The sequence below is a fragment of the Bradyrhizobium sp. IC3123 genome (assembly GCF_020193625.1).
Lineage (GTDB): Bacteria > Pseudomonadota > Alphaproteobacteria > Rhizobiales > Xanthobacteraceae > Bradyrhizobium > Bradyrhizobium yuanmingense.
Genome location: NZ_JADYVF010000002.1, coordinates 669,062 through 724,677 on the forward strand (window position 1 = coordinate 669,062; position 55,616 = coordinate 724,677).

53 protein-coding genes, 1 tRNA gene and 1 pseudogene (2 of these 55 running past the window's edge) are annotated in these 55,616 nt (G+C 64.2%); 18 read left to right on the top strand and 37 right to left on the bottom strand.

What is annotated here, in order from left to right; genetic code table 11:
* From I6F20_RS08710 to I6F20_RS08770, 13 genes are all read right to left on the bottom strand, one after another.
* Nucleotides 1-164, bottom strand: the beginning of a protein-coding gene (locus tag I6F20_RS08710) for a carboxymuconolactone decarboxylase family protein (RefSeq protein ID WP_036001128.1). The gene continues 364 nt to the left of window position 1, outside the view; 164 of the gene's 528 nt are visible here — the first part of the coding sequence; the start codon lies at nt 162-164; the stop codon falls past the left edge of the window.
* Nucleotides 165-802: 638 nt separating this feature from the next.
* The gene (locus I6F20_RS08715; RefSeq protein WP_225125785.1) at nt 803-1,162 is read right to left on the bottom strand and encodes a Zn-ribbon domain-containing OB-fold protein; all 360 of its coding nucleotides are present in this window, start codon (nt 1,160-1,162) and stop codon (nt 803-805) included.
* Nucleotides 1,159-2,295 carry a thiolase family protein gene (locus I6F20_RS08720; protein ID WP_225125787.1) on the bottom strand — a complete coding sequence of 379 codons (1,137 nt, stop codon included), beginning with the start codon at nt 2,293-2,295 and terminating at the stop codon, nt 1,159-1,161. The genes I6F20_RS08715 and I6F20_RS08720 overlap by 4 nt, the downstream gene beginning before the upstream one ends.
* Nucleotides 2,296-2,450: 155 nt before the next feature.
* Entirely contained in the window at nt 2,451-3,650 is a 1,200-nt protein-coding gene (locus I6F20_RS08725; RefSeq protein ID WP_225125788.1) for a CaiB/BaiF CoA transferase family protein, read from the bottom strand.
* 124 nt (nt 3,651-3,774) lie between these two features.
* Nucleotides 3,775-3,981: a hypothetical protein gene (locus I6F20_RS08730; protein WP_036001140.1), complete on the bottom strand. Its 207-nt coding sequence runs from the start codon at nt 3,979-3,981 to the stop codon at nt 3,775-3,777.
* A 121-nt stretch (nt 3,982-4,102) separates the two neighbouring features.
* The gene (locus I6F20_RS08735) at nt 4,103-5,272 is read right to left on the bottom strand and encodes an acetyl-CoA acetyltransferase (protein WP_027571779.1); all 1,170 of its coding nucleotides are present in this window, start codon (nt 5,270-5,272) and stop codon (nt 4,103-4,105) included.
* Between the two features lie 60 nt (nt 5,273-5,332).
* Nucleotides 5,333-5,983 carry a bifunctional 4-hydroxy-2-oxoglutarate aldolase/2-dehydro-3-deoxy-phosphogluconate aldolase gene (gene eda, locus I6F20_RS08740; protein ID WP_225125791.1) on the bottom strand — a complete coding sequence of 217 codons (651 nt, stop codon included), beginning with the start codon at nt 5,981-5,983 and terminating at the stop codon, nt 5,333-5,335.
* 25 nt (nt 5,984-6,008) lie between these two features.
* Complete coding sequence (locus tag I6F20_RS08745; protein WP_225126016.1) at nt 6,009-6,983, bottom strand: sugar kinase; 975 nt, start codon at nt 6,981-6,983, stop codon at nt 6,009-6,011.
* 24 nt (nt 6,984-7,007) lie between these two features.
* Complete coding sequence (denD, locus tag I6F20_RS08750; RefSeq protein ID WP_225125793.1) at nt 7,008-7,994, bottom strand: D-erythronate dehydrogenase; 987 nt, start codon at nt 7,992-7,994, stop codon at nt 7,008-7,010.
* A gap of 87 nt (nt 7,995-8,081) precedes the next feature.
* Nucleotides 8,082-9,017, bottom strand: coding sequence for a carbohydrate ABC transporter permease (locus I6F20_RS08755; RefSeq protein ID WP_036022472.1), 936 nt, complete (start codon nt 9,015-9,017; stop codon nt 8,082-8,084).
* Entirely contained in the window at nt 9,010-9,927 is a 918-nt protein-coding gene (locus I6F20_RS08760) for a carbohydrate ABC transporter permease (protein WP_193375039.1), read from the bottom strand. Before I6F20_RS08760 ends, I6F20_RS08755 begins: the two co-directional genes overlap by 8 nt.
* Nucleotides 9,928-10,028: 101 nt before the next feature.
* Nucleotides 10,029-11,348: an ABC transporter substrate-binding protein gene (locus I6F20_RS08765; protein WP_036022467.1), complete on the bottom strand. Its 1,320-nt coding sequence runs from the start codon at nt 11,346-11,348 to the stop codon at nt 10,029-10,031.
* A gap of 52 nt (nt 11,349-11,400) precedes the next feature.
* Nucleotides 11,401-12,468, bottom strand: coding sequence for an ABC transporter ATP-binding protein (locus I6F20_RS08770; RefSeq protein ID WP_036001178.1), 1,068 nt, complete (start codon nt 12,466-12,468; stop codon nt 11,401-11,403).
* Between the two features lie 201 nt (nt 12,469-12,669).
* Here I6F20_RS08770 and gntR point away from each other — a divergent pair, with 201 nt between their 5' ends.
* From gntR to I6F20_RS08805, 7 genes are all read left to right on the top strand, one after another.
* Nucleotides 12,670-13,770 carry an HTH-type transcriptional regulator GntR gene (gntR, locus tag I6F20_RS08775; protein ID WP_225125795.1) on the top strand — a complete coding sequence of 367 codons (1,101 nt, stop codon included), beginning with the start codon at nt 12,670-12,672 and terminating at the stop codon, nt 13,768-13,770.
* 123 nt (nt 13,771-13,893) lie between these two features.
* Entirely contained in the window at nt 13,894-15,723 is a 1,830-nt protein-coding gene (locus I6F20_RS08780) for an IlvD/Edd family dehydratase (RefSeq protein WP_036001184.1), read from the top strand.
* Nucleotides 15,724-15,859: 136 nt separating this feature from the next.
* Nucleotides 15,860-16,591, top strand: a complete 732-nt coding sequence (locus I6F20_RS08785; RefSeq protein WP_225125796.1) for an SDR family oxidoreductase — start codon at nt 15,860-15,862, stop codon at nt 16,589-16,591.
* Nucleotides 16,592-16,609: 18 nt separating this feature from the next.
* Entirely contained in the window at nt 16,610-17,356 is a 747-nt protein-coding gene (locus tag I6F20_RS08790; protein ID WP_225125798.1) for an SDR family NAD(P)-dependent oxidoreductase, read from the top strand.
* A gap of 7 nt (nt 17,357-17,363) precedes the next feature.
* On the top strand, nt 17,364-17,756 hold the full coding sequence (locus tag I6F20_RS08795; RefSeq protein ID WP_225125800.1) for a GFA family protein: 393 nt from the start codon (nt 17,364-17,366) through the stop codon (nt 17,754-17,756).
* Nucleotides 17,757-17,901: 145 nt separating this feature from the next.
* On the top strand, nt 17,902-18,582 hold the full coding sequence (locus I6F20_RS08800; protein ID WP_225126017.1) for a site-2 protease family protein: 681 nt from the start codon (nt 17,902-17,904) through the stop codon (nt 18,580-18,582).
* Nucleotides 18,583-18,645: 63 nt separating this feature from the next.
* On the top strand, nt 18,646-19,068 hold the full coding sequence (locus I6F20_RS08805) for a hypothetical protein (protein ID WP_036034307.1): 423 nt from the start codon (nt 18,646-18,648) through the stop codon (nt 19,066-19,068).
* Here I6F20_RS08805 and I6F20_RS08810 read toward each other — a convergent pair.
* The 5 genes and pseudogenes from I6F20_RS08810 to I6F20_RS08830 form a co-directional block, all read right to left on the bottom strand.
* The gene (locus tag I6F20_RS08810) at nt 19,056-19,880 is read right to left on the bottom strand and encodes a TonB family protein (protein WP_036001198.1); all 825 of its coding nucleotides are present in this window, start codon (nt 19,878-19,880) and stop codon (nt 19,056-19,058) included. The two genes, I6F20_RS08805 and I6F20_RS08810, sit on opposite strands and share 13 nt — an antisense overlap.
* Before the next feature lie 12 nt (nt 19,881-19,892).
* Complete coding sequence (exbD, locus tag I6F20_RS08815; protein ID WP_036001202.1) at nt 19,893-20,348, bottom strand: TonB system transport protein ExbD; 456 nt, start codon at nt 20,346-20,348, stop codon at nt 19,893-19,895.
* Nucleotides 20,349-20,351: 3 nt separating this feature from the next.
* A complete protein-coding gene (exbB, locus tag I6F20_RS08820; RefSeq protein ID WP_225112193.1) occupies nt 20,352-21,284 on the bottom strand; it encodes a tonB-system energizer ExbB in 933 nt (310 codons plus the stop codon).
* Nucleotides 21,281-21,487 (bottom strand): annotated as a pseudogene (locus I6F20_RS08825) (PKHD-type hydroxylase); the annotation flags it as partial. The pseudogene I6F20_RS08825 and the gene exbB, both read right to left, overlap by 4 nt.
* A gap of 182 nt (nt 21,488-21,669) precedes the next feature.
* On the bottom strand, nt 21,670-21,930 hold the full coding sequence (locus tag I6F20_RS08830; RefSeq protein WP_225125802.1) for a hypothetical protein: 261 nt from the start codon (nt 21,928-21,930) through the stop codon (nt 21,670-21,672).
* 373 nt (nt 21,931-22,303) lie between these two features.
* Between I6F20_RS08830 and I6F20_RS08835 the strand changes: the two genes are divergently transcribed.
* The 3 genes from I6F20_RS08835 to I6F20_RS08845 are packed head-to-tail and all read left to right on the top strand — an operon-like array spanning nt 22,304 to nt 27,243.
* On the top strand, nt 22,304-23,476 hold the full coding sequence (locus I6F20_RS08835; protein ID WP_225125804.1) for an efflux RND transporter periplasmic adaptor subunit: 1,173 nt from the start codon (nt 22,304-22,306) through the stop codon (nt 23,474-23,476).
* A complete protein-coding gene (locus tag I6F20_RS08840) occupies nt 23,473-26,616 on the top strand; it encodes a multidrug efflux RND transporter permease subunit (protein ID WP_225125806.1) in 3,144 nt (1,047 codons plus the stop codon). Before I6F20_RS08835 ends, I6F20_RS08840 begins: the two co-directional genes overlap by 4 nt.
* A gap of 60 nt (nt 26,617-26,676) precedes the next feature.
* Nucleotides 26,677-27,243 (top strand): invasion associated locus B family protein, encoded by a 567-nt coding sequence (locus I6F20_RS08845; protein WP_225125808.1) that lies wholly within the window; start codon nt 26,677-26,679, stop codon nt 27,241-27,243.
* 10 nt (nt 27,244-27,253) lie between these two features.
* Here I6F20_RS08845 and I6F20_RS08850 read toward each other — a convergent pair whose 3' ends face one another.
* From I6F20_RS08850 to I6F20_RS08875, 6 genes are all read right to left on the bottom strand, one after another.
* Complete coding sequence (locus I6F20_RS08850) at nt 27,254-27,616, bottom strand: DUF1428 domain-containing protein (protein WP_036001227.1); 363 nt, start codon at nt 27,614-27,616, stop codon at nt 27,254-27,256.
* A 172-nt stretch (nt 27,617-27,788) separates the two neighbouring features.
* A tRNA-Gln gene (locus tag I6F20_RS08855) sits at nt 27,789-27,862 on the bottom strand.
* A 158-nt stretch (nt 27,863-28,020) separates the two neighbouring features.
* Nucleotides 28,021-28,923, bottom strand: coding sequence for a ribonuclease Z (gene rnz / locus I6F20_RS08860; RefSeq protein WP_225125810.1), 903 nt, complete (start codon nt 28,921-28,923; stop codon nt 28,021-28,023).
* Nucleotides 28,924-28,975: 52 nt separating this feature from the next.
* A complete protein-coding gene (locus I6F20_RS08865) occupies nt 28,976-29,959 on the bottom strand; it encodes an antibiotic biosynthesis monooxygenase (protein WP_225125812.1) in 984 nt (327 codons plus the stop codon).
* A gap of 15 nt (nt 29,960-29,974) precedes the next feature.
* Nucleotides 29,975-31,372 (bottom strand): guanine deaminase, encoded by a 1,398-nt coding sequence (guaD, locus tag I6F20_RS08870; protein WP_225125813.1) that lies wholly within the window; start codon nt 31,370-31,372, stop codon nt 29,975-29,977.
* A gap of 15 nt (nt 31,373-31,387) precedes the next feature.
* Nucleotides 31,388-32,605 carry a multidrug effflux MFS transporter gene (locus I6F20_RS08875; protein ID WP_036001237.1) on the bottom strand — a complete coding sequence of 406 codons (1,218 nt, stop codon included), beginning with the start codon at nt 32,603-32,605 and terminating at the stop codon, nt 31,388-31,390.
* A gap of 509 nt (nt 32,606-33,114) precedes the next feature.
* Here I6F20_RS08875 and I6F20_RS08880 point away from each other — a divergent pair.
* The gene (locus tag I6F20_RS08880) at nt 33,115-33,699 is read left to right on the top strand and encodes a DUF1349 domain-containing protein (RefSeq protein ID WP_036001240.1); all 585 of its coding nucleotides are present in this window, start codon (nt 33,115-33,117) and stop codon (nt 33,697-33,699) included.
* A gap of 64 nt (nt 33,700-33,763) precedes the next feature.
* On the opposite strand, the gene I6F20_RS08885 is transcribed toward I6F20_RS08880, so the two are convergent.
* Nucleotides 33,764-34,366, bottom strand: coding sequence for a TetR/AcrR family transcriptional regulator (locus I6F20_RS08885; protein WP_036001244.1), 603 nt, complete (start codon nt 34,364-34,366; stop codon nt 33,764-33,766).
* A gap of 199 nt (nt 34,367-34,565) precedes the next feature.
* Between I6F20_RS08885 and I6F20_RS08890 the strand changes: the two genes are divergently transcribed.
* On the top strand, nt 34,566-35,810 hold the full coding sequence (locus I6F20_RS08890) for an efflux RND transporter periplasmic adaptor subunit (protein ID WP_036001246.1): 1,245 nt from the start codon (nt 34,566-34,568) through the stop codon (nt 35,808-35,810).
* A 182-nt stretch (nt 35,811-35,992) separates the two neighbouring features.
* Entirely contained in the window at nt 35,993-39,181 is a 3,189-nt protein-coding gene (locus I6F20_RS08895; protein ID WP_225125816.1) for an efflux RND transporter permease subunit, read from the top strand.
* A 36-nt stretch (nt 39,182-39,217) separates the two neighbouring features.
* Here I6F20_RS08895 and I6F20_RS08900 read toward each other — a convergent pair whose 3' ends face one another.
* From I6F20_RS08900 to I6F20_RS08925, 6 genes are all read right to left on the bottom strand, one after another.
* Complete coding sequence (locus I6F20_RS08900; protein WP_036001249.1) at nt 39,218-39,730, bottom strand: hypothetical protein; 513 nt, start codon at nt 39,728-39,730, stop codon at nt 39,218-39,220.
* 86 nt (nt 39,731-39,816) lie between these two features.
* A complete protein-coding gene (locus tag I6F20_RS08905; protein WP_036001252.1) occupies nt 39,817-40,263 on the bottom strand; it encodes a MaoC family dehydratase in 447 nt (148 codons plus the stop codon).
* Between the two features lie 484 nt (nt 40,264-40,747).
* The gene (locus tag I6F20_RS08910) at nt 40,748-41,170 is read right to left on the bottom strand and encodes a hypothetical protein (RefSeq protein WP_036001255.1); all 423 of its coding nucleotides are present in this window, start codon (nt 41,168-41,170) and stop codon (nt 40,748-40,750) included.
* Nucleotides 41,171-41,182: 12 nt separating this feature from the next.
* The gene (locus I6F20_RS08915; protein ID WP_007592399.1) at nt 41,183-41,404 is read right to left on the bottom strand and encodes a hypothetical protein; all 222 of its coding nucleotides are present in this window, start codon (nt 41,402-41,404) and stop codon (nt 41,183-41,185) included.
* A 113-nt stretch (nt 41,405-41,517) separates the two neighbouring features.
* Nucleotides 41,518-42,336 carry a lytic murein transglycosylase gene (locus I6F20_RS08920; RefSeq protein WP_036001257.1) on the bottom strand — a complete coding sequence of 273 codons (819 nt, stop codon included), beginning with the start codon at nt 42,334-42,336 and terminating at the stop codon, nt 41,518-41,520.
* A gap of 40 nt (nt 42,337-42,376) precedes the next feature.
* Entirely contained in the window at nt 42,377-44,230 is a 1,854-nt protein-coding gene (locus I6F20_RS08925) for a flavin-containing monooxygenase (protein ID WP_225125818.1), read from the bottom strand.
* 177 nt (nt 44,231-44,407) lie between these two features.
* Here I6F20_RS08925 and I6F20_RS08930 point away from each other — a divergent pair, with 177 nt between their 5' ends.
* Complete coding sequence (locus tag I6F20_RS08930; RefSeq protein WP_225125820.1) at nt 44,408-46,033, top strand: long-chain fatty acid--CoA ligase; 1,626 nt, start codon at nt 44,408-44,410, stop codon at nt 46,031-46,033.
* A gap of 31 nt (nt 46,034-46,064) precedes the next feature.
* Nucleotides 46,065-47,276, top strand: coding sequence for an acyl-CoA dehydrogenase family protein (locus I6F20_RS08935; protein ID WP_057028872.1), 1,212 nt, complete (start codon nt 46,065-46,067; stop codon nt 47,274-47,276).
* Nucleotides 47,277-47,297: 21 nt separating this feature from the next.
* Here the strand turns inward: I6F20_RS08935 and I6F20_RS08940 are convergent, their stop codons facing one another.
* The 5 genes from I6F20_RS08940 to I6F20_RS08960 form a co-directional block, all read right to left on the bottom strand.
* Nucleotides 47,298-48,206: an amino acid ABC transporter substrate-binding protein gene (locus I6F20_RS08940; RefSeq protein WP_057028871.1), complete on the bottom strand. Its 909-nt coding sequence runs from the start codon at nt 48,204-48,206 to the stop codon at nt 47,298-47,300.
* A gap of 129 nt (nt 48,207-48,335) precedes the next feature.
* Complete coding sequence (locus tag I6F20_RS08945; protein WP_225125822.1) at nt 48,336-49,769, bottom strand: amidohydrolase family protein; 1,434 nt, start codon at nt 49,767-49,769, stop codon at nt 48,336-48,338.
* Nucleotides 49,770-49,785: 16 nt separating this feature from the next.
* Nucleotides 49,786-50,811 (bottom strand): ABC transporter substrate-binding protein, encoded by a 1,026-nt coding sequence (locus I6F20_RS08950; RefSeq protein WP_225125824.1) that lies wholly within the window; start codon nt 50,809-50,811, stop codon nt 49,786-49,788.
* A 39-nt stretch (nt 50,812-50,850) separates the two neighbouring features.
* A complete protein-coding gene (locus tag I6F20_RS08955) occupies nt 50,851-51,627 on the bottom strand; it encodes an ABC transporter permease (protein ID WP_172786275.1) in 777 nt (258 codons plus the stop codon).
* Nucleotides 51,627-52,484: an ABC transporter ATP-binding protein gene (locus I6F20_RS08960; RefSeq protein WP_036001404.1), complete on the bottom strand. Its 858-nt coding sequence runs from the start codon at nt 52,482-52,484 to the stop codon at nt 51,627-51,629. Before I6F20_RS08960 ends, I6F20_RS08955 begins: the two co-directional genes overlap by 1 nt.
* A 194-nt stretch (nt 52,485-52,678) precedes the next feature.
* On the opposite strand from I6F20_RS08960, the gene I6F20_RS08965 reads away from it, so the two are divergent.
* Nucleotides 52,679-53,437, top strand: coding sequence for a GntR family transcriptional regulator (locus I6F20_RS08965; RefSeq protein WP_025035646.1), 759 nt, complete (start codon nt 52,679-52,681; stop codon nt 53,435-53,437).
* Here I6F20_RS08965 and I6F20_RS08970 read toward each other — a convergent pair.
* Nucleotides 53,434-53,850 (bottom strand): nuclear transport factor 2 family protein, encoded by a 417-nt coding sequence (locus I6F20_RS08970; RefSeq protein ID WP_225125826.1) that lies wholly within the window; start codon nt 53,848-53,850, stop codon nt 53,434-53,436. The two genes, I6F20_RS08965 and I6F20_RS08970, sit on opposite strands and share 4 nt — an antisense overlap.
* 152 nt (nt 53,851-54,002) lie before the next feature.
* Here I6F20_RS08970 and I6F20_RS08975 point away from each other — a divergent pair, with 152 nt between their 5' ends.
* Nucleotides 54,003-55,238, top strand: a complete 1,236-nt coding sequence (locus I6F20_RS08975) for an amidohydrolase family protein (protein WP_225125828.1) — start codon at nt 54,003-54,005, stop codon at nt 55,236-55,238.
* 196 nt (nt 55,239-55,434) lie between these two features.
* Nucleotides 55,435-55,616, top strand: partial view of a hypothetical protein gene (locus I6F20_RS08980; RefSeq protein WP_128262247.1) — the 5' portion only. 142 nt of this gene lie beyond the right edge of the window; only the first 182 of its 324 coding nucleotides appear in the window; the start codon lies at nt 55,435-55,437; its stop codon lies off the right edge, out of view.

The window sequence follows — 55,616 nt, forward strand, 5'->3', positions numbered from 1 at the left end:
AGCTCGCCCTTGTGCCTGATTGCGCCCCCGAGGCGGCAATATTGCTCAAAGTAACTCGGCGAATGCGCCATCATCCGGAAGATGTTGGCATGGCGGTTCTTGTCGAGGATTTCGCGGGTGCGGTCGGATGCCTTGGACGGGTCGCTGTACTGAATGCGGGCCATGATTTTCCTGAAGTTTTCCCTGATCTTTTGATGCTTTTTGTCGCCATTGGCGAAGGTTCCCGAAGACTCTATTCGCGTGGGGGCGCACGAGCAACATCATCGAGTCAAATTGCCGCCGCATTGCTGATCGACCCTGACACAGTCGATATTCGCCGCGGGGGGACAAATCGCGGCGGATACTCGCAAGGGGTGTTCCGAGTAAAAACAATTGGCCGTCGTATGCGCTCACCGCGCAACGATGAGTCACGCCCAAGTCTAGGGAGAAACGGCATGAAGGAAGCCACCAAGGGGGCAGCCTCGGGAGCGCTCGCGCATATGCTGGCGGTGACGGCGATGCTCGTCATCGCCAGCATCTTGTTCTACGGGCGTTAGAGTATTTCGATTGCGCATGATCTTTTCGGAAAACCGCTTCACACTTTTCCGGATCAGGCGCTCAGCGTTTTCGTCATTCCGGGGTGGCTCTCGCACAAGCCAAGCCCAGAATTCCCGTTCCAGGCTCGGTCACATGACCGCCCCCGAATGACGGATCCCTCGTTGGCGTGTAGCCCGGATGAAGCGCAGCGCAATCCGGGAAGTCTGTCCGCGAGGTGCGAATCCCGGATTTCGCTGCGCTCCATCCGGGCTACATTCGCGTTTCCCTATTTGGTTTTGGCAAAGAACGGCACCAGCTTGCCGGCAAAGGGCTTGAAGCTCGCAATAACCGAATCGCCGATGGCGAGGTCATTCTCGCCGTGGGCCATCATGCGAAATCCCTCGGCGCAATCGACCAGCAGGATGTTGTAGGGCACGTGCGCGCGCGTCTCGGGCGTTGCCGCGCGGCAGACCAACGAGGTCGCATACACCCTGCCCTTGCCGCTGGCGCGCTGCTCGCGCGGGTCCGATTCGCCACAAGCTGCGCAGAAGGCCCGATGAAAATACTGTACATGCCCGCATGCGGTGCAGGCCTGGTAGGTGATGGCCTCTTCACCCTTGGTCCAGTCCGCCAGACGCTCACTCATCGCACCCGCTCCAGGAACATGCTGACGTGAGACGACAGCACGCCGCCATCGCCGTGCAGCAGTACAATCGAGGCGTCGCGGACCTGGCGGCTAGCCGCCCGCCCCGTCATCTGCAAATGCGCCTCGACGAGATGCGCCATGGCGCCGCCGACGCCGCAATGGCCGTAACTGAGCAGACCGCCATGGGTATTCAGCGGCATCGCGCCATCACGGCTGAAATGGCCGGCGCGCACGCGCGCGGCCGCCTCGCCGCGGCCGGCGAGACCGAGGTCTTCCAGCAGCATCGCGAGCGTGATCGTAAAGCTGTCATAGATCGCGGCGTAGCGCACGTCGGAGATCGCGAGACCCGTGGCCGCCTTTGCACGCGCGATGGAGATCTCGGCGCCAAGCTCGCTGAGGGCGGGCGCTGCCGTGACATGCTGATGCGTGTGGGCCTGGGCGCAGCCGCGGATACGCACGCCCGCTTCCCCGGTTCGCTCGCGGCTGACAACGAACGCCGCGCCGCCGTCGGAGACCGGGCAGCAATCGAGCAGCTTGAGCGGCAGCGCCACTGGCTTGGAGGCCATGACGTCGGCGACATTGATGGGATCGTGGAATTGCGCGCCGGGATGGGTGCAGGCGTGGGCACGCATCAGCACCGCGAATTCGGCGAGATCCTCTTCGGTCACGCCGTATTCGTGCATGTATCGGTTGGCAACGAGGCCGTAATAAGCGGGAATGGTCGGTCCTAACGGCACCTCGTAGTCGGGATGGCCGACCTGCGCCAGCGCCTGGATCGAGGCATCGCGGCTCTGCCCGGTGAGCCGGTTCTCGCCAGCGACCACCAGAACGTTCCGGCAGACACCTGACGCGACGAGATGATGTGCAAGCATCGTCATCGCAAGACCCGTGGCGCCGCCGACCTGGACGGCATGGGCGTAAGACGGGCGGATACCAAAATGCTCGGCGAAGACGGTGGCGAGCATGATGTGCGGGGAGACCGTGGAATAGCCGCAGAGGATGCCGTCGATGTCGGTGCGCTTGAGGCCGGCATCGTCGAGCGCGGCTTGCGCGGCCTCGCTCATCAGGTCGAGCGAGGAGGAGCCCTCGTGCTTGCCGAACGACGTGAGGCCGACGCCGGTGATGAAGCTCATGGTGCCATTTCTCCACCGTCATTCCGGGGCGCGACGAAGTCGCGAGCCCGGAATCCATCGAACGGCATGTGCGGAGGATGAATGGATTCCGGGCTCGCGCCAAGAGGCGCGCCCCGGAATGACGGATGAGAGAAGCGTGGTCATCTGCACTCCCCCTACTCCGGTGCGTCACGCGTGACGCCGTCGCGCACCATGGCTGCGATCTCGTCAGCGGAATAGCCGATCTCGCGCAAGATCTCGGCGCCGTGCTCGTTGAGCCGCGGCGCCAGGCGTACCGGCTCGGCTTCGGTCTCGGACCAGGTCGCCGTCACTTTCATGCTGCGGATCGGACCTTCGGTCGGATGGGTCACCACCGGGAAAAAGCCGGTCGCCTCCAGATGCTCATCGTGCAGGATCGAGGCGAGATCGTGCATCGGCATGACAGGCACGTCGGCTTTCGTCAGCAGGTCGATCCATTCCGCCGTGGTCCGCGTCTCGAAGATGCGGGCGAGCTCGGCATACACCACATTGATATTGGCGGCCCGGCCGGCGAAGGTTGCAAATTTGGGATCGGCGCGCAGGTCGTCGCGCCCCGTGGCCTTGAAGAAGTTCTCCCACTGCTTGTCGTTGTAGACGATGACGCTGAGATAGCCGTCCGAGGTCTTGTAGGGCCTGCGGTCGCGCGAGAGATGGCGGGCATAGCCGCCCTTGTCGAGCGGCGGCTCGAACGTGAGCCCGCCCATGTGGTCGCCCATGACGAAGCCGGCCATGGTCTCGAACATCGGAATGTCCAGACGCTGGCCGCGGCCGGTGCGGTCGCGGTGCACGAGGCTGGCGCAGATCGCGCCGACCGCGGTGAGGCCGACGATACGGTCGACGAGCGCATTCGGCACGTAGCGCGGCACGCCGTCGCCGGTCTGCGCCATCAGTGCCGGCAGCGCCGTGGCGCCCTGGATCAGGTCGTCGTAAGCGGGTTTTGCGGCATAGGGCCCGTCCTGGCCGAAGCCGAACACGCCGGCATAGACCAGGCGCGGGTTGATGGCGGAGACGACGTCGTAGCCGAGCTGAAGCCGCGCCATCGCCTGCGGGCGGACGTTGTAGACCAGGACGTCGGCGTCCTTCAAAAGCCGCAGCACGGCTTCGCGCCCCGCAGCCTTCTTCAGATCGAGACAGATCGAGCGCTTGCTGCGGTTGGTGTTGAGAAACACCGGCCCCATGCCGGCGTGACGCATCGGGCCGATCAGGCGGGTGACGTCGCCGTCCAGCGATTCCACCTTGACGACGTCGGCACCGTAATCGCCGAGCATTTGGGTCGCATAAGGGCCCATCAGCACGGTGGTCATGTCGACGACCTTGATGCCTTTCAGCGGCCCCATCGTTCGCTCCCGATTGCGCCGAGCCCAACTGCCCACGCGATTTCGGTCCAGCTAACGGCAGTGCCGCCGCTCGCGCAAGGGCGGGCGGCGTATGGCGGCATGCGCCGCGGGGCGACGTCGGCCGCTATTTCTTCTGACGGGATTCCCGGATCTTCAGGAGCCGGTCGAGTTCGTCATTCTGCTGATTGATCCGGTCGGCGATGCGCGACTCGTTCTGCTCGCCGGAGGCGGCAGCGGCCTGCTCGATGAGCTGGCGGATATTGTCTTCGAGGATCGCGATACGATCGTTGAGTGCGTCCATCGACAGTGAATCTTCGTAGTTAGTGCTCATGATGCATTTCCCGCAAAATCAATCAGAGCATTAAGGGGGCCGCGCGAGCCCACCATGATCTAACGCAAAGAAATAAGGCGGGCATGGCGTATGGCGCCTTTGCCCACCCTACAGGATCAAACTACTTCAGCGGCTCCAGGACGGAGACGTAGTTGGCGACGGCCGCGCCACCCATGTTGAAGATGCCGCCGAGCTTGGCGTTCTTGAGCTGCATGCCCTCGGGCGCCTGGCCCGCGAGCTGCATCGCGGTCATCACATGCATGGAGACGCCGGTGGCGCCGATCGGATGGCCCTTGGCCTTGAGGCCGCCGGACGGATTGACCGGCAGCTTGCCGTCCTTGAGCGTCCAGCCTTCTTTGATGGCGCGGGCGCCCTGCCCCTTCGGCGTCAGACCCATCGCTTCGTACTCGATCAGCTCGGCGACGGTGAAGCAGTCATGGGTCTCGACGAAGGAGAGATCGGACAGCGTGACACCGGCCTTCTCCAGCGCCCGCTGCCAGGCGACCGTGCAGCCCTCGAACTGCAGGATGTCGCGCTTACTCATCGGCAGGAAGTCCTGGGCGTGCGCAGTGGCGCGGAAGCCGATCGACTTGGTCATGCCCTTGGCCGTCTCGGCATCGGCCAGCACCAGCGCAGCGGCGCCGTCGGAGACCAGCGAGCAGTCCGTCCGCTTCAGCGGGCCGGCGACATAGGGGTTCTTCTCGCTCTCGGCGCGGCAGAAGTCGAAGCCGAAGTCCTTGCGCATCTGGGCGAAGGGATTGGCGACGCCGTTCTTGTGGTTCTTGGCCGCGATCAGCGCCAGCGCATCGGACTGGTCGCCGTATTTCTGGAAGTAGGAGCTGGCGATCTTGCCGAACACGCCGGCGAAACCGCCGACCGTGTCGCCGTCCTCAGGGAGGTAGGAAGCCTTGAGCAGGTTCTTGCCGATCTCGGCGCTCGGCGTGCGCGTCATCTGCTCGACGCCGACGACCAGCACAATCTTGGCCGCCCCTGCGGCAATCGCGCGCAGGCCCTGATGCACGGCGGCAGATCCCGTGGCGCAGGCGTTCTCGACACGGGTCGCCGGCTTGAAGCGCAGCTTGGGATCGGCCTGCAGTACCAGCGACGCCGTGAAATCCTGCGGCGAGAAGCCGGCGTTGAAATGGCCGAGCACGATCTCGTCGACATCACCGGCCGAGATGCCGGCATCCGCCAGCGCCTCATTGGCGACGCGGGTGACGAGGCTTTCGACGGTTTCGGTGTCGAACTTGCCGAACGGCGTATGCGCCCATCCGACGATGCTGGCGGTCATGGTCATTTCTCCCTGGAGGCCTCTTCCTGAGCTAAGTCTTAGCCCAGGGATGGCAAGACTTCACGCGGCTTTCAGCGCCTTGAGGGTCCGCTCGCAGATGGCAGTTATGCCGGCCCAGTTCCCGGCCCGGATTTCCGCCGTCGGGCACAGCCAGGACCCGCCGACCGCAACGACATTGGGTTCGGCCAGCCAGGTCGCGGCATTGGCCTCGCCCACCCCGCCGGTCGGGCAGAACCGCACGTTCGGGAACGGCCCGCCGAGGGCGCGCAGGCCCTTGATGCCGCCGGCCTGCTCCGCCGGGAAGAACTTTGCGACGTCGAAACCGTAGGACAGCGCCATCATCAGTTCCGAGGCCGTGGCAATCCCCGGCGCGAACGGCAAGGAGCTGTCGGTCGCGGCCTTGAGCAGATCGGGGGTCAGGCCCGGGCTGATGCCGAACGCGACGCCGAGCTTCTCGACCCGGCTGAAGTCGGCCGGATTGAGAATGGTGCCGATGCCGACGACCGCCTCGGGGACCTCGGTCATCACCGCGCGCGCCGCCTCGATCGCAACGGGGGTGCGCAAGGTCACCTCCAGCGTGCGGACCCCGCCGGTAACCAGCGCGCGCGCCAGCGGCACCGCATCCTGGATGCGCTCGATGGTGAGGACGGGAATGACGGTCGCAGCCTTGAACAGCGCGACGAGGTGGTTCTGTTGGGCAGCCGTGGTCATGGGTCTCGATTCATTTGGTCGCTGTCTAATTGTTGGCCTGGCGGGACGCCGCCGGCCGGTGCCGCTTCTTCGGCGGCATGGCATAGCCCGGAATAATGGCGCCGGGATAGCAGATCACGAGGCTGGCGAGCCGATGTCCTAATAGGGCCGCCTCCACCGGCTCGGCGCCGGCGAGCCGGGCCGCGATATAGGCCGCGGCGAAGCTGTCGCCGGCGGCGGTGGTATCGATGACGGGCTTGGTCATGGGCTCGGCGCGGACCTCGCTGGCGCCGCCGGGGTAGCGCAACAGGCTCACCGGCTCGGGCAGACGGAACACCAGTTCCGGGGTTGGGATGCGCGCCATCAGCTGGTCGTGACTTTCGCCGGGATGGAGCGCGAGCAGATCCTCGGTCGAGGTCAGCACGATGTCGGCGGCCGCGAAGGCGGTCGCAAACACCTCCCGCGCGATATCGCGGTCCGGCCAGCCGCGCGCGCGGAAATTGGTGTCGAACACGAAGCGAGTGCCGAGCAGGCGCGCGCGCTTGATGGCGCCGAACAGGCGCTCGCGCCCGGCCGCGTCGTAGATCGAGAGCGTGATCGCAGAGAGATAGACGACGTCGTAGCTCATCAGCGAGTTGAGCAGCTCGTCCGTCTCCGGCAGACTCATCAGCTGGCGCGCGGCCGCACTGTCGCGCCAATGGAAGAACTGGCGCTCGCCCTCCGCATCCGTCTGGATCATGTAGAGGCCGGGCAGCTTGCCCGCGAGCCGCACGACACGCCGCGTGCCGACGCCTTCCGCATTCCAGGCAGCGACCATCTCGTCGCTCAGGGCGTCATCGCCGAGCGCGGTGAGATAATCGACCTTGACGTCCAGCCGCGCCAGATACACCGCCGTGTTGAGGGTGTCGCCGCCGAAGCCGCGTGAGTACAGGCCACCGCCCTGCCCCTGCCCGGCGGACGCGCCGCCCTGGGCCTGCCGCAGCTCGACCATGCATTCGCCGATGCAAGCAACGCTCGCCATCATCAGGGCCCGCTCAGTCCGAGCTCAGGCGACGAAATTGCCGCCGAGCTCGTCTTCGATGTGAATGCGGATGATATCGTCGAACGTCTTCTCGGCGGTGGTGAAGCCGAGTTCGCGCGACCGCCTGGCATCGAAATTGCGCGGCCAGCCGCCGACGATGCCGACGATGAAGGGATCGGGCTCGCGCTTGATGCGCGCGGCGACCTTCTCGCCCGCAACCCGCTTCAAGGCGGCGATCTGCTCGCCGACCGTGGCCGACAGGCCCGGCATGGTCAGGTTGCGGCGCGGGCCGACAGTGGCGAGATCCATGGTGCCGGCGTGAAGCAGGAAGCCGACGGCCGAGCGAGGCGTCGCGTGCCAGTGGCGGACGTCCTCGGAGACCGGGAGGATCGCTTCCTTGCCGGCGAGCGGTTCGCGCAGAATGTTGGAGAAGAAGCCCGATGCCGCCTTGTTGGGCAGGCCCGGCCGGATGCAGATGGTCGGCAGGCGGATGCCGATGCCGTCGAGGAAGCCGCGGCGGGAATAATCGGCGAGCAGAAGTTCGCCGATCGCCTTCTGCGTGCCGTAGCTGAGCAGCGGGGTATGGAAGAACTCGTCGCTGATCGCATCGGGAAACGGCGCGCCGAACACTGCGATCGAGGACGTGAACACCACGCGCGGCTTGTAGCCGCCGCCCGCAAGGCGTATCGCATCGAGCAGCATCCGCGTGCCGTCGAGATTGATGCGATAGCCCTTGTCGAAGTCGAGCTCGGCCTCGCCGGAGACGATCGCGGCGAGATGGAAGATCACGTCGGGGCGACCTGCGATCAGTTTCTCAGCCGCGCCCGGGACGGCGAAATCGCCCGAGACGGTCTCGACGGCAAAACCGGCCTGCTCCGGCTTCTTCGGCTCGACCACGTCATGCATGGTCAGCTTGGTGATATCGCTCTTGCCGAGCCGGCCGTCGCGCAGCAGCCGTTCACAGAGCTTGCGGCCGACCATGCCGGCGGCGCCGAGAACCAGAATGTGCAAGAGCTCAACTCCTTCTTATTGGCCGGACTTATTGGCCGGAGCGCGCCGCTCTTGAAACCATTGGCGCGCCCTCGGCAAGCCCCGCGATCATTCCTTCACGGCGCCGGTCATCGCCGACACATAATGCTCCACGAAGAAGGCGTAAAGGATCACGAGCGGCAGCGAGCCGGCCAGCGCGCCCGCCATCAGCGAGCCCCAGCGGTAGATGTCACCGTCCACAAACTCGTTCACGATCGCGACCGGCACCGTCTTGTTGCTGGTCGATTGCAGGAAGGTCAGGGCGTAGATGAACTCGTTCCAGCACAGCGTGAAGCAGAAGATGAAGGCCGAGATCAGGCCGGGAATGGCCAGCGGCACGACGATCTTGATCAGGATCTGCCAGCGGCTCGCCCCGTCGATCAGCGCGCATTCCTCGAGCTCGAAGGGGATGGTCTTGAAATAGCCCATCAACAGCCAGGTCGAGAACGGGATCAGGATGGTCGGATAGGTCAGGATCAGCGCCAGCGGCGAATCGAACAGGCCGTACTGATACACGACCGTGGCGAGCGGAATGAACAGGATCGACGGCGGCACCAGATAGGCGAGGAAGATCAGCCCGCCGACGAGATTGGCGCCCTTGTAACGCAAGCGCACGATGGCGTAGGCGGCGAACACCGAGGCGATGATCGAGAGCACCGTGGCGCAGATCGCCACATACATCGTGTTCCAGAGCCAGTACGGATAGTAGCTCTCGAACAGCAGCTTGTGGAAGTGCTTGAAGGTCGGATTCCAGGTCCAGAACGGATTGTACTTGTCGAGGTCGAGCAGCTGCTCGTCGGGTTTCACCGAGGTCAGCGCCATCCAGTAGAATGGGAACAGCAGGACGACGACGATGATCGCGAGCGGCAGATACAGCGTCACCAGCCTGCGCGGCACCGACTGCAGATAGCTCATGCCCTCGCTGTGATCATCCTTCGCGACTGTCGGAGCCGAGCTATGCAGGACGGCCTTGAGATCGATCCGCGAGGTGGGGAGATCAGTCATTGTTTTCTCCCTGCTGCCACTTGCGACGCTGCAGGCCGAACCAGGACACCATGATGGCGGCGAGCAGGAACGGGATCATCGCACTGGAGATCGCGGCGCCCTCGCCGAGCTGCCCGGCGATGATCGCACGCTGATAGGACAGGGTCGCCATCAGATGAGTGGCGTTGACCGGGCCGCCACGCGTCATCGCCCAGATCAGCTGGAAGTCGGTGAAGGTGAACAGCACCGAGAAGGTCATCACGACGGCGATGATCGGCGTCAAGAGCGGATAGGTGATGTAGCGGAAATTCTGCCAGCGCGTGGCGCCGTCGAGCGTCGCGGCTTCATAGAGCGACGGCGAGACGGTCTGGAGGCCTGCGAGCAGCGTGATCGCGACGAACGGCACGCCGCGCCAGATATTGGCGAAGATCACGCAAATGCGTGCCCAGGTCGTGTCGCCGAGGAAGTTGATGTTCTGGTTGATCAGGCCGAGCTGCTTCAGCGACCAGGAGATGATCGAGAATTGCGAGTCGAAGATCCACCAGAAGGCGAGCGCGGAGAGCACCGTCGGAACGATGAAGGGGATGAGCACCATCGCGCGCAGCATCGCCTTGAACGGCATGTGCTCGTTGAGCAGCAGCGCGAGGTAAAGGCCGATGCCGAATTTGAAGGCGCTGGCGACGAAGGTGTAGAGCAGCGTGTTGAACACCGACAGCCAGAAGATGGAATCGTCCCACAGCCATTCGTAGTTCTCGAAGGCGATGAACTGTCCGACCCTGCCGATGCGCGTGTCCGTGAAGGACAGCCAGATGCCCAGCCCCAGCGGATAGGCCAGGAAGAAGATCAGGAACACCATGGCCGGCACCATGAACCAGAAGCCGAGCCAATTGCGATTGTGTTTAAGCTGGGCCCAGGCGCCAGCCTCGGTCATCTGAGGCTTGGCCCGGGGAATTGCGACATCAGCCATGCCCGATATCCCTGATCGAAATGTTGACGAGCGGGCGACCCAAGAGGCGCCCGCTCCGTGACTGTTCAGCGATAGATGCGCTTCAGCTGGCGCTCGGCTTCCGCCATCGCGCCCTTCGCATCCTTGGCGCCGGTGCAGTAATTGGCGAACATGTCGACGACGATGAAGTCGGCGATCGCGGTTGCCGCCTTCTCGCCGACGGTGCCGATGCCCGACGCCGGCAGCGTGCGCTTGGAGGCCTGCGAGAACACGGCGTTCTTGGGATCGGCCGTCCAGATCGGCGCCGATTCATAGGCGTTCAGGGTCTGCGTCAGATAGCCCTGCGCGCCGGCCAGCCACTTCTCGTAGTTCTCCTTCTCCAGCATGAAGGCGACGAAGGCCTTTGCCGCATTCGGATATTTGGTGAAGTTGAAGGCGAGGATCGGCAGCGCCAGCTGCAGCTCGGTCGGCTTGCCGACAGGACCGACCGGCCAGAGCGCGTGATAGGTGTCCTCGGTGAGCTCCTTCTTGCTGGGATCGGTCTTGGCGGCGACGTAGATCGAGATGCCGTTCGCTGTGCAATAGAGCTCGCCGGCGAGATACGCCTTGTTGTTGGAGGAATCGTTCCAGGACGCCGTGCCCGGAATGAAGTTGTCGTACAGCGCCTTGCAATACTCCAGCGCCTTCGCCGTCTCCGGCGAATTGATGACGATCTTGTCGTTCTGGTCGACCGTGTAGGCACCGTGGCCCCACAGCACCCAGTGCAGCCAGGAATTGCCGTCGCCCGAGGCGTGACCGAGCGCAAAGCCGGCCGGCGTATTGTTGGCCTTGAGCGCCTTGCACATCTCGAGGAAGCCGGGAAAGTCCTTCGGGAATTCCTTGAAGCCAGCCTTGTCGAGCGCCGACTTGCGGTAGGTCATGTAACCGCCGTTGGTGGCGACGGGAATGCCGAGCCAGTCGTTGCCGAGCTTGCAGGTCTTGGCAGCCGCATCGGTCCAGCCGCCGTACTTGTTGCCGAGATAATCGGCGACATCGTTCATCTTCAGCACTTTGGTCGGGAACAGCTGCGGCAGGGTGTGCAGACCCCAGGCGAGATCGAGGCCGGAGCCGGTGTTGGCCGCAACCGAGGCCTTCGGCTGCACGTCCTCGAAGGACTCGCTGAAGGTGTTCATCTCGGTGCCGGTCGCGGCCTTGAACGCCGCCACCATCGCGTTGAACGCATCGTCCTCCGCCGGCACGAAGCGCTTCCAGCGCATCACCGTCAGCTTGGCGCCGGGCTCGGCCTTCCAGGGCGCGCTCTGCGCCCAGGCCTTGGCGAAGTCGAACAGTGCCGGCCCCGTCAGCATGCCGGTCGCAGCCAAAGCGGTGCCGCCTTGAAGCAGAGACCGGCGGGTAAAGTCTTGCATGTTGTCCTCCCTGTGATGCTTTTTGTCGTCTTATGCCTTGTCGTCTGATGCGTTAGGCGTTCATGCGTTTGCCCGTCGCATCGTCGAACAGATGGACCAGCGATGGCTCGGGCTTCAGCCGCACCTTGTCGCCCGGATTGAACTGGTGACGCTCGCGGAAGACCGCGACGACCTGCTCGCCGCCGAGCTTGGCAAACACCTGCGTCTCCGAGCCGGTCGGCTCGACGACGATGATCTCGGCCTCGGCGCCGTCATCGGCGATGGTGAAGTGCTCCGGCCGCACGCCATAGACCGCAGGACGGCCGTCGGAATTGGCGGGCGCGGTCTTGAGCGGGAGCTTGACGCCGTTCGGTCCTTCGAAGCTCGCAACGCCGTTGACGCGCACATGGCCTTTGAGGAAGTTCATGGCAGGCGAGCCGATGAAGCCGGCGACGAACTGGTTGTCGGGCTTGTCGTAGAGCTCGAGCGGGGTGCCCATCTGCTCGACGATGCCGTCATGCATGACAACGATCTTGTCGGCCATGGTCATGGCCTCGATCTGGTCGTGGGTGACGTAGACGGTCGTCGTCTTCAGCCGCTGGTGCAGCTCCTTGATCTCGGTGCGCATGGCCACGCGCAGCTTGGCGTCCAGGTTCGACAACGGCTCGTCGAACAGGAACACCTGCGGATCGCGCACGATGGCGCGGCCCATGGCGACGCGCTGGCGCTGACCGCCGGAGAGCTGTCGCGGATAGCGGTCGAGCAGCGGCGACAGCGCGAGGATCTCGGCGGCGCGCTTGACGCGCTTGTTGATCTCGTCCGAGCTGGCATTCCGCAGCTTGAGCGAGAAGCCCATGTTGTCGGCGACCGTCATGTGCGGATAGAGCGCGTAGTTCTGGAAGACCATCGCAATGTCCCGCTCCTTGGGCTGGACATTGTTGACGACGCGGTCGCCGATCGAGATCGTCCCGGAAGTGATGTTCTCGAGGCCGGCGAGCATGCGCAGAAGCGTCGACTTGCCGCAGCCGGAGGGGCCGACCAGGACGACGAACTGGCCGTCCTCGATCGGAATCGTCACGCCGTGCAGGACTTCAAAATTGCCGAACGATTTCCGCACGTCGCGGATTTGCACAGACGACATCTAGCTCCCTCCTCGAAAGTCCACGGCGCCTCTCGCGCCGCGACCGTCTTGTTTTTCGGACTTTACCGAACCAGGCCCGATATTAGCGGGCAACATTGTCGGTAGTTTGTGCGGTTTTGGCAATTTGTCTTTGGTTAGTCGTTGCTGGTAGCGCTGTCAACGTTCCTTTGTTTGCGGGACTGACTGTGTTAAGAGCAGCAGATGGGTCGAAAACGCACCAAGTCAGGCAAAATCCGGCTGGCCGAAGTGGCCGAGCTCGCCGGCGTCAGCCCGATTACCGCGTCGCGCTTTTTCCGCAATCCGGAGGCCCTGTCGGTCGCCAAGCGGACGCGGGTCGAGAGCGCCGCCAAGGAGCTCGGCTATGTGCCCAACCTTGCCGCGCGCGCCCTCGCCTCGCAACGCACCGAGGTCATCGGTGTCCTGATCCCATCGCTCACCAATAACGTGTTCTCGGACGTGCTGCGCGGCATCTATGACGCCTCCGAGGGCAGCCGCTACTCGATCCAGTTGTCAAACACGCGCTACAGCATTCTCCAGGAAGAGAAGTTGCTGCGTCTGTTTCTGGCGCAGAAGCCGGCCGGGCTGATCGTCACCGGGATCGACCAGACCGCGGAGTCGCGCGCGATGCTTCAGGCCGCGGACTGTCCGATCGTGCAGATCATGGAGATCGGCCCGGACCCGGTCGACATGATGATCGGCTTTTCGCACTATGATGCGGCCCGCGGGGCGATCGCGCACTTGTTCGAGCAAGGTCACCGCAAGGTCGGCTTCGTCGGCGCGCGGATGGATCCCAGGGTGCAGCGGCGGCTGGACGGATATGTCTCGGCCATGAGGGACGCCGGATCGTTCGACCAGCGCCTGGTGGTCACGACGGCGACGCCGACCTCGGTGACGCTCGGCGGCGCCCTGTTCACCGATCTGCTGGCGCGCGAGCCGGACATCGATGCGGTATTCTGCGCCAACGACGACCTCGCGCTCGGCGTGCTGTTCGAATGCCGGCGCCGGGAGATCGCAGTCCCCGGGCAGATCGCGATCGTCGGCTTCAACGATCTCGAATTCATGGCCGCCGCCGTCCCCACCCTCACCAGCGTCCGCACCAACCGCTATGAGATGGGCAAGACGGCCGCCACCATGCTGATCGACGCGATCGAGGGCCGCCGCCCGGAGCAGCCGGTGCTCGATCTCGGCTTCAAGGTGATCGAGCGGCAAAGCTCGTCGGCGCGACGTTCGGACAGCAGGCCAGCCGTATCAGGCGCGGGCGCGGCGAACAAAATGATAGCGTTACCAAGCAGCCACGACTAGTATCGGAATCGTGAGGAAACGACCCGCCAGCGGGAAGGCAGATCATCGCGCGCGCCGTTGGGCACCGCACATGCCGACACCATGAGACGGACGGTAGTCGCGTTTGCATTGCAGGAGAAACCAATGACAAAGAAACCAACCAACGGGCATGCCGCCGGCAGCAACGGTACCCGCCGCCATCTTCGCTCGCAGGAATGGTTCAACAACCCGCACAATCCGGGCATGACCGCGCTCTACATGGAGCGTTACCTGAATTACGGCCTCACCCGCGCCGAGCTGCAATCCGGCAAGCCGATCATCGGCATCGCCCAGACCGGCAACGATCTGTCCCCCTGCAACCGCCATCATCTCGAGCTCGCGCACCGCGTCCGCGAAGGCATCCGCGAGGCCGGCGGCATCGCGATGGAATTCCCGACCCATCCCATTCAGGAGACCGGCAAGCGACCGACCGCGGCGCTCGACCGTAACCTCGCTTATCTCGGCCTCGTCGAAATTCTCTACGGCTATCCGCTCGACGGCGTGGTGCTGACCACCGGCTGCGACAAGACCACGCCGGCCTGCATGATGGCGGCGGCGACGGTGAACCTGCCCGCGATCGTGCTGTCGGGCGGCCCGATGCTGAACGGCTGGCACAATGGCGAGCGCACCGGCTCCGGCACCATCGTCTGGAAATCGCGCGAGCGGCTCGCGGCCGGCGAGATCGACTATGAAGAGTTCATGGAGATCGTGGCCTCCTCGGCGCCCTCGGTCGGCCATTGCAACACCATGGGGACGGCCTCGACCATGAACGGGCTTGCCGAAGCGCTCGGCTTCTCGCTGCCGGGCTGCGCGGCGATCCCGGCGCCCTATCGCGAGCGCGGCCAGATCGCTTACGAGACCGGAAAACGCATCGTCGAGATGGTCTGGGAGGATTTGAAGCCTTCCGATATCCTGACCCGCAAGGCGTTCGAGAACTGCATCGTGATCAATTCGGCGATCGGCGGCTCGACCAACGCGCCGATCCACATCAACGCCCTCGCCCGCCATATCGGCGTCGAGCTGTCGATCGAGGACTGGCAGAAGTTCGGCCACGACGTGCCGCTCCTGGTCAACATGCAGCCGGCCGGCTTCTATCTCGGCGAGGAATTTCACCGCGCCGGCGGCGTGCCCGCGGTGGTGCGCGAATTGATGAAGCACAAGCGCATCCATGAGGACGCGGTCACGGTCAACGGCCGCGGCATCGGCGAGAACTGCAAGAACGCGCCCGCTCCCGACAACGACGTGATCTGGGCTTACGACAAGCCGCTGGTGAAGGACGCCGGCTTCCTGGTGCTGAAGGGCAATCTGTTCGATTCCGCGATCATGAAGACAAGCGTGATCTCCAAGGAATTCCGCGACCGCTACCTCAGCAACCCGAAGGACCTCAATGCCTTCGAGGGCCGCGCCATCGTGTTCGAGGGGCCGGAGGATTATCACGAGCGGATCGACGATCCCTCGCTCGACATCGACGAGCGCTGCGTGCTGTTCATCCGCGGCACCGGCCCGATCGGCTACCCCGGTGGCGCCGAGGTTGTGAACATGCAGCCGCCGGCGGCGCTGATCAAACGCGGCATCCTGTCCCTGCCCTGCATCGGCGACGGTCGCCAGTCCGGCACTTCTGGCTCGCCCTCGATCCTCAACGCCTCGCCTGAAGCGGCCGCCAATGGCGGGCTTGCCGTCCTCAAGACCGGCGACAAGGTCCGCATCGACCTCAACAAGGGCAGCGCCAACATCCTGATCTCGGACGAGGAGCTGAAGAAGCGCCATGCCGAGCTCAAGGCCAGCGGCGGCTTCAAGCATCCGCCGAACCAGACGCCGTGGCAGGAGATCTATCGCAACACCGTCGGCCAGCAATCGACCGGCGCCTGCATGGAGCTCGCCACAAGGTATCAGAACGTCGCTGGCACGTTCGGTGTGGCGCGGGACAATCACTGACACGGTCATTCCGGGGCGCGACGCAGTCGCGAGCCCGGAATCCATTCATCCACCGGCGCTGTGGCGCGATGGATTCCGGGTTCGCGCCAAGAGGCGCGCCCCGGAATGACGAAGGAAAATTCGCAGGAGAAACAACATGGCAGACCGCCTAAAGGGAAAGCGCGCCGTCGTCACGGCTGCCGCGGCAGGCATTGGGCGCGCTTGCGCCATCGCGTTCGCGCGTGAAGGCGCAACCGTCATCGCCACCGACATCAAGGAGGCCGGCATCGCGAGCCTGACGAAGGAAGGCATCGCCGAGGTCGCAAAGCTCGACGTCCGCAACACCGCCGACGTCAACGCCTTCGCCAAGCGCGTCGGCAAGATCGACATCCTGCTCAACGCCGCCGGCTTCGTGCACCACGGCACCATCCTGGAATGTTCGGAAGAGGACTTTGACTTCTCGTTCGATCTCAACGTCAAGTCGATGCACCGGACCATCAAGGCTTTCCTGCCCGACATGATCGCCGGCGGCGGCGGCAGCATCGTCAACATCTCGTCCTGCGCGGCTTTGAGGCCGCCGGCGAACCGCTACGTCTACAGCTCGTCCAAAGCGGCGGTGTCGCTGCTGTCCCGCGCGGTCGCGCTCGACTTCATCACCAAGGGCATCCGCTGCAATTCGATCTGTCCCGGCACCGTCGAGACGCCTTCGATGCTCGACCGCGCGGCAGCCCAGGGCCCGCAGGGCAAGGAGATGTTCATCTCGCGCCAGAAGATGGGCCGGCTCGGCACCGCCGAGGAGATCGCCGCGATGGCGGTCTATCTCGGCAGCGACGAGAGCGCCTTCACCACCGGCGTCGATCTCGTCGTCGACGGCGGCTACATGCTCTGACGCAGGAAGGCCTCCGGCATGAACAAGATCGATCTCAACAGCCGCATCGCTATCGTCACCGGCGGCGCGCAGGGCTTTGGCCGCGCCATCACCGAGCGCTTCGTCGCCTCCGGCGCCAAGGTCGCGATCTGGGACTTTGACGCCGCGCTGGCCGAGAAGACGGCAAAGGAGATCGGCGGCGAAACGAATGTCTTCAAGGTCGACGTCACCGACACGGCGGCCGTCGAGCAGGCACGCGATGCGACGCTCAAGGCCTTCGGCAAGATCGACATTCTCGTCAACAACGCCGGCATCGCCGGGGTCAACAAGCCGGTGTGGGAGACGGACCTGGAGGAATGGCGGAAAGTTCTGCGCATCAACCTCGACGGCCCCTTCATCGTCTCCAAGGCGATCGTGCCCGAAATGCTCAAGCAGAAATACGGGCGGATCGTGAACATCGCCTCGATCGCAGGCAAGGAAGGCAACCCGAACGCCGCGCATTATTCGGCGTCCAAGGCCGGCCTGATCGCGCTGACGAAGTCGCTCGGCAAGGAGCTCGCCGGCCACGACATCCTCGTCAACGCGGTGACGCCGGCCGCGGCGAAGACGGCGATCTTCGACCAGATGACGCAGCAGCATATCGACTTCATGCTGTCGAAGATCCCGAAGGGCCGCTTCGTGCTGGTGGAGGAACTCGCCGCGATGGTGAGCTGGCTTGCGTCGGAGGACTGCGCGTTCTCGACCGGCGCGGTGTTTGATATTTCCGGTGGGCGGGCGACCTATTGAGGACATCATGATCCGGGAAGGTGGTTGCCTGTGCGGCGCGGTGCGTTTCAAGGCGGAGGGCGAGCCGCTCAACGTCCGCATCTGCCATTGCCGCATCTGCCAGAAGGCGATGGGCTCGCCCTACTTCGCCCGCGCCCAGTTCGACCAGCGCGCGCTCAGCGTCGAGGGCGAGACTGCACGCTATGCCTCGTCCGAGCACATCGACCGCGTGTTCTGCAAGCAGTGCGGCACGCGCCTGTTCGCCTGGCGGCGCAACGGCACGCTCGCGGGCGTGGCGCTCGCCACTTTCGACGATCGCAATGCCTTCGCCCCGACCGAGCACATCTGGGTGAGCGAGAAGCTCGCCTGGGTGAAGCTTGATGACGGTCTGGTGCAATATCAGACGACCATCCCGACGTGACACGGCCGCAAGGGGGGATCGATCGGCCAATCACTGGCCGCGTGGCATTCCGGCACCGGCCACCCTATCTTCAGCTCGAGCGTTGCTGCACCGCCGGTCGACCGGGACGGCTGCAAGGCCGCCTGCAAACCGGGACAGACGAGCCGTGAACATTTCCTTCTATGACATTTCCGTCTGGGTCGTCCCGGTCCTGATCGCCATCACCTTTCATGAAGCCGCGCACGCCTTCGTCGCGTACCGCTTTGGCGACAACACAGCCTGGCAACTCGGCCGCGTCAGCTTCAACCCGTTCCGTCATATCGACCCGTTCGGCACCGTCATCCTGCCGGCGATGCTCGTGTTCGCGCATTCGCCGTTCTTGTTCGGTTATGCCAAGCCGGTGCCCGTCAATTACCGCAAGCTCCACCACCCCAGGCTCGACATGGTCTGGGTGGCCCTCGCCGGCCCCGCGACCAACATCCTGCTGGCGCTAATCGCGGCCCTCGCGCTTCACGCCCTGCCCTGGGCTCCAGCCAGCTCGGCGCGATGGATCTTCGACAACATCTGGAATGCGATCCGGCTCAACGCGGCGCTGGCCGTCTTCAACATGATGCCGATCCCGCCGCTGGACGGCGGCCGCGTCGCGGTCGGGCTGCTGCCGCGCCCCCTGGCCTTGCCGCTCGCCCGGCTCGAGCCGTTCGGTATGTTGATCCTGATCGGGCTCTTGATCCTGCTGCCGCTGGCGGGCTCGCAGTTAGGTCTAAATCTTGATGTTATTTCAGCAATACTGCGGACGTTGACCGGTTATGTGATTCAGGCTGTTCTCTTCCTGACCGGCAATGCGTAGTTGAACCGGAACACCCGAACACGAGCCGAAAGGCCAGAGGCCGACTTGGTCAAAGCTGCCGATATGCTGATCGCGCGACGCGCCGACACCCGCGCCCGCGCCGATTTTGCCACCTGGAAGATGATGGCTAAGCTCAACGGGGCGTCCGCGCTGCCTCCGGAGGCCCAGGAGTTCCTGAGCAGCTACAGGAACCTGCTGGCGCAGATGAGCGAAGGCGAAGCCACCGAGGCCACCATCGGTGCGATCTACAAGGCCTATTACGTCGAGATGGGTGGCGCTGGAACGCCGCCCGACGTGCGTCCGCGCGAGGCCGAGCCGGCAGCGGATAATGTTACCGCTTTCCGGCGCCCGGCGCCGAAGCCGAAAAGCGCTGGTTTCTTTGGGACAGGCGCGGCCAGCGGAGCCCAGAAACGGCCCCTGCCCGTGGCGCTGATCTTCGCCTGCCTGGTGGTGGTCTATGTCGGGATCCGGCTCTACTGGCGTTGAGCCGACTTCTTGTTGGCGGTCTTCTTCGATTTCTCAGGGGCGAAGCTGATCTCGAGGGTGCGCTCGAAACGCTCCTCGGTCAGTTGAACCGGAGGCGGCTCGAAAGGATCCGCCTTGCGAACCATCGAGATCGCAGCTGCATCGTAGGCGGCGTCGCCGGACGACGCGATCACGTCGACCGAGACCACATTTCCCTTTCGGTTGAGCGCGAAACTCACCGTGACCTTCTGATTGGCGTTCTCTCTGCCTTCCGGATTGATCTGGTGCTGCTTGATACGCGCACTGATTTTCTTGTTCCAGTCCACCGTGATCTTCAGGATGTCCTTGCCGAGCCCAACCACCGGCGCCAGGGCCTTTTCGGCCTCGCGCGTTGCGTCCTCGAACGTTTGCCGGGCCATATCAACCTGCTTTGGGGCAGCCTCCATGGCGGGCGTTTCAACGGCAGCCGCCTTCGGGTCGTCGTCCTGCTCCTTCTTCGCAACCTTTTCGCTGACAATGCGATCGGGATCCTCGGCCTCTTGCGGTCGATCTTGAGGAAGTTCCGTCTCCTTCAGTTCGGCCTTCTGCTCCGGAAGCTCCGGGCGCTCCTCTTGTGCCGCGGAGTCGTTTGGTCCGGTCGGCAAATCGGATTCCTGAGCCTCCGGCGAAGCCATCTCGACGGCGAACTCGGCTCCGGCTGCGCCGAGACCATCGCCGTCGTCGTCGCCGTGCAAATGCGCCAGCGCGAGCGCAGCACCGCCGAGATGCAGGGCGAGCGCGGCCGCCGCCGCCAGGATCCAGAGCTTCCGGGATGGTCTCGGTTCGTCCGCCATCGTTCCGTCTTCTTAAGGCTGGGCGGCGCCTGCCACAGGCGCCCCCGGTGCGCCTTCCAGCGCGACCAGCTTCACCCGCGTATAGCCGCCCGAGCGCAAGAGCTCCATCACGCCCATCAACTCGCCATAGGGCACCGAGCGATCAGCGCGCAGGAAAACGTACTTGTCCTTGCTCATCTCGGAAAGGCCGTCGAGGGTTCCGATCAACTCGGCCCGGTGAACGGCGTTCTCCCCGATCGCGAGCGTCAGATCGGGCTTGATGCTGAGATAGGTCGGCTTGTCCGGCTTCTTCTGCGGCGTCGCACTCGACGTCGGCAGATCGATCGGCAGGTCGACCGTGGACAGCGGCGCGGCGACCATGAAGATGATCAGCAGCACCAGGATGACGTCGATGAACGGCGTGACGTTGATGTCATGCGTTTCCGAGAAATCGTCGTCGTCATCATTGTCAGCAAGCGAAACGGCCATGGTCTACTCCGCCGCGCGCGAATGCACGCTGCCGTGGCTGCGGTCGAGATCACGCGACAGCAGTCGCCCCGCCGCGCCCGAGGCGCGGCTGACGAGCTCGAGATAGCCTTTCGTCACGCGCGAGAAGTGGTTGTAGATGATGACGGCGGGAATGGCGGCGACGAGGCCGATCGCGGTGGCGAGCAGCGCCTCGGCGATGCCGGGCGCGACCACGGCGAGGTTCGTGGTCTGCGACTTCGAGATGCCGATGAAGCTGTTCATGATGCCCCAGACCGTGCCGAACAGGCCGACGAAGGGCGAGGTCGAGCCGATGGTCGCGAGCACGCCCATGCCGATCCGGATGCGCCGTTGCTCCGCGCGCACGATCTCGGAAAAGCTCGAGGCGGCGCGTTCCTTGATGCCGGCATCGCTGGACAGGCCAGCCGACATCCGCGCTTCGCGCAACGCCGCCGCAAGGAACGACGGCAGGATGCCCTCCTTGGTGCCGAGCGCCATCTGCGCTTCGGCAAGCGAGCGCGCCTCCGCAATCTTCTTCAACGCCGCACGCAGCTTGCCGGAGGCGACCGACAGCTCGATCGACTTGGCGATGAAGACGGTCCAGGTCATCAGCGAAGCGAAGGCGAGCCCGATCATCACCGCCTTCACGATGACGTCCGCCGACATGAACATCACCCAGGGCGACAATTCCTTCATGGCCGCAGCCTCGGGCTTCGCACCCGCGGGATTGGCGGCCACCGGGGCGGCGCCCACGACGGCGGGAGCCGTCGAGGCCGCAGGCGCAGCTGCCGGGGGGACGGTCCCGGCAGCGGACGGCTGAGCCGTCGATGGGGCCGGTGCCGGCGGGCTCTGCGTCTGGGCGGAAACGGGGGATGCGAGCCAGGCAGACGCCAGCATCAAGGCTGCGGCAAGGCTTGCTTGAAAGGAGATGGTCTTCATACTTCGGCCCAGTAGCGAATGAGATTGTGATAGATACCCGTCAATTTGACCGTTTCGGGATCGTCACGCCCGAGCCGTTCCACCAGCGCCTGTATCGCGGTGTCGAGGCCATAGATCATGCTCCGGGCTTGATCGTCCCGTATCATGCTCTGAAGCCAGAAGAAAGACGCAACCCGCGTCCCCCTGGTCACGGGGGCGACGAGAGGTGCTGGAGGATAGAGCACAAGGCCCTCCAATTCCTGTCGTTCACACGCGTCGAACGAATGTCGCCTGTTGGTATCGGCCACACAATTGCGGGTCAATGCGTGCCGTTCGCGAGAACCCTTGAATAGATCAAGATCAAAACGATTCTAAACTGCCCCGCTCTCTGAGCGAAGGATGCGTCCTAACGCAAATCGATTGCTGGCCACTCGATCGCCGCTCTGGGTTTCATCAGCCACAGCAACTCGTCGACGGTCTTCGCAACGGCGCGCACGCGATCGGTGCTGTCCATGCCGGCGATGTTGGCGCCGTTGACAACGGCTTTGATCTCGTCGCGAAAGTCGGTGAGGAAGCACAAGGGATCGCGCTGCTCGTTGGTGACACGCGCGATCAATCCCTCGATCAGCATCTGGCACGCGATCAGCTTGCCGTTCAGCTCGTCCATGCTTTGCTCCGTCGCTGCGGCGCCGAAATGGACGATGCCGAAATCCATGGTAACCGAAACGGCTACGAGGCGACTTAGAACGTTCTTGCGGCAGATCCGAAAGGCAGCGCGGCGCGGGGCCGATCGGTCCCGAGCACACTGCTCCGCGTGCTGCGCAAGACTTGCACGCCGGCCGATCGCGGCGGGAAAACGCGGCATTGCACGTCGCCGCGCCAACGAGCTGCCTACACGGTGCAAAGCTTTCCAATTGTTTAGGATTCTCACCCGATAGTGCTGTTTACTCTGGAAGTTGGCGTGTATTATACATCATGCTGGAACCGTACGATTGCCCCGATATTCATAGCCGAGGGCATACGAGCCGACACGAGACGACATGAACAAGTCCCGGCCGATCCTTTGGCTTCTGATCATCGCGGCCGTGGCTTCTGCGGGCTATTATGGTTGGCAGAAATTCGGCACGTCCGAGGCTGGAAAAACCCAGACCGCACAAAAAGGCCCGCCTCGCCCCTCCGCCGTCCCGGTCAGCGTTGCGCCGGTTCAGAAGACCGACTTTCCGGTCTATCTCACTGGTCTCGGCACGGTTCAGGGCTTTAACACGGTCCAGGTCCGAAGCCGTGTGGATGGCCAGATCGACAGGCTCGAATTTAGGGAAGGCCAGATCGTCAAGCAGGGCGATCTCCTGGTTTCGATCGATCCCCGCCCCTATCAGGCCACGCTTGACCAGGCCAAGGCCAAGAAGGCGCAGGACGAGGCCAGTCTCGCCAACGCCAATCTCGAGCTCCAGCGCGCCACGAAGCTCGGCGAATTCGCCACCGCCCAGCGCGTCGACACACAGCGCTCCACCGTCGCTCAGCTCACCGCCCAGATCGCCGCCGACGATGCCGCGATCTCCAACGCCCAGACCCAGCTCGATTACACCCAAATCAAGGCGCCGATCACCGGCGTGGCAGGCCTGCGTCAGGTCGACGTCGGCAACATCGTCAACGCTTCGTCGCAGACTGCCATCGTCACGATCTCGCAGGTCGAGCCGATCGCCGTGATCTTCACCGCGCCGGAAGACCAGCTCCCCTATATCAGCGAGGGCCAGAAGGCCGGCGCGCTCAAGGTGATCGCCTTCACCACCGACGGCAAGAGAACGCTGGCCGAGGGCAAGCTCGCGGTGATCAACAACCAGGTCGACGCGACCAGCGGCACGATCCGGCTCAAGGCGGTGTTCGACAACAAGGAAAGAACGCTGTGGCCGGGGCAATCGGTCTCGACGCGGCTCCTGGTGCGAACGCTGAAGGATGCGACGGTCGTTCCGGATGACGCGGTCCAGCGCTCCACCAACGGACTCTATGCCTATACGGTCAACCAGGACAACAAGGCCGAACTGCACAAGATCAAGGTCAGCTATGGCATCGACGGTCATTCGGTCATCGAGGAAGGGTTGAGCCCCGGTCAGCAGGTGATCGTCGGCGGACAGTTCAAGGTGCAGCCCGGAAGCCTGGTGTCGACGGCGGTAGCAAGCTCGGATCCGACCCAGAACAAGGTTCGACAGCAATGATCGGGGGCGGGATTTCGGCGCCTTTCATCCGATATCCCATCGGCACCTCGCTGCTGATGGCCGGCATTCTCTTCGTCGGCCTGGTCGCCTATCCCCTGCTCCCGGTCGCGCCCCTGCCGCAGGTGGACTTTCCGACCATTCAGGTCACCGCCAATTTGCCCGGCGGCAGCCCCGAGACCATGGCTTCGTCGGTGGCGCAGCCGCTCGAGCGGCAATTCGCCCAGATTCCTGGCATCGCGCAGATGACCTCGACGAGCTATCTGGGCACGGCGTCGATCACCATCCAATTCGACCTCAACCGCAACATCGATGGCGCCGCCAACGACGTACAGGGTGCCATCAACGCGGCCAGCGGCCAGTTGCCGAGGAACCTGCCGTCGCCCCCGACCTACCGCAAGGTCAACCCCGCCGATGCGCCGATCCTGCTACTGTCGGCGACGTCGGAGACGCTGCCGCTCACCAGCGTCAGCGATGCCGTCGACACCCAGCTCGCCCAGCAGATCAGCCAGCTCTCGGGCGTCGCCCAGGTCTTCATCGGCGGCCAGCAGAAACCCTCGATCCGCATTCAGGTCGATCCCGCAAAGCTGGTCGCCAAGGGCTTGTCGATGGAGGACATCCGCAGCCAGATCGCGATCACCACAGTCGACAGCCCCAAGGGCAATATCGACGGCGAGAAGCGGGCCTATACGATCTACGCCAACGACCAGCTCACCCAGGCGAAGGACTGGAACGACGTCATCATCGCCTATCGCAACGGCGCTCCGTTGCGAATCCGCGATATCGGCCAAGCGGTCACCGCTGCCGAAGACGCCAAGCAGGCGGCGTGGGCCAACGGCAAGCGCGGCGTGTTCCTGGTGATCTTCAAGCAGCCCGGCGCCAACGTCATCGAAACCGTCGACAGGATCAAGGCGACCCTCCCTCGTCTCGTGGCGGCGATCCCGCCCGCGATCAAGATCGAGCTCATCAGCGACCGCACCGCGACCATCCGTGCCGCGGTCGAGGACGTCCAGTTCACGCTGCTCTTGACCATTGTGCTCGTGGTCATGGTCATCTTCATCTTCCTGCGCAGCTTCTGGGCGACGGTCATTCCTACCGTCACGGTCCCGCTGGCGCTGCTGGGCGCGTGCGCCCTGATGTGGCCGGTCGGCTATTCGCTCGACAATCTGTCGCTGATGGCGCTCACCATCGCGGTCGGTTTCGTGGTCGACGACGCCATCGTAATGCTCGAGAACATCACGCGCTACATCGAGGAAGGCGACTCGCCGATGGAGGCCGCCTTCAAGGGCTCCAAGGAAATCGGCTTCACGATCGTCTCCATCAGCATCTCGCTGGTCGCGGTGCTGATCCCGCTGCTCCTGATGGGCGGCATTATCGGGCGCCTGTTCCGCGAATTCGCCGTGGTGCTGGCGATGACGATCTTCGTTTCGATGTTCGTATCGCTGACGCTGACACCGATGATGGCCTCACGCTTCCTGCGTGCCCATGGTGAGGTGCAGCACGGCCGCTTCTATCAATGGAGCGAGCGCGCCTTCGACGCGATGCTGCGCGGCTACGAATATGTACTCGATCACGCCCTCGCCTGGCGGCGCACCACGCTCGCGATCTTCTTCGTCACGCTCGGCCTGTCGATCTACCTGTTCGTGCTGATCCCCAAGGGATTCTTCCCGCAGCAGGACGTCGGCCTGATCACGGCCACGTCCGAAGCCTCGCAGGACATCTCGTTCAAGGAGATGGTGAGACGCCAGGAGCAACTCGGCAAGATCATCCTGGCCGATCCCGACGTTGCCAGCGTTGCCATGTCGATCGGCGGCAGCGGCCGTGCCGGCAACAACGGCAACCTGTTCATCACGCTGAAGCCGCGCAATGAGCGTGACGCTTCGGCCCAGCAGATCATCGCGCGTCTGCGTCCGCAGTTCGACAAGGTCCAGGGCGCCCGCCTCTACATGCAGGCGGCCCAGGACGTGCGGCTCGGCGGTCGACCCACGCGCACTCAGTTCGAATTCACGCTGCAAGACGCCAATCTGGACGAGCTGAACGAATGGGCGCCGAAGATCCTTGGCAAGATGCAGACACTGCCGGAGCTGCGCGACGTCGCGACCGACCAGCAGACGCAGGGCACAACGGTCCAGCTCAAGATCAACCGCGACACCGCCGCCCGCTACGGCATCCAGCCCCAGCTGATCGACGATACGCTGTATGATTCCTTCGGACAGCGGCAGGTCACGCAATATTTCACGCAGCTCAACACCTACAAGGTGATCCTGGAAGTCCTGCCGGAGATGCAGGGCGATCTCGAGACGCTAAACAAGCTCTACGTGAAATCGCCGCTGACCGGCGACCAGGTGCCGCTGTCGACCTTCGCGAGCTGGACCACCGATCCGGTCCGCCCGCTCTCGATCAGCCATCAAGGCCAGTTCCCGTCGATCACGATCAGCTTCAATCTCGCGCAAGGCGTCGCGCTCGGCCAGGCCACCGAGGCCGTGCAGAAGGCGATGGCGGAGCTCGGGACGCCGCCCACGCTGAATTCGAGCTTCCAGGGCACCGCGCAGGCATTCCAGCAATCGCTCGGCACCGTGCCGCTCCTGATCCTCGCCGCGCTGGTCGTGGTCTATCTGATCCTTGGCATTCTCTACGAGAGCTACATCCATCCGATCACGATTCTGTCGACGCTACCCTCGGCCGGCGTCGGCGCGCTCGCGATCCTGATGGCGGCCGGATTCGACTTCAGCCTGATCGCGCTGATCGGCATCATCCTCCTGATCGGCATCGTGAAGAAGAACGGCATCATGATGGTGGACTTCGCGATTGCCGCCGAGCGCGACGAGCACAAGACGCCGGAGGAATCGATCCGCCAGGCCGCACTGCTGCGCTTCCGCCCGATCATGATGACGACGATGGCGGCCCTGCTCGGCGGCGTGCCCCTCATGCTCGGCCACGGCACCGGCGCCGAAATCCGCCAGCCGCTCGGCTACGCCATGGTCGGCGGCCTGATCGTCAGCCAGGCGCTGACGCTGTTCACCACGCCGGTCGTCTATCTCTACCTCGACAAGCTCAACAACTGGTTCTCGACCTGGGGCCGTTCGGACGACGAAGGCGAGGAGACGCCCGAGCACGGCAGCGTCAAGGAAGCCGCCGAGTAAGCTTGCGCCGCGCCTGCCGCGACGCTACAGCGAGACCCCGGTTCGCAAATGCGGTTTCCAATGCCTGTGCAATCCAGACTTGTCGCCCTTGTCGCTGCTGTCCTGTTGTCAGCGGGCGCAGCACACGCCCAGCAGGGCGCCAAGAAGAACGCCGCGCCCGCCCCGGCCGCGCAGCCCGCGCCTGCCCCGACACAGGCGCAGGCTGACGGTGCTTCCGGACAGCCCGGCTGGATCGTCCGCTGCACCAGCGCAAGCCGCGACGCGCCGCTCGAATGCGCGATGGAGCAGAACGCGGTGCTGACCAAGACGGGCCAGACCGTCGTCCTGATCAACATCCGCATCGCGCCCGACACCCGCACGCCGATCGCGCTTCTGCAATTGCCGCTCGGCCTCAACCTTCCGGTCGGGGCCAAGCTCCAGGTCGACGAAGGCAAGACGTTCGATCTCCAGATCCAGACCTGCGAGAATCGCGGCTGCTACGCCTCGACCCCGGTTGCGCCGGACCTGCTCGCCGCCTTGCGGTCGGGCAAGCAGCTGAAGGTCTCTTTTCAGAACATGGCCAAGGAGACCATCGCGATCCCGATGCCGCTCGGCGATTTCGCTTCGGCCTACGACAAGATCAAGTAGCGGGCACGCCTCACGTCACGATGTCGCTCGCCCGAAGCAGCGTCGTGAAGCCGCCATAGATCATGCGCTTGCCGTCGAACGGCATGCCCTCGAACTTGATGCGCGGGTCCGCCATCACCTTCTTGTTGATGGCATCGCGGCTCTCGCGGTCACGATAGACGATCCAGGCGAACACCACGACCTCGTCCTCCTTCGCGATCACAGCGCGCGGAAACGAGGTGAGCTCGCCATAGGGAACGTCGTCGCCGATGCATTCGACGTAGTCGAGCGCGCCGTGCTCCATCCAGATGGCGCAGGCTTGCGTCGCCAGCGCCTTGTAGGCCTCGATATTGTCCTTCGGCACGGCGAGAACGAAACCATCGACATAGGGCATTTGCGGATCTCCTCGGGTTGTCCAGCCCAAGGACGATACAGCGCGCGGCGATCCGACTTGGAAACGCAAATACTAGGTGAGGCAAACCGTCGCGAGCAGCGAGGCAGCCCATCAACCTGCCTGCCATCCTGCCCAGGGACCGGAACCATACCTTTGCGAAAGCGCCCGGAACTGGCTGGGGAACCTGGATTCGAACCAAGACAAACAGAGTCAGAGTCTGTTGTGCTACCGTTACACCATTCCCCAACGGAATAGTCGAACAAATTCAAAGGCCTGCTTGATTTGTTCGACTGTGGCCGGGAAGCGCATCGCGCCAATCGCGGCTCAGGCGTGGCAGCCTTCTACCCGCTCGCATCTGGGCTGGCAAGCGCTGCGGTGGACGGCTCGGGTCAGGGCGCGTTTGATCAGACGACGATGTGGTCGAAGTCTGCGGCGATCCGGGTGTTCGGGAAGATTTTTGCCGCCTCGGCGAGAATCTCTGCGTCTTCGTAGCGTCCCGACATATGCGTCAGCACGAGCTGTCCGACCTCGTTCGCGGCGGCAAAGGAGGCCGCTTCTGCCGCGGTGAGATGGCCGTAATTCCGCGCGGTCGGCGCGTCGCGATCGAGGAACGTCGCCTCGATCACCAGCATGTCGGCGCCGGCCACGTATTGCGACAATCCATCGGTGGTCTCGGTGTCGCCGATCACGACGAGCTTGCTGCCGCCGCTCACAGGACCCAGGACGTCTTCCGGATCGATAGTTCGGTCGGCAAGCACGATTGGTCGGCCGGCGGCCAACTCGCCGCGCAACGGACCGTCGGGGACACCCAGCGCGATGAGGCGATCAGGCCGCAGATGACGGCGCGCGGGGCTTTGGAAGATGAAGCCGAAGCTGTCGGTGTCGCGGTGGCGGACCGGAAAACAGTCAACGGCGAATTCACCGGTATCGATAGCTCGTCCCTCGGTCAGCGCTTCGAACTGGACGGCGATCGGCGCCCTGCCCGCGCCCCACAGGCCGGCGAGCATGCGGGTGACGAGGTCGAGCGTGCCCGCGCCGCCGTGAACGGTCATTATCTCGGACGTCTGCCGCAAGCCGAGCGTCGAGAATAATCCGGGGATGCCGAGCACGTGGTCGAGATGGGCGTGGGTGAGCAGGATGCGGTCGAGCCGCCGGAAGCCGGCGCCGCTGCGCAGCAGCTGGCGCTGCGTGCCCTCGCCGCAATCGACCAGGACGCGCTTGCCTGCGGCTTCCACGAGGAGTGCCGGATGGTTGCGCTCCGCCGAGGGAACGCTCGCCGATGTCCCGAGAAACGTCAGGGCGAACATGGTCGTCGATGTCCAGCGACCGTCCTTCTCCGCGTCGATACGGTTGACGGCCTCACCGTCCCCAATGCCACGCGAGCAGCAGCGCGTACAGGCCCATCGACGCGGCATAGAGCACGGCGAGCAGCACGTACCCCGCGATCTGGCGACTGATCGTCGCCTTCGGCGTCACCCACCAGTCGAGCGCCTTGAAGGCGGCGGGCACCAGCCACCAGCCGAGCAGCTGCGTGCTGACGAGATTGCCGATGAACAGCGACAGCCAGACCGGCACGCCGTTTCTGTCGATCAGGGGCGCGCTGATGAAATAGCCCCAGAGGTAGACTACGGGATAAAGGACCAGGAGAACGATCAGGTTGCTCTTCCAGATGAAACCGGGCCCTTGCTCCGGGGCCGACGTCTTGCCGGCCGGGAACCAGAAATTGAAGCCGTAGCTCGCCCGCCTCACGTGCATTCCGGCATTGAAGCGCGCGCCCTCCTTCAGCAGCGTCTGCCGCAACGGCGAGTCGAGCCACGCATTGAGATTGGCATCGCTGTCGAAAGACAGGATGATGATCCATTCGTCGTGCAGGCCCGGAATCGGCCGCTCGATCTTGTGCCGCAGAAATCCCTTGAACTCGGCCTCCGCCGCCTGGATGCGCTGCTGCCAATTCAGGAACGCGTCCTCGAGTCCATCAGGGACTTTGAATGAGATGACGGCCGAGACCGCGCTGTCGCGCGGGACGCCGGTGTCGGGCAGGATATGGACGTCCTCCGAACCGACGAAGAAGCGCTGCACTTCCGCGATCAGCTTCGCCCGCACCTCGCTCTGCAGCCAGGCACGTGCCGCAGCGGGGCTCGCGAAACGCAGGATCGTCACCCAGTCCACATGCGCCGGCGGTTGCGGCGGCACCACTTCAAGGCTGAGGAAGCCTGGCCAGGCCTTGAGCACCTCGCCGACCTCACCGTTCCACCGGGCGAACGCAGCAAAGCCGTCGTCGGCGATGCGGCGCTGAATGACGAGAGCGACCGGCTGGCCGGCTGTTTCAGGAGATGCGCGCATCGGCAGCGGTCCGCCTCAGCCTTTCTTGTAGAGACGCTTGCCCATCACCCAGGTCTCGTCGACGCAGCGATCGTCGCCGACCATCATGACGGCGAACAGCATGCTCGCGGCCTCGTCCATCGTGCGCGGGCCGGCGCCGTCGGCGATCAGCGATTGATGCCACGCTTGCGCGACCTGTCCGCCGTTCGGATCGAGCGCGACGAAATCGGCCTCCTTGCCCGGCTCGAAGTTGCCGAGCTTGTCGTCGATGTAGAGGCCTTCGGCGCCGCCGAGCGTGATCGACCAGAAACCGCGATAGGGCGAGAGCTTGTTGCGCTCGGCTTCCGCGAGGTCCTTGCGCGCGGGATCGATGCTGCCGTCGAGCAGCGTGTTGTTGCACATGCCGACCTTGTAGGCGTCGTCGAGCACGGAGATCATCGAGAAGCGGTTGCCGCCGCCGACATCGGTGCCGAACGACATCTTGACGCGATGCTCGGGATCGGTGGCGCGGCCGAGGCGGAACAGGCCACTGCCGAGGAACAGATTCGAGCACGGGCAGAACACCACCGCCGCGCCCTTCTTCGACATGCGGCGGAACTCGTTGTTGGAGAGATAGACGCCGTGGCCGCCGGAGAATTTCGGACCGACCAGGTCGAACTTCTCGTAGACACCGAGATAATCCTGGCAGTCCGGATGCTCGACCAGCACGCCGCTGCATTCGGCCGGATTCTCGGAGATATGGGTGTTGACCCAGCAGTCCGGATGCTCGTGCTTGAGACGCTGACACGCTCTCAGCAATTCCGGCGAGGCACCAAAGGCGAAGCGCGGCGTGATGGCGTAGAGATTGCGGCCCTTGTTGTGGTACTGCGCGATCAGCCGCTTGCTGTCGCGATAGAAATTTTCCGGCGTGTCGATGAAATCGGCCGGCGCGTTGCGATCGATCCCGGTGAGGCCCGCGATGACGCGCATGTTGCGCCTGCTCGCTTCCTCGAACAACTCCTCGGTCGAAACAGGCGAGGAGCTCGTGAAGGCCTGGCAGGTGGTGGTGCCTGAGGCGAGCAGCGCATCGAGGAAACGCTTCACGCCCTCGCGCGCGTAGTCGCGATCCCGGTATTTGAGCTCTTCCGGGTAGACCCATTTCTGCAGCCACGGCAGGAGCTGCTCACCATAGGCCCCTAACACGCGCGTCTGCGGCAGATGGATGTGGCCGTCGATGAAGCCGGGAACGATGATGCGGTCCTTGATGTGGGTGACCTCGACGCCCGGATGGGCGGCGGCAATCTTGTCATAAGGACCGAACGCCTTGATCACGCCGTCAGTGACGACCATGAGACCATCCTGGTGAAAGCGCGCGGCGGCCGGCTCGTTGCCGACGTGCTTCCAGGGATCGTCGACGAAATCGAAGAACGTGCCGCGAATTCCGACCGTGGTCATGATTTGGTTCCTTATTTAACTGTGTGTCGCTTGGCGCGCCGACGGCAGCGAGATCGCGAGCAGCGTCCCCGCAATGGCGCAGAGCCCGAGATAAAGCCATCCGATCGGCGCCTGTGTCGCTTCGGGCAACACCGCCGTGATCGCCATGGCACCGCTCACGGCGAGATAGCAGAGCGCGCTGATGAGGCCGCCAACCAGGCCATGGTCGCGTTCGAACAGGCCAAGCGCCATGCCGTACATCATCGGGCACAGCACGCCGCAGCCGCCGAGCACCAGCGCGCCGCCGATCGTGATCGACGTAAAATCCAGACCTAGGGTCATGCCCGTTACGCTCAGGACCGCAGAGCCGGCGAGGAACAGCGCGAAGGCGCCGAAGCCCAGCAAGCGCGCCGGCATGACGCGCGCGAAATGCGCGCAGCCGAGCTCGCCGGCGAGATTGACCCCGCCAAGCCCGAGTGCGACGAGGCCGTAGATGGCCGCCGAATAGCCGAGACCGGTCTGGTAGAAGAACGGCGCGACGACGCCGAACGCCAGCTGCGCGCTGGCCGCCGCGGCAAACACCAGCACGAAGGCGAGGAAGCCCGGGCGGACCAGCGCATCGCGCAAAATACCGGCAGTGCGGCGCGGATCGAACGGCGCGCGCCGCTCTGCCGGCAATGTTTCGGGCAGAAGAAATGCGACGATCGCGGCGACGATCGCCGCGGCGACGGCAATGACGACGAAGACGCCGCGCCACGAGGTCAGCTCGACGATGAAGCCACCGGCTGCCGGCGCCAGCACCGGCGCAAGGCCCCAGGCGGCACCCAACAAGCCGGAGATCGCGGTGAGCTCGCGGCCGCGGAAACAATCGGCTGCGACCGCATAGGCGACGACGAGACAAGTGCAGCCGCCGATGCCTTGCAGGAAGCGCAAGCCGAGCAGCAGCGAGGCGCTGGTGGCCATCGCACAGGCGATGCTCATCGCGATCAGGACCGACAGGCCTGCGAGCAGCACGTTGCGGCGGCCGAGAGTGTCCGAGGCGATACCGACCGGCACCAGCGCCAGAGACATGCCGAGCATGTAAGCGGTGACGGTGTTCTGCATCGACGCCGCGTCAGCTGCGAGATCCACCACCATCTGTGGCAGGCCCGGCGTATAGGCATCGAGCGGAATCTGGCTGAACGGCACGACGCACAACAGGATCGGCACGATCCCACTCCTGGCGCGACCGGCGTCCGAAGCAAGTGCAGTCATGGCTTACGCCCCCTCGATGCCCGCAGGCCCCATCTTTTCGTGCGCGCAATGAGACACGATGCAGGTTGCGGATATTCACGCACGGAACGTGCCAGAACTGTATGTAAAAACTCTTAGGAGTTCCCGTATCGATACGGTTCGCGGCGCTGGATGATCAGGCTCCGGGCACAGTCAAACAAAAATGCGAAAACAACCCCATGCACAGTACGAATCATTGAAGAATTTCGCGCCGCATGGTGCGGGTCCTGCCGGCGAGGGCCGTTTGACACGTCGGGCAGAACAGGCGCAAAGTTGCATGATCGCCGATCGTGAATTCGCAACTCGCGCCGACGCCGTTAACCGGTCGGAAGCCATGGCTGCTATCAAACGTGAGCCGGCCTCGACATCGGCACCACTGTCGATGGCGCGAGGCTGAACTCTATGCACGCGCCCGATCGCAGTTTGCACGAGGCCATGCTTGTCCGGCAGATGGATCGAGCCACGGCAGGCATCGGCAATCGAGGTTGGAAATGACTCTCCTCAGAAGTGACGGCGTGTGGTTGAACGAACCGAAACGATGGACGGCAGAGGACGATCGCCTCCAGGTCGTGACGGACAAAGGCACCGATTTCTGGCGAGAAACCCACTACGGCTTTTATCGTGACAGCGGGCATTTCCTGGGCTTTCCAACCGGCGAGGCATTCACCGCCAGCTTACGTGTACAGGGCGACTTCCAGGCGCTCTACGATCAGGCGGGCATCATGGTGCGCATCGACGCGCGACATTGGGTCAAGGCCGGCATCGAACTGTCGGACGGCCGCGCCATGCTTGCAAGCGTGCTAACCGACGGGCGATCGGACTGGGCAACGGCACCCTATGAGCATGATGCCGGAGACTTCTGGGTCCGCGCAACCGTCGCCGACGGCGTCCTTCGTCTACAAGTCTCGGCCGATGGCAAGACCTGGCCTCTCATGCGGCTAGCGCCGTTTCCGGCAGCAAGCTCCTATCTTGTGGGCCCGATGGCCTGCACGCCCGAGCGGGCGGGACTGGAAGTCGTGTTCTCGAACTTTCGTCTGACACCGCCGCTTGGAAAGGACCTTCACGACCTGAGCTAAGCGGCCTTGCGATCTATCGCGCTCCCGAGCGGGCAGATCGTCGTTCAGCGCAGGCCACTCGTCTCTACCCCCTGGCCGACTGCGCTTCCACCGCCTGCACGGCGACATCAGCGACCTGCCGCAGCGCTTCACGATCGGCGCCTGAAGACGCCATCACGCCCATGCCGACCGCCACCGCCGAGACATAGCGCGCGAGCGCGGCCGGATCGGCGCTCTCCTTGAGATCGCCCTCCGCCTTGGCCCGGACGAAACGGTCGCGGAGCTGGTCCTCGTTCTGGGCGCGGCGGGCGGCGAGCTCGAAGGGGACGTTTTCTGAGCCGGTGCCGCAGGCGATGCCGCCCTGCACGAGCAGGCAGCCGGGCGGATTGGCGGGATCGGTCTGCTTGTCGGCGATGCCCATCAGCATCCGCTCCGCCACCTGGCGAGCGGTGGGCGCTGCGACCACCTCGTCCATCCAGATGTTGCGCAGCGTGGTGTAGCGGTCGAGCGCAGCCTTCAGCAGGCCTTCCTTGTTGCCGAAGCAGGCGTAGAGACTGGGCGGATTGATGCCCATGGCCTCCGTGAGCTGGGCAATGGTCGCGCCCTCATAGCCATGGCGCCAAAACACTTCCATCGCCTGGTCCAACGCCGTTTCGGCGTCGAATTCGCGGGGGCGTCCCATGCCCATGTGCCTGTCTCCTCGGATTCGGCGTGCTGTCTCAGCCTAACGCCGGATCCTATCTATTTGTTCTAGCTTTCTTTTTCTTGTGTCTTCCAATCGTCGCGGTATCGGCGTACAATTTTCTTAGTGATTGGTACATAAGTATCTTGCACTGCGGTATCCAGCTCCACATCTGTAGTGAACACTACATATCTGGAGCGCGCAAATGCATCCCTCCCAAAATACCTCCCGTACCGGCCATTTCCGCCGCCTTCTGGGCGGCGTCGCCATCGTGGGCGCCCTCGCCGCGGCCGGCTCGATCGTGACCGGCCGCTATTTTCATGCGGCGCAAGCGACCGCACCGGCGGCCGCAGCTGAACAAGCCGTTTCCGTCACCGTCGCGATGATCGAGCCGCGGCAGACCGTGCTGTGGGACGATTTCTCCGGCCGGCTCGAGGCGATCAACCGTGTCGAGCTCCGCCCCCGCGTTGCGGGTGCGATCATGTCGGCGAACTTCACCGAGGGCGCGCTGGTGAAGGCCGGCGACGTGCTGTTCAAGATTGATCCCGCCCCCTATGCGGCCGAGGTCGACAAAGCTGCCGCCCAGCTCGAGGCCGCCAAAGCGCGCGTCGTCTTCACCCAAAGCGAACTCGAGCGTGGCGCACAGCTCGTCGGCAACGCCGTGGTCACCCGGCGGGACTACGACCAGCGCGACAACGCCAATCGCGAAGCGATCGCCAACGTCAAGGCGGCCGAGGCGACGCTGCAGACCGCAAAGCTCAATCTCGACTACACCGAAGTGCGCGCGCCCGTGGATGGCCGCGTCGGCAAGATCGAGGTCACCGTCGGCAATCTCGTCGCCGCCGGCACCGCCTCGCCGGTGCTGACCTCGCTGGTCTCGGTCAATCCGATCTACGCCTCGTTCGATGCGGACGAAGAGGTGGTGCTGCGCGCGCTGAACTCGATCGCCGATGCTTCCGGCCAACGCGGCAAGCTCGACCAGATCCCGGTCGAGATGACGACCTCGGGCGGCTTGTCCGCGAAGGGCAACATCCAGCTCATCGACAACCAGGTCAACGGCCAGAGCGGCACCATCCGTGTCCGCGCGGTGTTCCGCAACGACGATGGGCGTCTCATCCCCGGCCAGTTCGCGCGCGTGCGCATGGGCCAGCCGAAGCAACAGGCGCTGGTGATGATCGACGAGCGCGCGATCGGCACCGACCAGGACAAGAAGTTCGTGATGGCAGTCGGCGACGACAGCCGCGCCGTCTACCGGCCGGTCACGCTCGGCGGCGCGGTCGATGGGCTTCGCATCGTCACCTCGGGCCTGAAGTCCGGCGACCGCATCGTCGTCAATGGTCTGCAACGCGTGCGTCCGGGAGCCCTCCTCAAGACGGAGGTGGCGGCGATGGGTGCACGGGGGCCGCAGCAGGCGTCGAACCACAGCAACCAGGACGTGGTGCAGCGTTAATGCACCCCGTAATCCCGGGGCGCGCATCGCGCGAACTACGGTGCGCAATTGCGCACCTGAGAATCTCGAGCGTACGAAACTCCGAACACATCACCTCTGGATTCCGGGTTCGCGCTTCGCGCGCCCCGGAATGACGAGTGGAGGTCTCGGAGAACATCAGAATATTGCCCAGGGGCAAGGCCATGAATCTGTCAAAGTTCTTCATCGATCGTCCGATTTTCGCCGGCGTGCTGTCGGTCCTGATCTTCCTTGCCGGCCTGATCTCGCTGTTCGCGATGCCGATCTCGGAATATCCGGACGTCGTGCCGCCCTCCGTCGTGGTGCGCGCGACCTATCCCGGCGCCAACCCCAAGGTTATCGCGGAGACAGTGGCGACCCCGATCGAGGAGCAGATCAACGGCGTCGAGAACATGCTCTACATGTCGAGCCAGGCGACCACCGACGGCGCGATGACGCTGACGGTGACGTTCCGGCTCGGCACCGATCCCGACAAGGCGACGCAGCTGGTGCAGAACCGCGTGCAGCAGGCCGAGCCGCGCCTGCCGGCCGTGGTGCGCCAGCTCGGCATCATCACCAAGAAGTCCTCGCCCGACCTCACCATGGTGGTGCATCTGTTGTCGCCGAACGGCCGCTACGACATGACGTATTTGCGCAACTATGCCGTGCTCAACGTCAAGGACCGGCTGGCGCGGATCGACGGCGTCGGCGACGTCCAGCTCTATGGCGCCGGCGACTATTCGATGCGGGTCTGGGTCGATCCGCAGAAGGCGGCCGAGCACGGCCTGACCGCAAGCGACATCGTGCGCGCCATCCAGGCGCAGAACGTCGAGGCTGCCGCCGGCGTGGTCGGCTCCTCTCCGAACGTCAAAGGCATCGATCTCCAGCTCTCGGTCAATGCCGAAGGCCGGCTCGCCAACGAGGAGCAGTTCGGCGACATCGTGGTCAAGACCGGCACGCGCGGCGAGGTCGTTCGTCTGCGCGATGTCGCGCGCATCGAGCTCGGCGCGTCCGAATACGGCCTGCGCTCGCTGCTCGACAACAAGCATGCGGTGGCAATCCCGATCTCCCAGGCGCCCGGCTCCAACGCGCTGCAGATCTCCGACAACGTCCGCGCCACCATGGCGGAGATCAAGAAGAACATGCCGGAGGGCGTGTCCTACCAGATCGTCTACGACCCGACTCAGTTCGTTCGCTCCTCGATCGAAGCCGTCATCCACACGCTGTTGGAAGCCATCGCTCTCGTGGTGCTGGTGGTGATCCTGTTCCTCCAGACCTGGCGGGCTTCGATCATCCCCCTGCTGGCCGTGCCGGTGTCGATCGTCGGCACCTTCGCCGTGATGCACGTGTTCGGCTTCTCGATCAACGCGCTCACCCTGTTCGGCCTGGTGCTCGCCATCGGCATCGTCGTCGACGACGCCATCGTCGTGGTCGAGAACGTGGAGCGCAACATCGAGTCCGGGCTGTCGCCGCGCGATGCCACCTATCAGGCCATGCGCGAGGTCTCGGGCCCGATCATCGCGATCGCGCTGGTGCTGATCGCGGTGTTCGTGCCGCTCGCCTTCATCTCCGGCCTCACGGGACAGTTCTACAAGCAGTTCGCGCTAACGATCGCGATCTCGACGGTGATCTCGGCCATCAATTCCCTGACGCTGTCTCCGGCGTTGTCGGCGCTGCTGCTCAAGGGCCACAACGAGCCGAAGGACCGGCTGACGCTGATCATGGAGAAGAGCCTCGGCTGGTTCTTCCGCGGGTTCAACAAGGCGTTCACGCGGTCCTCGGAGAACTACAGCGGCAGCGTCGGCAAGGTGATCTCGCGTAAGTCCGCGATGATGGGCCTTTATGTGGTCCTCGTCGGACTCACCGCATTTCTGTTCCAGCAGGTGCCTGGTGGATTCGTGCCGGGCCAAGACAAACAGTACCTCGTCGGCTTTGCCCGCCTGCCCGACGGCGCCACGCTCGACCGCAGCGAAGAGGTGATCCGCAGGATGAGCGACATCGCGCTGACCCAGCCCGGTGTCGAGAGCTCGGTAGCCTTCCCGGGCCTGTCGATCTCCGGCTTCACCAACTCATCCAATGCCGGCATCGTGTTCTCGACGCTGAAGCCGTTCGACGAGCGCAAGGATCCCTCGCTCAGCGGCCCTGCGATCGCGGCCGAGCTGAACAAGAAATATGCCGGCATCCAGGAAGCCTTCATCGCCATGTTCCCGCCGCCGCCGGTCAACGGCCTCGGCACCATCGGCGGCTTCAAGCTGCAGATCGAGGACCGCGCCGGTCTCGGCTATGACGCCCTGAATGAGGCCACCAACGCTTTCATGGCGGCGATGCAGAAGGCGCCGGAGATCGCCGGCGTGTTCTCCAGCTTCCAGGTCAACGTGCCGCAGCTGTTCGCCGACATCGACCGCACCAAAGCGCTGCAGCTGGGCGTGCCCGTCACCGAGGTGTTCAACACGCTGCAAATCTACCTCGGCTCCTACTACGTCAACGACTTCAACAAGTTCGGCCGCACCTATTCGGTCCGCGTCCAGGCCGACGCACCGTTCCGCGCCCGCGCCGACGACATCAGGCAGTTGAAGGTGCGCTCGTCGTCCGGCGACATGGTGCCATTGTCGGCGCTGCTCAACATCCGCCAGAGCGCGGGGCCGGAGCGCGCGATCCGCTACAACGGCTTCCTGTCGTCCGACATCAACGCGGCGGCTGCGCCGGGCTTTTCATCGGGCCAGGCGCAGGAAGCGGCGACGCGGATCGCGGCGGAGGTGCTGCCGCCGGGCTTTGCCTTCGAATGGACCGACCTGACCTATCAGGAGTTCATCGCCGGCAATTCCGGCATCTGGGTGTTTCCGCTGGCGATCCTGCTGGTGTTCCTGGTGCTGGCCGCGCTCTATGAGAGCCTGACCCTGCCGCTATCGATCATCATGATCGTGCCGATGGGCTTGCTCGCCGCGATGTTCGGCGTCTGGATCTCCAAGGGCGACAACAACGTCTTCACCCAGATCGGCCTCATCGTGCTGGTCGGCCTCTCCGCCAAGAACGCGATCCTGATCGTCGAATTCGCGCGCGAGCTCGAATTCGCCGGGCGCACGCCGATCCGGGCTGCGATCGAAGCCAGCCGCTTGCGGCTACGCCCGATCCTGATGACGTCGATGGCGTTCATCATGGGCGTGCTGCCGCTGGTGCTCTCGACCGGCGCGGGCTCGGAGATGCGGCGCGCCATGGGCGTTGCCGTGTTCTCGGGCATGATCGGCGTCACCGTGTTCGGCCTGTTCCTGACGCCGGTGTTCTATGTGCTGCTTAGAACCGTCACCGGCATGAAGCCGCTGGTTCATCACGGCAGCGACATCAGCGCAGCGCCGGTCCAGGGGCCTGCCGAGTGAACAGCGTCCCGCCGCGGCACGCCCCCGGCGGGACCATCATTTCCGGTTCTCCTCGCAGAATTTCAGCGCCGCCAGCGCCTCGCCGGCCCGCGGGATCTGCATCTCGATGCTGTCATCGTCGTCGTCCTCGAAGTCCAGCGTGAGGCGCTTGGCCTTCGCGAGGCGGTCCATGATCGACTGGTCGTATGCGAAGATGCCGCGCACCGTCGTCTTGTCCATGACCTCCCACTTGGCCTTCTTCATGATGTCGGCATCGTCGGTGCCGACATCGGCCCGGAGGATCTCACCGGCCTTGTCCCATTCCCAACCGTCGTAGATCATCACGATCACGATCGCCTGCTCGGAATAGGTGATCACGATGACGTAGTCGCGGTTCTCGTCATCCTTGTCCTTGTAGCCGCGGCTGGCATTGCAATGGGTGTCCTGCGCCCGCTTCTCGATGGTCCAGTCGCCGACTTTGGATTGTTGCGCAAGCGCGGGCCTCGAGCTCGAGGCGGTTGCGCTCAAGACGCAAGCGAGAATTCCGGCGGCAAGAAGAGATCGTTTCATGTCGGCCTCCAGCGCGTTCCCCGCGCCGAGATGACCACCTCTCCCGGCGGCTCGCAAGAGGGCGAGGCGAACGGCCGGCGGCCGTCCTATCCCCGCCGCGGCACGATCGCGATCGGAGTGAAGGTGTAAACCTCCTCGCCGTTCTGGTTGAACATGGTCCATTTCACCAGAGCGATGCCTTGCGGCTTCGATTTCGACGGCGTCAGGCTCATGACCTCGCCGACCAGATGCAGGCGGTCGTTGGGCCGCACCGGCATGGTCCAGCGCAGGCCGTCCACCCCGGCGCCGATCAGCGGATGCGGGCCGAACGGACGGGTCTGGATCGCAAGGTTCATCGCGATCGCGGCGGTGTGCCATCCCGAGGCGGCAAGCCCCTTGAACAGGGTCTGCTTCGCCGCCTCGTGGTCGAGATGCATCGGCTGCGGATCGAACTCGGCGGCAAAGCGCTTGATGTCGGCCTCGGTGACCACGACTTCGGGGGATTTGAACTGCATTCCGATGGTGAGATCGTCGAACCACTCGACCTGCGCCATGATTTTGCCTCGCAAAATGACGTGCCGCTCCCGAAGAGACGGCTCAAAATCGACTGAGCCATGAGGGATATAGCGGGCCCGCAGCGCACAAACCAGCGCAAGGTTCCTGACGAAACCCCTTTCCCGATGCGACGAAACACGCCTGAAACAGATGGCCGCTTAAGTAGTTGTCAAAATAAATACAGGGACGGCCACCATGCAGTTCATCCTCGACCTGATCTACGAATATTCGTGCTGCCAGAATCTCGTTGCCCAGCCGCTGCGGGAGGACGAGCTATGATCGAGCTGATCTCAGCCCTGCTCGCGCTGTGCAGCATCGGCGTCTTCGCGGCGCATGCGTTCGACGCTTACCGCACTACGCATTCCTGACCGTTCTGACGCTAAAGCGCGATGCGATTAGGATGAATCGTCATCGCGCTTTAGGTTGTTGTTTGAGCATGATCTTTTTGGAAAACCGCTCCGCACTTTTCCTCTGGATCATGCTCTAGAAAGGTCGCCGGTAGAAGTGCTCGGAATGCGTCGCCGGCGGAAACCGGTTGGCGAGCGCAAGCGCCCCTCTCTCGTCCGTCTCGAGCGCGATCTTCTGCGCCAACATCACATCGCCCGGTACCAGGAAGCCTGACGGGACGAAGCACCACCCCATCGTCGCGCGCCCCTCACTATCGACCTCGTGGACGTTGGCGGCTGTGCCGTAGTGGATGCGATAGGTCCGGCCGGTGTCGCAACCGACGACGTCGAAATACCGAAACTGCTCGAATTGAGCGCGCTGCGCCGGTGACAGCCATTCGGCCAGAAGCCGGCGGCCGCGCGCATCCGGCGTGTTCTCGCCGAAGAAGCGGCGATAGAGTTCACGCAGCGCATGCAGGCGCGCACGCGCCGGCGCGCGGAGCCAAACTGCCGCGATCATGAGCAGCTCAGATCAACCGCCGACCAGGCGGGGATAGAACAGCGTTTCCTGCGCGGTCGGATCGAACGATCGGATCCGGGTCACTTCGCCGGGTCCGGTTCGAAGCGCGGCGGTGAAGCCCGCTCCGGTCAGCTCACGAAAGCGCCGTTCGGCTCGCGCCAGCGCCTCGGCGTTGCCAGGATCAAACTCGTGGCGCGTATCGCCAGTTTGGTCCATCACGATCTGGGTAGCCATGTTGAGTCTCCTCATGCCCAGCCCTGAACTTGATCAAAGCAAACCTCGTGCCGTCGGTTCCAGAAGGCAACAACTTTCTCTCGCCGTCGCATCACACGTCGCTGAGCAAGAGCTCAGCGTGAGGCCGCGGCACTCCCGCCCTCGTCGATCTGCCGGCCCATCAGCGCGATCGCCTTCTGATAGACACCAGCGGCATTCCAAGCCTCGATGGCAGCGAAATTGGGCTCGCCCGGCTGGTATCCGGCTCCCGCACGCCAACCATGGGCTTTGAGGAAATTCGCGGTCGAGTTCAGCGCATTGGCCGCAACTTCGAGATTGCCGGTGCCGTAGGCCAGAATGCTCTTGGGCATGAACTGGGTCTGGCCGACCTCGCCATGCATGGAGCCGCGGGTCGATCCCGACAGCGTACCGCGGTCGATCAGCTTCAGGGCCGCATAGAGCTGGTCGGTGAAGAATTCGGGACGGCGGCAGTCATAGGCGAGGGTCGCAATCGACGACAGCATGTTCTGGTTGCCGCGCTGGCTGCCGAAGCCGGTCTCCATGCCCCAGATCGCGATCAGCGGCCCGGGCGGGACGCCATAGCGCTGCTCGATCGAGGCGAACAAAGCGGCCTGCGACTGCTTGAGCTGCCGGCCCTTGGCGACGATGGTGGTGGCGCCGCGCTTGGCCAGGAACTGGTCCAGCGTCAGCGAGAAGCTGCGCTGGCCGCGGTCGGCCGCGATCGTGGCGCTGGCATAGTTCGTCTGCATCAGCGCAGACAGCGCGGTGGGACCGATGCCCTTGCCCTGAGCCTCCGCGCTGAACTCGCGCTTCCAGGCCTCGAAGCCGGCCGGCGAGCTGCCGCATTGCGCGGCCTCGGCGGAGGATGCCAGGCAACCGAGCAGCGTCATTGCGCCAAGAACCGCTCCCGCAACAGCCCTGCCCCTGATCATGCCCGACCTCTCCTGTCCTGTACCGCTCGGCGGCGCAATCTTACCCGCTGGAATGCGCCGACTCCATGGCCCGATCATAGGACAATTCGAGGCCTTCCAGGTTGCCCTCTTTGCGCCATTTGTCGAGCAGCCGCAGGAATGCCACCGGCCCGCGCCAATATTGGCTGTTTCTTGCCGCGATCGGATCGAACACGCCTTCGTTATTGTAGTAGCCCGGCGTGCATTCGGCGAGATAGGTCTGCCGACCGAGCGCGGCCTTGACGACCTCCTCGACCCAGGCGTTCTCGGCCGCAAGCGTCGGCTCCAGGGTGCGTGCGTTGCGCTCGCGCGCCTGCTTGATGACATAGGCGATGTGCTGCGACTGCTCGTCGATGATGTGCGGAAAATTGGCGCTCTGGCCGGCCTGCACGGTGACGATCAGGAAGCAGTTCGGAAAACCGCGGCTGTAAAAGCCGTGCAGCGTCTTGACGCCGTCCTGCCAGCGCTCGGACAGGCTCATGCCGTCGCGGCCATAAACCTCGAAGCCCATGCGCTGCGCGTAATCGGTGCCGACCTCGAAGCCGCTGGCATAGATCAAGCAGTCGAGCTCGTAGGCCTTGCCGCCGGCGACGACGGCATTCTCGGTGATGCGTTCGACGCCCTTCCCCCCGGTATCGACGAGATGCACGTTGGGACGGTTGAAGGTGTCCAGATATTCGTCGTGGAAGCACGGCCGCTTGCAGAACGCCTTGTACCAGGGCTTGAGCGCAGCCGCGGTCGCCTCGTCCTTGACCACGGTGTCGACGCGCGCGCGGATCTCCTCCATCTTGCGGTAGTCGGCCTGCTCGATGACCTTCAGCGCTTCCTCAATCGAAGTCACCGGCTGCTTTTGCCGGCGCGGTGCCAGCAGGATTTCGCCGAGCAGGCCGGTCCAGCCGTCCTGCACCAGGTCCTGCTCGAACGGCTCGCCTGAAATCACGGCGGTAAAATTGTCCATGCGCTCGCGCTGCCAGCCTGGCTTGAGGCTCTGCGCCCAGGCCGGGTCCGTCGGACGATCGTCGCGAACGCCGATTGCGGACGGCGTGCGCTGGAACACATAGAGCTCCTTGGCGGAGCGGCCGAGATGCGGCACGCATTGCACGGCGGTGGCGCCGGTGCCGATGATGCCGACGCGCTTGCCGGCAAGACCGGTAAGGCCACCATCCGCGTTGCCGCCGGTGTAGCCGTAATCCCAGCGGCTGGTATGAAAGCTGTGACCTCTGAACGTCTCGATGCCGGCAATCCCCGGCAGCTTCGGACGGCTCAGCGGACCGCCGGCGAGGATGACGAAGCGCGCGCGGATCTGGTCGCCCCTGTTGGTCTCGACCAGCCACCGCGCCTCATGCTCCTGCCAGGTCATCCGCGAGATGACGGTCTGAAACAGCGCGCGCTCGTACAGGTCGAAATGACGGCCGATGCGGCGCGAGTGCTCGTAGATCTCCGGCGCCCGGGCATATTTGCGCACGGGCATGTAACCGGTCTCTTCCAGCAACGGCAGGTAGATATAGCTCTCGGTATCGCAGGCGGCGCCGGGATAACGATTCCAGTACCAGGTGCCGCCGAAGTCGGCGGCCTTTTCCACGATACGAAAATCCGCGATGCCGGCCTCGCGCAATCGCGCGCCACACAGCAGGCCGCCGAAGCCACCGCCGACGATGAGCACTTCGGTCGCTTCGTTGATGGCCGCGCGCGCAAATCCGGGATCGGCCCAGGGGTCGTCGAGATAACGGCCGAACTCGCCCGCAACCTCGACATACTGCGCCTTGCCCTCGGCGCGCAGACGGCGGTCGCGCTCGTCGCGATAACGGGCACGGAGGGCGGAAATATCGACCGTAGATGCGCCGGTTGCATCGGTCTTGTGTCTTTCCGCTGACATTCGATTCCTCCCGCGCATGCTGCTTCGTCGGCAGCTCACCGCACGTTAGCGCCGAAAAAGCGCGGCATGCAATCACGCTGATTGTTTTTTGCGTGAACGCTGCGTGACCTTCCGCTAACCTCGAGCGCAAATCACGAGCCTACGCCATGCAACGACATGGCCATCCGGAGGGAGACCATGCAGGGATTGATGATGGACATGCCGCTGCTGATCAGCGGCCTGATCCAGTATGCGGCCGATTATCATGGCGAAGCCGAGATCGTCGCACGCGAGATCGAGGGCGACATCCATCGCTACACCTACTCAGACGCGCATCCGCGTATTAAGCGCATGGCGCTGGCGCTGAAGCGGCTCGGCATGAAGCAAGGCGACCGCGTCGGAACGCTGGCCTGGAATACACACCGGCATTTCGAGATGTTCTACGCCGCGCCGGGCATGGGCTACGTGCTGCACACGGTCAATCCCAGGCTGTTTCCCGAGCAGCTCGTCTACATCATCAACCATGCCGAGGACCGCCTGCTCTTCATCGATCGCGCCACGCTGCCGCTCGTGGAGGCGATCGCGCCGCAGCTAACGACGGTCGAAGCCTATGTCGTGATGTCCTCGCGCGAGCGGATGCCGGAGACGAAGCTCGCGAACGTGCATTGTTACGAAGAGCTTCTGGAACGCGAGAACGATGCCGGCTTCGCCTGGCCGGAGTTCGACGAGAAGTCCGCCTCCACGATCTGCTACACGTCGGGCACGACGGGCAATCCCAAGGGCGTAATCTACTCGCACCGCGCCGCGATCCTGCAGACCATGACCTGCTGCAATTTCGACTTCCTGCCGGGACACGTCGAAGGCGTGCGCGAGGTGATGATGCCGATGGCGCCGCTCTTCCACGGCAATGGCTGGAACATGCCGTTCACCGCGCCCTATACCGGCTCCAAGCTGGTACTGCCCGGCCGCAACTACGAGCCGGACAAGCTCTATGAATTGCTGGAAGGCGAGAAGGTGACGCTGTCGGCGGGCGTGCCGAGCTTCTGGCTGATCCTGCTCGATTGGCTCGGGCGGACCGGCAACAAATTCTCGGCCTTGCGCGCGACGTTGTCGTCAGGCTCGGCCCCGCCGCGCGCGATGGTGGAGAAGCTCAAGCGCGAGTACAATGTCGATTACATCCAGGCCTGGGGCATGACCGAGGCGCTGGGCTGCTCGATGCCGGGCCTGCGGCCGGGCTCGGAGCATCTCAGCGAGAAGGAGAAATTCGACCGGCGCCAGGTCTCCGGCCGCGCCTGCTTCGGCACGCATTTGCGCATCGTCGACGACGCCGGCATTGAGCTGCCGCGCGACGGCAAGACGGTCGGCCATCTGCGCGCCCGTGGCCCCTGGGTCGCCTCCGGCTACATGAAGCTGGACGAAGGCCTCGACCGCGACGGCTGGCTGATCACCGGCGACATGGCCGTGATCGACCCACAAGGCCACGTCACGCTGACCGACCGTTCCAAGGACGTGATCAAGTCCGGCGGCGAGTGGATCTCCTCGATCCAGCTCGAGGACATCGCCCTGTCCCACCCCGACGTGCTGCAAGCGGCCGTCGTCGCGATCAGCCACGAGAAATGGCAGGAGCGCCCCCTGCTCCTCGTCGTCCGCAAGAAGGGCGCGACCGTCGACGGCAAGGCGCTGCTCGAGCACATGCGTCCGAAGATCGCGAGCTGGTGGCTGCCGGACGCCGTCGAATTCCTCGACGAATTCCCGATGACCGGCACCGGCAAGGTGCTGAAATCCGCTCTGCGCGATAGGTTCAAAGAGTACCGGGTCGCGTGACCCGGTCGCCGTCGATCAAGGAGACCAGAAAATGCTCTATCCGATGTCGCCAAAAGTCGTCGAGCTCAAGCGCAGGCTCGAAAGCTTCATGGACCGGCACATCTATCCCAACGAGGAGCGCTTCTACCGCGAGGCTGAAGAGCTCGGGCCGTGGAAGGTCTATCCGGTCGTCGAGGAGCTTAAGCCGCTGGCGCGCGCGGAGGGGCTGTGGAATCTGTTTCTGCCCGAGAGCGATCACGGCGCGGGCCTCTCCAATCTCGAATACGCGCCACTGTGCGAGGTGATGGGCCGTTCGCACCTTGCTCCTGAAGTCTTCAACTGCTCGGCGCCCGACACCGGCAACATGGAGGTGCTGGAGCGTTACGGCAGCGAGCAGGACAAGGAGCGCTGGCTGAAGCCGCTGCTCGCGGGCGAAATCCGCTCCTGCTTCGCCATGACCGAGCCGGCGGTCGCATCATCCGATGCGACCAACATCGAGAGCTCGATCGTACGGGACGGCCACCATTACGTCATCAACGGGCGCAAATGGTACACCACCAACGCGACCGACCCTCGCTGCAAGATCTGCATCTTCATGGGCAAGACCGACCCCGACAATCCCGACCGTCACAAGCAGCAATCCATGATCCTGGTGCCGATGGACACGCCGGGCATCGAGGTCAAGCGTCCCCTGCCCGTGTTCGGCTTCTACGGCGTGCCCGACCGCGCCTCCGAAGTGGTGTTCACCAATGTGCGCGTGCCCAAGGAGAACATGCTGCTCGGCGAGGGCCGCGGCTTCGAGATTGCGCAGGGCCGTCTCGGGCCCGGCCGCATCCATCATTGCATGCGGCTGATCGGCCTTTCCGAACGCACGCTGGAGAAGATGTGCCGCCGCGTGCGGAGCCGGGTCGCCTTCGGCAAGCCGGTCTCGGAGCAGACGGTGACGCAGGAGCGCATTGCGGAGGCGCGCATCATGATCGAGCAGGCGCGGCTACTGACGCTGAACGCGGCCCATGCGATGGACACGGTCGGCAACAAGGTGGCGAAGGCAGAGATCGCAATGATCAAGGTCGCCGTGCCCAACATGGCCTGTCAGATCATCGACTGGGCCATTCAGGCCCATGGCGGCGGCGGCACCTCGAACGATTTCGGCCTGACGCAGGCCTACGCCACCGCGCGCTTGCTGCGACTTGCCGATGGACCCGATGAGGTCCATCGCAACCAGATCGCGCGGCTCGAGCTGAAGAAATACTCGAACGCCTAAGAAAGGCGCTCTTCCTTCGCTTCAGTTCACCACATAGACGTCAGGATCGGCGCTCGAGCTCGGTTTCTTGAAGGCGTTGCGCAAGGCTGATGACATCGGGACGTTGTAGTTGAGGCCGTTCGGCGGCGTCGGCGATTGCAGCCACTTCTTGTAGAGCGCCTCGATCTCGGGGGTGGCATAAAGCTCCGCGGTGGCGCGATCGGCGAGCGCCTTGAACGGCGCATCCTCTCGCCGCAGCATGATGCCGTAGGGCTCGGGCTTGGAGAACGCCTCCTCGCTGATCATGTAAGCTTGCGGCTCCTTCGACCGCGCGATCGCGACCGCGAGCTGGACGTCGTCGAGCGCATAGGCCTGGGCGCGGTCGGTCTCCAGCAGCAGGAAGGCCTCGGCCTGGTCCTTGGCCGGCATGATGTTGATGCCGAGATTGCGCTCGGTGTTGACCTTGGCGAGCTGCGTCAAGTTCACGGATCCCGCGACCGCCGTGACCGCCTTGCCCTTGAGATCGTCGATGGTCTTGATGCTCGCCGCCTTCCTGGCCGCGAACCGCGTCGCGCTGAGGAAGTGCGTGTTGGTGAAGGCGACCTGCTTCTGGCGGTCGGCATTGTTGGTGGTCGCCGAGCAATGCAGGTCGAGCGTGCCGTTGACCATCAAAGGAATCCGGTTCGAGGACGTCACCGCGACAGTCTCGACCGAAATGTCTGATATGCCGAGCTGCTTCTTCACGGCTTCGACGATACGGAGGCAGATGTCCATGGCAAAGCCGACCGGCTTCTGGTTGCCGTCGAGATAGCTGAATGGGACGGAGGCCTCCTGATAGCCCAGCGTGATCTTCTTGGTCTCCTTGATCTTCTGGAGCGTGCCCGCGAGGTCTTCGGCTGACGCCGCGCCTGCAAGACTTGTCAGGGCAAGGAAAAGAACGGGTAGACGCATCAGTTGCTCCTCAATGGGGTCGTCGGCCTTATCGCGAGGGGGGTGATAACCGACACATGCAGCGTCCGCCAGACGGGACAGCGACTACCAGCTATCGCGCTTTTCAATACTGGCCAAACCGACGCTGCTTCACTGGCACGTCAGCTGCTGCTCGAACCAGCCGCTCAACCGATCCGACAGGGACGGCCACATCCGCCGGAAGCTGTCGAGCTTGCCGACATTGGCGCGGTACATCGCCCGCGATTCGCGCTCGATGGCCGGAAGGTCGACGCCCGTGCAGACCCCGTCCCGCGCGATCGTCCTGCCGGCGACGACCACCTCCTTCACCAGCGACGCATTGCCGCGCGCGAACAGCAGCGCCATCGGGTCAACCGACATGATCTGGTCTCGATCGAGCCGGTCAAGATCGATCACGACGTAGTCGGCGGGATTGCCCGCCGCGAGCTCACCATTCCCGGGCGCCCCGGTCGCATGGCGTCCGTTGCGGATGGCGAGCGAAAACATCTCGGCCGGCGCCCATGTCGCCTTGAAGCCGAGGCCGCCGTGGACCATCTGCACCAGCCGCATCTCGCGCAGGATGTCGTCATCCTCGTCCAGCGCCAGGCCGTCGACGCCGACGGCAATGGCGCAGCCGCATCTGTGCGCGGCGGCGATCGGGGCGAGGCCCGAGCGCAAATGCATGTTCGAGCTGAAATTGGTGACGATGCGCGCGCCGGAGGCGGCGATCATCTCCAGCTCATCCGGACGGGCGTGAATGCAATGCGCCAGCGTCAGCCGCCCGGAGAGAAAGCCGACATCGCGAAGCCAGCGCACCATTTCCGGAAAGTGCTGGTCGGCCCAGGCACGCTGGTACACAGTTTCCAGCAGATGCATGTGAATGCGGCGACCGGAGCGCGCGGAGTTCTCCGCGACGGCCTCCAGCAGCGGCTTCGAGCACCATTGCACACCGGCCGGCCCGAGCTGCACGTCGACCATCGGTCCGGCGATGGCTGCGGCAATTGCGTCGGTCAGCTCGATATAGGCCTTCGGCGACAGCGGCGCGCGAACGAAGAGATCCTCGATCGTCTTGCGATCGTCCCCGGGAAGACCTGAAAGCACCGGCTCGGCATCACCGTAGACGATGGGGTTCTGGTCGCGCACCGCCATTGCAAACGCCATGCGAATCCCGACGTCGGATGCGGCCTTCGCGATGGCCTTGGCCTCGTCCAGCAGCGGCATCGTCCCGCTCGGACGCGTGTAATGGACCATCATCGCCGCGCAGCCTGCCTTGGCGGAACGGGCCAATGCCGAGACGGCTGTCAGATAGGGATCGACCGGCGAGCCCAGCGCGGTGCGCAAAATCCAGCTTTCCAGGGGCATGCCGACCGCACCGAAGGACGACGCCGTGGCACGGGCATGATCATGGGCGTTGACGAAGGCGGGGATGACGAAGGAGCGAGGCGCCGGCCCCGCTCCTTCCGAGATTTCGGTGATGACGCCCTCGTCGTGCCGCAGCACGACGTTCTCGCTGACGCCACGGTCAGGGCCACGGAACAGGCTGGTTGCCGAGATCTCCGTGGCCATGGCTGTTCCTCCAATCTCAGTTGGCAGTGTACACCAGTTCCCGCTCCGCGCGCGGCGGCAGGAATTCGCGCGAGAACACCTCCGCCGGCGTCGGCGCACGGGCGAGCTGATAGCCCTCGACCACGATGCCGATCGCGCGCGTCATCCGGTCGTCCTTGATGTCGCCGATGCCGATCTCCTTCATCTCGGACGAGACGATCAGCTTCTCGAAGGAATATTGCAGCCGGCGCTTCTCCACCTCGGCGTTGATGAGGTTGTCGTAGTTAAGTGCCGCCTTCATGCCGGCATTCTGGTCCTTGGCAATCGCCATCGCACCCTTGTTGATGGCGCGCACCAGGCCCGCCACGGCCTTCGGATTCGAGGCGATCAGCTTGCGGGAGACCATCACGCCGTTGGAGTAGAGATCGAGGCCATATTCACCGAAGGAGAACCATTTGAAGTCCTTGTCCGGATCTTGGCGGTTGAGCACCAGATTGAAATAGCTGGTGATGTTGAAGACGAGGGCCGCATCGATGTCACCCTTGATCAGCATCGGCTCCTGCAGGTTCGGCGCCATGTTGGAGATCTTGATCTTCTCGCCGTCGAGCCCGTTCTTGCGGGTGAACACCGGCAACAAGCGCGTGGTCGGCGTGCCCTGCGCACCGCCGAGCGTGCGGCCTTCGAAATCCTTGATGGTGTTGATGCCGCTGCTCTTCTTGGCGACGATGGCGAACGGCGGCTGATTCCACATCATGTAGACCATGACGGGCGCCTCCTGCGGCTTGGTCGAGGCGTTCTGGATGATGGCGTTGACGTCGCCGAAGCCGGCGTCATAGGCGCCCGACATCACGCGCGTGACGGTGGCGCCGGAGCCCTCGCCCTGATCGATGACGACGTTGAGGCCTTCCTCTTTGAAGAAGCCGTTGTCCTTGGCATAGAAGAAGGCAGCGTCGCTGCCCTGGGTTTTCCAGCCTAGCGTGAACTTGATCGTGGTCTCCTGCGCGGTGGCGGCGCCTGCGGACAGCGCCAATCCAAGCAGCGCGGCGGTTAACTTCCTCAACATCGAGACCTCCTCAGCTTCGTTGCGTGACGGTTCAAGAAATCAGGTGGCGATCACGTCGTTCTTGCGCGTGGCCCAGCCGGTGACCTGTCCTTCGATCAGCGAGAACACGACGTAGAGCGCGACACCGAGCCCGGCGAGCACGAACAAGCCCGCGAACACCAGCGGCACGTTGAAATTGGAGGACGCGGTCATCATGACGTTGCCGATGCCGCGGTTGGAGGCGACCGTCTCCGACAGTACCGCGCCGACGAAGGCGTAAGAGATCGCGACCTTCAGCGAAGCAAAGAAGAACGGCATGGTGCGCGGCAGACCGACGTTCCACAGGATGTCGAGCTTGCTGGCGCCGAGCGCCTTCAAGACGTCCTCGAGCTCAGGCTCGGTGGTGGCAAGCCCCGTCGCGATATTGACCACGATCGGGAAGAAGCAGATCGACAGCGCAGTCAGCACCGCCGGCACCGTGCCGGAGCCGAACCACAGCACGAAGATCGGCACCACCGCGACCTTGGGGATCGAGGAGAAGCCGATCAGCAGCGGATAGCAGGTGTCGTAGGCCGTCTTCGACACGCCGATGATCGCGCCGAGGGCGACGCCGAGCGCGACGCCAAGCACGAAGCCGAGCATAGTGGTGGCGAGCGTCTGCACGATGTGCGGCCACAGCACCGGGAAGCGCTGGACCAGCGTCACGAAGACCTGCGAGGGCCGCGGCAGCACCAGATCGGACATGCCGGTCATCAGGCAGAACAGCTCCCAGGCGACGAAGAACAGCACGATCAGCCCCGCCGACCACGCTTTCTGCCTGATATCGATCCCGAACATCAGCCTGCCCCCTGCTCAGCGGCGCTGCGCGCATCCTCGATGAAGGCGCGCAGCTTCTGGTTCAGCGCGACGAAATCCGGCTCGAACGTCATCGCGACCGTGCGCGGCCGCGCGAATTCGACGCGGCTGTCGTCGAGGATGCGGCCGGGGCGCGCGCTCATCACGCAGATGCGGCTGGCAAGGAAGCCCGCCTCGCGCAGATCGTGCGTGACCAGCAGCACGGTCGGCTTGTGCGTCATCCAGAGATTCTGGAGGATCGCCCATAGCTCCTCGCGGGTGAACTGGTCGAGGGCGCCAAAGGGCTCGTCGAGCAGCAGCATGCGCGGCTCGTGGATCAGCGCACGGCAGAGATTGGCGCGCTGGAGCATGCCGCCGGAGAGCTGCCAGGGATAGCGGTTGCCAAACCCTTTGAGGCCGACCTGCTCCAGCAGCGCATTGGCCTTGTCGCGGAATTCGGTCTTGCGCAGCTTGCGGAACTTCGAGCGGAACGGCTCGACGATCTTCAGCGGCAGCATGATGTTCCGCTCGATCGTCATCCACGGCAGCATGGTCGGGTTCTGAAAGGCCATGCCGACCCGCATCGCCCGAGCCGCCACCTCGCGGCCGCCGACGATGACGACGCCGCTGGTCGGCTGCACCAGGCCGCTGACCAGCCGCAAAATGGTCGATTTGCCGCATCCGGACGGGCCGACCAATGCGACAAACTCGCCGTCGGCGATCTTGAGCGTGGTCTTCGACAAAGCAGGCACGGCGCGGTCGCCGCGCCCGAAGGTCACCGAGGCCTCCGACAGCTCGATGGCGATCGTCGCAGAGCCTTCGGGAACGGGCTGGCCGTCGAACTGGGCGTTGGGTTGCATGCGCATCACGGAAAAAAGTGCATGCAAGCTGGATGCCAGCGATCGAGCCCCGCGAAATCAAAGGCCTAGCCGAAACCCGCGCCAAACCGCCGGATTCGATTTAGGCAGTCCGGAGGCCAAACTGCATGCAATTGGAGCGCTGAATCGGCGCGAGCCTGTGCTAAAGAGAGATGTCACTCCCATGGGATTCGCCGATGGCGGCGCGCGCCAGCAGCAAGACTTCTGAATCGTCGGACAAGGTCAGCGTAATCTGCCGCGCGCTCCGGCGCGCCATCATCGAGCAGGCGCTGGAGCCCGGCGCCAAGCTGCCGGAAGATGCGCTCGGCGAACGTTTCGGCGTCAGCCGCACCATTGCCCGCCATGCGCTAGGTCAACTCGCCGCCGAAGGCCTGGTCGAGCTCCGCCGCAACCGGATCGCCGTGGTGGCGACGCCGAGCTGGCAGGAGGCGCGCGATGCCTTCGACATCCGCATCGAGCTCGAACGCCTCGTCGTGCGCCAGCTCGCGGGCAAGCTGACCAAGGCGCAGATCGCCGAGCTGAACGCCCATGTCGATGCCGAGGATCGCGCCCGCGGCGGCACGGATGCGGTGTCGATCCGACTCGCCACCGAATTCCACATTCTGCTTGCCCATATGACGAACAGCCCGATTCTGGTGCGCTATGTCAGCGAGGTCGCCTATCGCTGCTGCCTGACGCTGTCGCTGTACAGCCGGCCGCATTCCACCGAATGCGCCATCAACGAGCACCGCGCCATCATCGCGGCGCTTGCCAAGGGCGATGCGGCCAAGGTGATGGAATTGATGCATCATCACCTGGATTCGGTGGCCAATCGTGCGCTGGTCGCTCCCACTCCGCAGCGTGGCCGCGATCTGCTCGACATCCTCGCACCCTATGCGGACGAGGTGACGAGCAATCGCGTCGTCAAGCTGCCGAAAATCGCGCGGAGGGGCTAAGCCTCGATGCCGCGCTGGACGAGGATGCGCTCGGCGCTGTCGTTCCAGACATCCATCTTCACGATCTGCCCGTCCCTCACGACGAAGCGATCGACATAGCGGTTGCCCTCGAACGGCGTGCCGTCCATCCATTCGCCATAGAGCGTGCCGACGCTGTAGACGACGGTCTCGTCCGCGCCCGGGCAGACGTCGAACCGGTCCATCTTCTTCTTGACCCAGCGATAGCGTTTCGCGTTGAAGCCGGTCGGCCCGCGCGGATGGTCGAACGCGCGCCCGCCGGTGAACGTGATCACCGTGCCCGGCTTCATATAGGCCGCAGCGGCGTCGGGATCCGGTATCATCGAAGCGGTGAGATAGGCTTCGACAATCTCGGCGTCGGTCATCGGGCTTTCGGCTTTTGCGGCAGTAGACATCGCGGGGTTCTCTCCGGATGCCGCTATCTTACAATCCGGGTGCCTCAAAGTGCATGCACAATTTTTGGACAATCCAGCCTCAGCACTGCACACAATCTGGAGCTGCCCGCTCCGATGGCTTCGGCTAGGCTGCTGCAGCTGAATCCAACGCCATGACTACCCAAGCCGCTTTCGACCTGATCTTCCGCAACGCGCTGTTGCGCTCTTCCGCCGCACCGGTCGATATCGGGGTGAAGGACGGCCGCATCGCCGCGATCGCGCCAAAGCTGGCCTGCGAGGCCGCCGAGGTCGACGTTGACGGCCTCCTCGCCCTGCCCGGCTTCGTCGACACCCACATCCATCTCGACAAGGCCTGCCTGCTCGGCCGCTGCGGCCACGATCACGGCAGCGTCTCGGAGGCGATCCGCGCCGTCGCCGGGATGAAGAAGGATTTCACGATCGAGGACGTCTACGCACGCGGCGCAAGAGTGCTCGAACGCGCCATCGTCAACGGCACGACGCGCATGCGCACGCATGTCGAGATCGACCCCCGCATCGGCCTCCGCGGCTTCGAGGCGGTCAAGGCGCTGAAGCGCGATTACGCCTGGGCGATCGATCTCGAGCTCTGCGTCTTCCCGCAGGAAGGCCTCACCAACGATCCCGGAGCCGAGGAGCTGCTGGTCCAGGCGCTGGGCGAAGGCGGCGAGGTCATTGGCGGTTGTCCCTACATGGACACCGACCCGGACGCCCATCTCGCGCGCATCTTCGATCTCGCTGAGGAATTCGACATCGACGTCGACCTCCATCTCGATTTCGACCTCGATCCCTCCTGGTGGCATCTCGACGAGGTCTGCCGCCAGACCGAGCGGCGCAGCTACGGCGGACGCGTCGCGATCGGCCATGCCACGAAACTGTCGGCCTTGCCCCCCGAACGGATGAAGGCGGCCACTGCGCAACTGGCAAGGTCAGGCGTTGCGGTCACCGTCCTGCCCGCGACCGATCTCTATCTGATGGGGCGCGAGGCCACGCACAACGCGCCGCGCGGGCTGACCCTCGCCCACAAGCTTGCCGGCGACGGCGTGCTCTGCTCGGTCGCGACCAACAACGTGCTCAATCCCTTCACGCCGTTCGGCGATGCCTCGCTGCTGCGGATGGCGAACTTCTACGCCAACGTCGCGCACGCCTCGGTTCGCGACTTCGACACCTGCCTGGACCTCGTGACCGAGCTGCCGGCCCGGCTGATGAACCTCGCCGACTACGGCATCGAGGTCGGCAATCCCGCCGATCTGATCGTGCTCGATACCAAGGACAGCCGACTCGCGATCGCCGAGCTGCCTGACGTCCTGATGGGCTTCAAGCGCGGCCGGCAGACATTTGCACGGCCCCGGCCGACCCTGTTCAAGAGCTGAGCGCGTTTCACGGCCGATATTTCGGGCATCGCGCGCACAACCTGATCGGCCGCGAGGCCACGGCAGTTCGATTTTACCGCCGGTCCGCGCCGACCCGAGTTCGGTAGAATCCCGGACCGTAGCTCAACGCATTGCGAGGCAGGCCGCGCCGCCGTAACTACGACGTGCACTGACAATCTGCGTTCAGTGGGGGAGTATGAGTCTGTTCAGCGCATTCAGCAGCATTGATGATTCGGTCCAGGCCCGAACGCCGACCGATACGGCGGTGAAGCGGCTGGACGGCATCGGCCACGTTCTCTCGGGTCTCGATATCTCGGCCATCCAGACGCAGGCCGACGTGAACCGTACGCTCTGGACGCTCGATGCCGCCAGCAAGTG

Excerpts from the sequence above, each read along its gene's own strand:
- I6F20_RS08715 (WP_225125785.1), bottom strand. The coding sequence starts at position 1,162 with ATGAGTGAGCGTCTGGCGGACTGGACCAAGGGTGAAGAGGCCATCACC.
- I6F20_RS08720 (WP_225125787.1), bottom strand. The coding sequence starts at position 2,295 with ATGAGCTTCATCACCGGCGTCGGCCTCACGTCGTTCGGCAAGCACGAG.
- I6F20_RS08725 (WP_225125788.1), bottom strand. The coding sequence starts at position 3,650 with ATGGGGCCGCTGAAAGGCATCAAGGTCGTCGACATGACCACCGTGCTG.
- I6F20_RS08730 (WP_036001140.1), bottom strand. The coding sequence starts at position 3,981 with ATGAGCACTAACTACGAAGATTCACTGTCGATGGACGCACTCAACGAT.
- I6F20_RS08735 (WP_027571779.1), bottom strand. The coding sequence starts at position 5,272 with ATGACCGCCAGCATCGTCGGATGGGCGCATACGCCGTTCGGCAAGTTC.
- eda (WP_225125791.1), bottom strand. The coding sequence starts at position 5,983 with ATGACCACGGCTGCCCAACAGAACCACCTCGTCGCGCTGTTCAAGGCT.
- I6F20_RS08745 (WP_225126016.1), bottom strand. The coding sequence starts at position 6,983 with ATGGCGAGCGTTGCTTGCATCGGCGAATGCATGGTCGAGCTGCGGCAG.
- I6F20_RS08755 (WP_036022472.1), bottom strand. The coding sequence starts at position 9,017 with ATGACTGATCTCCCCACCTCGCGGATCGATCTCAAGGCCGTCCTGCAT.
- I6F20_RS08760 (WP_193375039.1), bottom strand. The coding sequence starts at position 9,927 with ATGACCGAGGCTGGCGCCTGGGCCCAGCTTAAACACAATCGCAATTGG.
- I6F20_RS08765 (WP_036022467.1), bottom strand. The coding sequence starts at position 11,348 with ATGCAAGACTTTACCCGCCGGTCTCTGCTTCAAGGCGGCACCGCTTTG.
- I6F20_RS08770 (WP_036001178.1), bottom strand. The coding sequence starts at position 12,468 with ATGTCGTCTGTGCAAATCCGCGACGTGCGGAAATCGTTCGGCAATTTT.
- gntR (WP_225125795.1), top strand. The coding sequence starts at position 12,670 with ATGGGTCGAAAACGCACCAAGTCAGGCAAAATCCGGCTGGCCGAAGTG.
- I6F20_RS08780 (WP_036001184.1), top strand. The coding sequence starts at position 13,894 with ATGACAAAGAAACCAACCAACGGGCATGCCGCCGGCAGCAACGGTACC.
- I6F20_RS08785 (WP_225125796.1), top strand. The coding sequence starts at position 15,860 with ATGGCAGACCGCCTAAAGGGAAAGCGCGCCGTCGTCACGGCTGCCGCG.
- I6F20_RS08790 (WP_225125798.1), top strand. The coding sequence starts at position 16,610 with ATGAACAAGATCGATCTCAACAGCCGCATCGCTATCGTCACCGGCGGC.
- I6F20_RS08795 (WP_225125800.1), top strand. The coding sequence starts at position 17,364 with ATGATCCGGGAAGGTGGTTGCCTGTGCGGCGCGGTGCGTTTCAAGGCG.
- I6F20_RS08805 (WP_036034307.1), top strand. The coding sequence starts at position 18,646 with ATGCTGATCGCGCGACGCGCCGACACCCGCGCCCGCGCCGATTTTGCC.
- I6F20_RS08810 (WP_036001198.1), bottom strand. The coding sequence starts at position 19,880 with ATGGCGGACGAACCGAGACCATCCCGGAAGCTCTGGATCCTGGCGGCG.
- exbD (WP_036001202.1), bottom strand. The coding sequence starts at position 20,348 with ATGGCCGTTTCGCTTGCTGACAATGATGACGACGACGATTTCTCGGAA.
- exbB (WP_225112193.1), bottom strand. The coding sequence starts at position 21,284 with ATGAAGACCATCTCCTTTCAAGCAAGCCTTGCCGCAGCCTTGATGCTG.
- I6F20_RS08830 (WP_225125802.1), bottom strand. The coding sequence starts at position 21,930 with ATGGACGAGCTGAACGGCAAGCTGATCGCGTGCCAGATGCTGATCGAG.
- I6F20_RS08835 (WP_225125804.1), top strand. The coding sequence starts at position 22,304 with ATGAACAAGTCCCGGCCGATCCTTTGGCTTCTGATCATCGCGGCCGTG.
- I6F20_RS08840 (WP_225125806.1), top strand. The coding sequence starts at position 23,473 with ATGATCGGGGGCGGGATTTCGGCGCCTTTCATCCGATATCCCATCGGC.
- I6F20_RS08845 (WP_225125808.1), top strand. The coding sequence starts at position 26,677 with ATGCCTGTGCAATCCAGACTTGTCGCCCTTGTCGCTGCTGTCCTGTTG.
- I6F20_RS08850 (WP_036001227.1), bottom strand. The coding sequence starts at position 27,616 with ATGCCCTATGTCGATGGTTTCGTTCTCGCCGTGCCGAAGGACAATATC.
- rnz (WP_225125810.1), bottom strand. The coding sequence starts at position 28,923 with ATGTTCGCCCTGACGTTTCTCGGGACATCGGCGAGCGTTCCCTCGGCG.
- I6F20_RS08865 (WP_225125812.1), bottom strand. The coding sequence starts at position 29,959 with ATGCGCGCATCTCCTGAAACAGCCGGCCAGCCGGTCGCTCTCGTCATT.
- guaD (WP_225125813.1), bottom strand. The coding sequence starts at position 31,372 with ATGACCACGGTCGGAATTCGCGGCACGTTCTTCGATTTCGTCGACGAT.
- I6F20_RS08875 (WP_036001237.1), bottom strand. The coding sequence starts at position 32,605 with ATGACTGCACTTGCTTCGGACGCCGGTCGCGCCAGGAGTGGGATCGTG.
- I6F20_RS08880 (WP_036001240.1), top strand. The coding sequence starts at position 33,115 with ATGACTCTCCTCAGAAGTGACGGCGTGTGGTTGAACGAACCGAAACGA.
- I6F20_RS08885 (WP_036001244.1), bottom strand. The coding sequence starts at position 34,366 with ATGGGCATGGGACGCCCCCGCGAATTCGACGCCGAAACGGCGTTGGAC.
- I6F20_RS08890 (WP_036001246.1), top strand. The coding sequence starts at position 34,566 with ATGCATCCCTCCCAAAATACCTCCCGTACCGGCCATTTCCGCCGCCTT.
- I6F20_RS08895 (WP_225125816.1), top strand. The coding sequence starts at position 35,993 with ATGAATCTGTCAAAGTTCTTCATCGATCGTCCGATTTTCGCCGGCGTG.
- I6F20_RS08900 (WP_036001249.1), bottom strand. The coding sequence starts at position 39,730 with ATGAAACGATCTCTTCTTGCCGCCGGAATTCTCGCTTGCGTCTTGAGC.
- I6F20_RS08905 (WP_036001252.1), bottom strand. The coding sequence starts at position 40,263 with ATGGCGCAGGTCGAGTGGTTCGACGATCTCACCATCGGAATGCAGTTC.
- I6F20_RS08910 (WP_036001255.1), bottom strand. The coding sequence starts at position 41,170 with ATGATCGCGGCAGTTTGGCTCCGCGCGCCGGCGCGTGCGCGCCTGCAT.
- I6F20_RS08915 (WP_007592399.1), bottom strand. The coding sequence starts at position 41,404 with ATGGCTACCCAGATCGTGATGGACCAAACTGGCGATACGCGCCACGAG.
- I6F20_RS08920 (WP_036001257.1), bottom strand. The coding sequence starts at position 42,336 with ATGATCAGGGGCAGGGCTGTTGCGGGAGCGGTTCTTGGCGCAATGACG.
- I6F20_RS08925 (WP_225125818.1), bottom strand. The coding sequence starts at position 44,230 with ATGTCAGCGGAAAGACACAAGACCGATGCAACCGGCGCATCTACGGTC.
- I6F20_RS08930 (WP_225125820.1), top strand. The coding sequence starts at position 44,408 with ATGCAGGGATTGATGATGGACATGCCGCTGCTGATCAGCGGCCTGATC.
- I6F20_RS08935 (WP_057028872.1), top strand. The coding sequence starts at position 46,065 with ATGCTCTATCCGATGTCGCCAAAAGTCGTCGAGCTCAAGCGCAGGCTC.
- I6F20_RS08940 (WP_057028871.1), bottom strand. The coding sequence starts at position 48,206 with ATGCGTCTACCCGTTCTTTTCCTTGCCCTGACAAGTCTTGCAGGCGCG.
- I6F20_RS08945 (WP_225125822.1), bottom strand. The coding sequence starts at position 49,769 with ATGGCCACGGAGATCTCGGCAACCAGCCTGTTCCGTGGCCCTGACCGT.
- I6F20_RS08950 (WP_225125824.1), bottom strand. The coding sequence starts at position 50,811 with ATGTTGAGGAAGTTAACCGCCGCGCTGCTTGGATTGGCGCTGTCCGCA.
- I6F20_RS08955 (WP_172786275.1), bottom strand. The coding sequence starts at position 51,627 with ATGTTCGGGATCGATATCAGGCAGAAAGCGTGGTCGGCGGGGCTGATC.
- I6F20_RS08960 (WP_036001404.1), bottom strand. The coding sequence starts at position 52,484 with ATGCAACCCAACGCCCAGTTCGACGGCCAGCCCGTTCCCGAAGGCTCT.
- I6F20_RS08965 (WP_025035646.1), top strand. The coding sequence starts at position 52,679 with ATGGCGGCGCGCGCCAGCAGCAAGACTTCTGAATCGTCGGACAAGGTC.
- I6F20_RS08970 (WP_225125826.1), bottom strand. The coding sequence starts at position 53,850 with ATGTCTACTGCCGCAAAAGCCGAAAGCCCGATGACCGACGCCGAGATT.
- I6F20_RS08975 (WP_225125828.1), top strand. The coding sequence starts at position 54,003 with ATGACTACCCAAGCCGCTTTCGACCTGATCTTCCGCAACGCGCTGTTG.